43 protein-coding genes are annotated in these 54,867 nt (G+C 72.9%); 26 read left to right on the top strand and 17 right to left on the bottom strand.

The window, feature by feature from the left end:
- The 5 genes from G446_RS0108055 to G446_RS0108035 form a co-directional block, all read right to left on the bottom strand.
- Positions 1-198 (bottom strand): transposase (locus G446_RS0108055; RefSeq protein ID WP_026409773.1); only part of this gene is annotated, 198 nt, incomplete at its 3' end.
- Between the two features lie 876 nt (positions 199-1,074).
- The gene (locus G446_RS0108050) at positions 1,075-2,226 is read right to left on the bottom strand and encodes an App1 family protein phosphatidate phosphatase (RefSeq protein ID WP_026409772.1); all 1,152 of its coding nucleotides are present in this window, start codon (positions 2,224-2,226) and stop codon (positions 1,075-1,077) included.
- Positions 2,227-2,259: 33 nt separating this feature from the next.
- Complete coding sequence (locus G446_RS16755; RefSeq protein ID WP_084779089.1) at positions 2,260-3,540, bottom strand: glycosyltransferase 87 family protein; 1,281 nt, start codon at positions 3,538-3,540, stop codon at positions 2,260-2,262.
- A gap of 64 nt (positions 3,541-3,604) precedes the next feature.
- Complete coding sequence (locus tag G446_RS0108040; RefSeq protein ID WP_026409771.1) at positions 3,605-4,915, bottom strand: MFS transporter; 1,311 nt, start codon at positions 4,913-4,915, stop codon at positions 3,605-3,607.
- A 21-nt stretch (positions 4,916-4,936) separates the two neighbouring features.
- On the bottom strand, positions 4,937-6,142 hold the full coding sequence (locus tag G446_RS0108035; RefSeq protein ID WP_034469729.1) for a variant leucine-rich repeat-containing protein: 1,206 nt from the start codon (positions 6,140-6,142) through the stop codon (positions 4,937-4,939).
- Between the two features lie 440 nt (positions 6,143-6,582).
- Here G446_RS0108035 and G446_RS0108030 point away from each other — a divergent pair, with 440 nt between their 5' ends.
- The 9 genes from G446_RS0108030 (at position 6,583) to G446_RS16740 (ending at position 17,949) form a co-directional block, all read left to right on the top strand.
- Entirely contained in the window at positions 6,583-7,344 is a 762-nt protein-coding gene (locus G446_RS0108030; RefSeq protein WP_026409769.1) for a PP2C family protein-serine/threonine phosphatase, read from the top strand.
- Positions 7,341-8,513, top strand: a complete 1,173-nt coding sequence (locus G446_RS18745; RefSeq protein WP_051285777.1) for an FHA domain-containing protein — start codon at positions 7,341-7,343, stop codon at positions 8,511-8,513. Before G446_RS0108030 ends, G446_RS18745 begins: the two co-directional genes overlap by 4 nt.
- Positions 8,514-8,557: 44 nt before the next feature.
- Complete coding sequence (locus tag G446_RS0108020; protein ID WP_026409768.1) at positions 8,558-9,370, top strand: FHA domain-containing protein; 813 nt, start codon at positions 8,558-8,560, stop codon at positions 9,368-9,370.
- 3 nt (positions 9,371-9,373) lie between these two features.
- Positions 9,374-10,636, top strand: coding sequence for a hypothetical protein (locus G446_RS16745; protein ID WP_156916577.1), 1,263 nt, complete (start codon positions 9,374-9,376; stop codon positions 10,634-10,636).
- Positions 10,637-10,696: 60 nt separating this feature from the next.
- Positions 10,697-12,451: a cation:proton antiporter gene (locus G446_RS0108010; RefSeq protein WP_026409767.1), complete on the top strand. Its 1,755-nt coding sequence runs from the start codon at positions 10,697-10,699 to the stop codon at positions 12,449-12,451.
- Between the two features lie 202 nt (positions 12,452-12,653).
- A complete protein-coding gene (locus G446_RS19925) occupies positions 12,654-16,487 on the top strand; it encodes a DEAD/DEAH box helicase (RefSeq protein WP_026409766.1) in 3,834 nt (1,277 codons plus the stop codon).
- 258 nt (positions 16,488-16,745) lie between these two features.
- Positions 16,746-17,003, top strand: a complete 258-nt coding sequence (locus G446_RS0107995) for a DUF4244 domain-containing protein (protein WP_390884274.1) — start codon at positions 16,746-16,748, stop codon at positions 17,001-17,003.
- 239 nt (positions 17,004-17,242) lie between these two features.
- A complete protein-coding gene (locus tag G446_RS0107990) occupies positions 17,243-17,557 on the top strand; it encodes a TadE family type IV pilus minor pilin (RefSeq protein WP_026409764.1) in 315 nt (104 codons plus the stop codon).
- Positions 17,554-17,949, top strand: a complete 396-nt coding sequence (locus G446_RS16740) for an Rv3654c family TadE-like protein (protein ID WP_034469725.1) — start codon at positions 17,554-17,556, stop codon at positions 17,947-17,949. Before G446_RS0107990 ends, G446_RS16740 begins: the two co-directional genes overlap by 4 nt.
- 56 nt (positions 17,950-18,005) lie before the next feature.
- On the opposite strand, the gene G446_RS16735 is transcribed toward G446_RS16740, so the two are convergent.
- Positions 18,006-18,677, bottom strand: coding sequence for an LppP/LprE family lipoprotein (locus tag G446_RS16735; protein ID WP_034469724.1), 672 nt, complete (start codon positions 18,675-18,677; stop codon positions 18,006-18,008).
- 178 nt (positions 18,678-18,855) lie between these two features.
- On the opposite strand from G446_RS16735, the gene G446_RS18740 reads away from it, so the two are divergent.
- Complete coding sequence (locus G446_RS18740) at positions 18,856-19,479, top strand: 2'-5' RNA ligase family protein (RefSeq protein WP_156916576.1); 624 nt, start codon at positions 18,856-18,858, stop codon at positions 19,477-19,479.
- 55 nt (positions 19,480-19,534) lie between these two features.
- Here the strand turns inward: G446_RS18740 and G446_RS0107970 are convergent, their stop codons facing one another.
- Positions 19,535-20,563, bottom strand: a complete 1,029-nt coding sequence (locus tag G446_RS0107970) for a YdcF family protein (protein WP_026409763.1) — start codon at positions 20,561-20,563, stop codon at positions 19,535-19,537.
- Positions 20,564-20,705: 142 nt separating this feature from the next.
- On the opposite strand from G446_RS0107970, the gene G446_RS0107965 reads away from it, so the two are divergent.
- The 4 genes from G446_RS0107965 (at position 20,706) to G446_RS0107950 (ending at position 23,845) form a co-directional block, all read left to right on the top strand.
- Entirely contained in the window at positions 20,706-21,071 is a 366-nt protein-coding gene (locus G446_RS0107965) for a nuclear transport factor 2 family protein (RefSeq protein WP_034469721.1), read from the top strand.
- A gap of 678 nt (positions 21,072-21,749) precedes the next feature.
- A complete protein-coding gene (locus G446_RS18735) occupies positions 21,750-22,712 on the top strand; it encodes a GNAT family N-acetyltransferase (RefSeq protein ID WP_051285773.1) in 963 nt (320 codons plus the stop codon).
- Between the two features lie 228 nt (positions 22,713-22,940).
- Positions 22,941-23,432, top strand: coding sequence for a helix-turn-helix domain-containing protein (locus G446_RS18730; RefSeq protein WP_051285772.1), 492 nt, complete (start codon positions 22,941-22,943; stop codon positions 23,430-23,432).
- Positions 23,433-23,467: 35 nt separating this feature from the next.
- The gene (locus G446_RS0107950; RefSeq protein WP_026409761.1) at positions 23,468-23,845 is read left to right on the top strand and encodes a hypothetical protein; all 378 of its coding nucleotides are present in this window, start codon (positions 23,468-23,470) and stop codon (positions 23,843-23,845) included.
- A gap of 174 nt (positions 23,846-24,019) precedes the next feature.
- Here the strand turns inward: G446_RS0107950 and G446_RS20610 are convergent, their stop codons facing one another.
- On the bottom strand, positions 24,020-24,574 hold the full coding sequence (locus tag G446_RS20610) for a GNAT family N-acetyltransferase (protein WP_211228269.1): 555 nt from the start codon (positions 24,572-24,574) through the stop codon (positions 24,020-24,022).
- 93 nt (positions 24,575-24,667) lie between these two features.
- On the opposite strand from G446_RS20610, the gene G446_RS20605 reads away from it, so the two are divergent.
- The 6 genes from G446_RS20605 to G446_RS0107915 all read left to right on the top strand — a co-directional run bounded on the left by G446_RS20605 (position 24,668) and on the right by G446_RS0107915 (position 28,821).
- Complete coding sequence (locus tag G446_RS20605) at positions 24,668-25,309, top strand: hypothetical protein (protein ID WP_211228268.1); 642 nt, start codon at positions 24,668-24,670, stop codon at positions 25,307-25,309.
- Positions 25,306-25,554: a hypothetical protein gene (locus tag G446_RS0107935; protein ID WP_156916575.1), complete on the top strand. Its 249-nt coding sequence runs from the start codon at positions 25,306-25,308 to the stop codon at positions 25,552-25,554. The genes G446_RS20605 and G446_RS0107935 overlap by 4 nt, the downstream gene beginning before the upstream one ends.
- Before the next feature lie 227 nt (positions 25,555-25,781).
- Positions 25,782-26,294 carry a YbhB/YbcL family Raf kinase inhibitor-like protein gene (locus G446_RS0107930; protein WP_051285770.1) on the top strand — a complete coding sequence of 171 codons (513 nt, stop codon included), beginning with the start codon at positions 25,782-25,784 and terminating at the stop codon, positions 26,292-26,294.
- A gap of 172 nt (positions 26,295-26,466) precedes the next feature.
- A complete protein-coding gene (locus G446_RS0107925) occupies positions 26,467-28,107 on the top strand; it encodes a WD40 repeat domain-containing protein (RefSeq protein ID WP_026409758.1) in 1,641 nt (546 codons plus the stop codon).
- Positions 28,108-28,270: 163 nt separating this feature from the next.
- Positions 28,271-28,486: a hypothetical protein gene (locus G446_RS0107920; RefSeq protein WP_245574634.1), complete on the top strand. Its 216-nt coding sequence runs from the start codon at positions 28,271-28,273 to the stop codon at positions 28,484-28,486.
- On the top strand, positions 28,477-28,821 hold the full coding sequence (locus G446_RS0107915) for a type II toxin-antitoxin system PemK/MazF family toxin (RefSeq protein ID WP_245574633.1): 345 nt from the start codon (positions 28,477-28,479) through the stop codon (positions 28,819-28,821). The genes G446_RS0107920 and G446_RS0107915 overlap by 10 nt, the downstream gene beginning before the upstream one ends.
- An 88-nt stretch (positions 28,822-28,909) precedes the next feature.
- On the opposite strand, the gene G446_RS0107910 is transcribed toward G446_RS0107915, so the two are convergent.
- Positions 28,910-29,137: a hypothetical protein gene (locus G446_RS0107910; protein ID WP_026409755.1), complete on the bottom strand. Its 228-nt coding sequence runs from the start codon at positions 29,135-29,137 to the stop codon at positions 28,910-28,912.
- A gap of 671 nt (positions 29,138-29,808) precedes the next feature.
- Between G446_RS0107910 and G446_RS0107905 the strand changes: the two genes are divergently transcribed.
- Both G446_RS0107905 and G446_RS0107900 read left to right on the top strand, forming a co-directional pair.
- The gene (locus G446_RS0107905) at positions 29,809-31,236 is read left to right on the top strand and encodes a L,D-transpeptidase family protein (RefSeq protein WP_026409754.1); all 1,428 of its coding nucleotides are present in this window, start codon (positions 29,809-29,811) and stop codon (positions 31,234-31,236) included.
- 64 nt (positions 31,237-31,300) lie between these two features.
- A complete protein-coding gene (locus tag G446_RS0107900; RefSeq protein ID WP_026409753.1) occupies positions 31,301-31,756 on the top strand; it encodes a pyrimidine dimer DNA glycosylase/endonuclease V in 456 nt (151 codons plus the stop codon).
- Between the two features lie 586 nt (positions 31,757-32,342).
- On the opposite strand, the gene G446_RS20970 is transcribed toward G446_RS0107900, so the two are convergent.
- A complete protein-coding gene (locus G446_RS20970) occupies positions 32,343-32,723 on the bottom strand; it encodes a hypothetical protein (protein ID WP_026409752.1) in 381 nt (126 codons plus the stop codon).
- Between the two features lie 696 nt (positions 32,724-33,419).
- Here G446_RS20970 and G446_RS0107885 point away from each other — a divergent pair.
- Positions 33,420-33,701, top strand: coding sequence for a type II toxin-antitoxin system RelE/ParE family toxin (locus tag G446_RS0107885; RefSeq protein WP_026409751.1), 282 nt, complete (start codon positions 33,420-33,422; stop codon positions 33,699-33,701).
- Positions 33,688-33,993: a HigA family addiction module antitoxin gene (locus G446_RS0107880; protein ID WP_026409750.1), complete on the top strand. Its 306-nt coding sequence runs from the start codon at positions 33,688-33,690 to the stop codon at positions 33,991-33,993. The genes G446_RS0107885 and G446_RS0107880 overlap by 14 nt, the downstream gene beginning before the upstream one ends.
- Positions 33,994-34,594: 601 nt before the next feature.
- On the opposite strand, the gene G446_RS0107875 is transcribed toward G446_RS0107880, so the two are convergent.
- Positions 34,595-37,153, bottom strand: a complete 2,559-nt coding sequence (locus G446_RS0107875) for a UvrD-helicase domain-containing protein (RefSeq protein ID WP_026409749.1) — start codon at positions 37,151-37,153, stop codon at positions 34,595-34,597.
- A gap of 1 nt (position 37,154) precedes the next feature.
- A complete protein-coding gene (locus G446_RS0107870; RefSeq protein ID WP_245574632.1) occupies positions 37,155-43,865 on the bottom strand; it encodes a DEAD/DEAH box helicase in 6,711 nt (2,236 codons plus the stop codon).
- A 225-nt stretch (positions 43,866-44,090) separates the two neighbouring features.
- On the opposite strand from G446_RS0107870, the gene G446_RS0107865 reads away from it, so the two are divergent.
- Positions 44,091-44,351: a type II toxin-antitoxin system Phd/YefM family antitoxin gene (locus G446_RS0107865; protein ID WP_026409747.1), complete on the top strand. Its 261-nt coding sequence runs from the start codon at positions 44,091-44,093 to the stop codon at positions 44,349-44,351.
- A 113-nt stretch (positions 44,352-44,464) separates the two neighbouring features.
- Positions 44,465-44,611 (top strand): type II toxin-antitoxin system RelE family toxin, encoded by a 147-nt coding sequence (locus tag G446_RS20965; RefSeq protein ID WP_281170214.1) that lies wholly within the window; start codon positions 44,465-44,467, stop codon positions 44,609-44,611.
- A 191-nt stretch (positions 44,612-44,802) separates the two neighbouring features.
- Here the strand turns inward: G446_RS20965 and G446_RS19260 are convergent, their stop codons facing one another.
- The 5 genes from G446_RS19260 to G446_RS16700 form a co-directional block, all read right to left on the bottom strand.
- Positions 44,803-45,693 carry a DUF4231 domain-containing protein gene (locus G446_RS19260; protein WP_084779087.1) on the bottom strand — a complete coding sequence of 297 codons (891 nt, stop codon included), beginning with the start codon at positions 45,691-45,693 and terminating at the stop codon, positions 44,803-44,805.
- Between the two features lie 13 nt (positions 45,694-45,706).
- Entirely contained in the window at positions 45,707-46,249 is a 543-nt protein-coding gene (locus G446_RS19255; protein ID WP_084779086.1) for a TIR domain-containing protein, read from the bottom strand.
- 58 nt (positions 46,250-46,307) lie between these two features.
- Positions 46,308-51,035, bottom strand: a complete 4,728-nt coding sequence (locus G446_RS0107855; RefSeq protein ID WP_026409746.1) for an Eco57I restriction-modification methylase domain-containing protein — start codon at positions 51,033-51,035, stop codon at positions 46,308-46,310.
- Complete coding sequence (locus G446_RS0107850) at positions 51,035-54,160, bottom strand: helicase-related protein (RefSeq protein ID WP_245574630.1); 3,126 nt, start codon at positions 54,158-54,160, stop codon at positions 51,035-51,037. Before G446_RS0107850 ends, G446_RS0107855 begins: the two co-directional genes overlap by 1 nt.
- 453 nt (positions 54,161-54,613) lie before the next feature.
- A partial coding sequence (locus G446_RS16700) for a transposase (protein ID WP_034469716.1) occupies positions 54,614-54,867 on the bottom strand: 254 nt, incomplete at its 5' end.

Here is a 54,867-nt window from a genome sequence, read left to right as displayed (position 1 = left end):
CGTGCCGTTGCGCCTGTTGGTGCGATGCGGGGTGCGCTCGTAGCGCCCCGCGCCGATCACGGCGGCGGCCTCGGCGTCGACCAGATCCTGCAGCCCGGCCTGGAGCAGGCGGCGGAAGACGTCATCGTGAGCCAGATCCGGGTCGGCAAGGACTTCCCGGATCAGCGTGGACACGGCAGACTGGTTCGTGGCGGGCATCGTGGGTGCACTCCTTGTGAATCTGGCTGAGGAACAGGGCTCCCACGATGCCCGCCGCCCGTGCCGACGACCCCGGGCGGAAGCCCCGCGGGAATTGCCACCACACTAAGAGACGCACCCCGGGGCCGGGCCGATCCCGCCGGGCCGGGCCGATCCCACGGGTCGGCGTCCGGAGGGGCCGGCGGGATGGCGGCGGCGTTCCACGACTCGATGCGTCCCGTGCGCGTCCGGTGTTCGGAGGGGCCGGCGGCGTCCGCTACGCCCCTTTCCCTCTGCTACGCCTCTTGACCCTTCACTGTACGAGAAGAACAGGCGTAGCGAAGGGTGGAGGGGCGTAGCAGAGGGAAAGAGGCGCAGTAGATGAGCGGGTCGGGCGTCGGGAGCGGCCCGGGCGGTGGTGGGAGATGTTCCGGCGCCCCCGCCCCCGCCGGTCGTCTCGCATGGTGGGACGGCGTCTCGCATGCCGTGACGCGCCCCGGTTCGCGAGCACGTCACTTAACCCGCGAGATCGTACCCCGACCCGCGAGATCGTCACTTAACCCGCGAGCACGTACCTCTAGCAGACGTTCTCGCGGGTTAAGTGACGATCTCGGCGGTTACCCGACATTCTCGCGGGTTACCCGACGATCTCGCGGACCCCGGCGCCCGGCGCCGCCGCGCCCCGGACGCCGGGACGCGCACTCCGCCCTCGAGAACGACGGTCGGACCGCCGTGGTCCAGCGGAACGCAAGTGGTCCAAGGAGAACGCCACCATGAGCCCGCTGAATAACCTTCTTGACGGAGGAGCGTCCCGCTCCCCGCCGGGGATGGCGGTGGGTGAGGGGAAGGTTGATTACCGGTGAGCACAGCGTCCCGCCGCCCGCCGGGATGGCGGAGTCAGGACCACCGGGCCGCGCCCGCCGCCCCGGGGGCGTCGCCCCCCATGATCCAGTCGGGCAGCAGCCGGGCCAGCTCGTAGCCGTCGCGGCCGACGACCACCGGCACGTCCGATTCGGCCAGCACGCGCGCCACCGGCCCCAGGCCCATCGGGTGGGCGAACTGCGTGCCGGCGAGCACCTGCTCCTTCTGGCTCAGCCGCCGGATCGCCACCGCCGCCACCCGGTCGGAGTGCTCGCGCACCGCCTCGGAGTAGATGAGCGGGTCGTGCTGGCCGTCGTCGCCGATGAGCAGCCAGCTCACCTCCGGCAGGTCGATCATGAGGCGCCGCAGCTCGGTGCGCTTGTGCTCGATGCCCGAGCGGAACCAGCCCGTGTTCGTCGGGCCCCAGTCGGTCATGAGCTTGGGGGCGGCCGGGAAGCCGTTCTTCTTGAAGAAGGAGCGCAGGGTCGGCACCACGTTCCACGCCCCTGTCGACACGAAGATGAGGGGGGCGTCGGGGTGCGAGTCGCTCACCGTGTTGAGCAGCGTCGCCATCCCGGGCACGGGCTCGCGGTTGGCGGCGTTCTTGACCAGCAGGTTCCAGGCGGCGATGAACATGCGCGGCACGTTCGTGACCATGGCCGTGTCGTCGATGTCGCAGACGATCCCCAGGCGGCTGCCCGGGGCGACGATGTGGACGCGCGTGCTCACCCGTCCGGCCCCGGCGGCGTCGATGACGACGTCGTGCCAGCCGGCGCCCAGCCCGTGGTCGCGCACGACGACGTCGATGTAGCCGGAGCGGTCCGCGCGGGTGCGCACGACGGCGCCGCCCACGCGGATCGTGACCGGCAGGTGGGGCACGGGCACGTCGATGAACTGGCGCCAGCCGCGCTGGGCGTCGATGAGGGTGTCCAGGGCCATCTCCCGCATCGCCGTCGCCGAGGTGGGCAGGCCCTCGGGGACGGAGCGGAACATGGGCCCCTCCGCGGGGGCGTCGGCCGGGCGCATGAGCATGCGCGCCAGGACGCGCGCCATGGAGCCCCGCTCGCCCGCCGAGCCGTAGCCCTCGTAGCCGATGACCCGGGGGCGCCAGCCGCGCGCCTTGAGCACGGGGATGACGTCCCGGTAGATCCGGTTCTCGGCGGCGCGGGCGATGTCGGAGAGGGGCACGAGCCGAATTCTATGGGGCCGGGCCCGCCGTCGTCAGGGCTGCGGCGCCGCCTCGCGGGGGCGCTCGGGCGCGGCGCGGGCGGGCAGGCTCCGGGCCAGGACCGCCCCGGTGGCCAGCGCCCACCACGTGTAGGACGAGCCGACGACGGTGGCCCAGGCGGGCCAGTCCTGCTCGACGTGGTTCTGCTCGGGGAACCACCACTGCATGGCCAGGACGAAGACGGCCGCGCCGGCGCCCGCCGTCGTCAGCAGCCCCGGTGCGCGCCACCGCCGCCCGGCCGCCGCCAGGGCGATAATCGCGGGCGCGCACCACACCCAGTGGTGGGACCAGGAGATCGGCGAGACGAGCAGCCCGGCCACCATGGCGACGCAGACCTGGAGGCACAGGACGAGCCCGTCGTCGGCCCCGGTCCCGTCGGTCCCGCTGGTCGCACTGCCGCCGGTCCGGACCCGGTCCAGGCGGCGCAGCAGCAGCCAGGCCCCGGCGACGGCGCCCAGCACGCACAGCCCCCAGGCGGGCGTCCAGGCCGCTTCGGGCAGCCAGCGGGCGACGGCGCCCTTGAGGTTCTGGTTGCCCGAGTAGTCGGCGAAGCCGGCCCGGCCCGGGTCCCACATGGCCCGGGTGAAGAACTCGGTCGACTCGGCGGGCCACGCCGCCCAGCAGGCGGCCGTGACCGCCGTCGCCGTGCCGACCATGGTGGCCGCCGCCCGCCACTCGCGGCGCGCCAGCAGGACCAGCACGGCGATCGCGGGAGTGAGCTTGAAGGCCGCCGCCAGTCCGCTGAGCGCACCGCGCAGGCGCGAGCGCTCGGGCACGGCCAGCAGATCGAGCGCGACCAGGGCCATGAGCAGGGCGTTGACCTGCCCGTACTCCATGGTCTTGGGCACCGGCTCCAGCGCCGTGACGGCGGCCAGGGCGAGCCAGGGGGCCGCGCCCGCCGCCACGTCCTTCGCGGCGCCGAGGCGGCGCAGCAGCGCCCACAGGGTCGCCGCCACGCACAGGGGCGTGGCCACCACGAGCAGCACCTGGGCGGTGCGGTCCGACCCCCAGGTCAGGGGGGTCAGCGCCAGTGCAGCGAAGGGCGGGTAGGTGAAGGGCCACAGGTGCTGGGCGGGGTTGGCGTACCAGCCGTAGAGGCTGCCGCCCGCGTGCCACTGGGCGACGGCGTGGTAGTAGATCCAGGCGTCGAGCTTGGGCAGGCCGGCGCCGTCCTTGCCCCACAGGGCCGGGTAGCAGGTCGCGGCCAGCCCGGCCCAGGCGATCACCCGGGCCGCGCGTGATCCGAGGGCGAGTCTCAGGGTCTGGGTCACCACGGGCCAGGAGTGTAATGGAGCGTCGCCTCTCAATGCGATGGGTGCGGCCGGCGGGCGGCGCCCGTCACCGCTCGTCGGGGCGGCCCTCGAGCGGGACGCGGGAGTGGGTGCGGGCGCGCCGCAGGATCCGCAGACTGCCCGCCGTCACCGCCGCGCCGACCCAGGCGAAGCCGACCACCAGCAGGTAGCCGCCGCGCGAGCCCGAGGCGTCCAGGACCCGCCCGGCGATCAGGGACCCCAGGGACACGCCGATATTGAGGGCGGTGCTGACCCAGGCCAGCCCCTCCGTCAGCTGGGAGGGCGCCACCGTCACCTGGACGATGTTGTTGCCGCTGGTGATGGTCGGGGCGATGGCCAGGCCGGTGAGCACGTACAGGGCCGACAGCACCGCGAGGTTCGGGGCGACGGTGAAGGTTGAGGCGCCCAGCGCCAGGGCCAGCGCCCCGGCCGCCAGCTGCTTCCACAGCGGCCACCCCCACGAGCGCGACCCGTACGCGAGGGCGGCGAGGAAGGACCCGGCCGCCCAGGCCGCCAGGGCCGCGCCCGCGGCGGGCTTCTGACCGAGCTCGGTGGCGAAGGCGACGACGGTGACGTCGTTGGCCCCGAACATCGCGCCGGAGGTGAGGAATATCACGGCGATGGATACGACCGCGCCGTGGGCCAGCACCGGCCGGTGCGGCGTCGGCTCCGGGGCGGCCGGGCCCCGCGCGCGCTCGGCGGCGCCGCGCTCGCCGTCGCCGCGGCCCGGGTCCGCCGTCCGGCGACGGCGCGGGTGCGGGGCGGGCTCGGTGGCCCGCTGGGACAGGAACCACAGCCCCCCGCCCGTCTGCAGGGCCATGGCGGCGATCCAGCCGCTGGTGACCGGCAGCGCCGGCGTCGTGCACAGGACTGTGGCCAGGACGGGGCCGATCATGAAGGCCGTCTCGTCCAGGGCCGCCTCCAGGGAGAAGGCCGTGTGGATGTCGTCGGGCGATTTCAGCAGCGCCGTCCAGCGCGAGCGCACCAGCGAGCCCATGGACCCCGACAGCGCGCCGGCCAGGGCGGACAGCGCGATGAGTGACCACGGCGCCGCGCGGTGCTGGGCGGCCGCGGCCAGGGCGAGCAGCGAGGCGCTGGAGGCGACCAGGGCCGGCGCCATGACCCGCGCCTGCCCGTGGGCGTCGACCAGGCGGGCCAGGAGGGGCGCGCCGACGGCGGTCGCGACGATATTGGCGGCGCTGACCGCCCCGGCCGCCGAGTAGGAGCCGTACAGGTCCTGGACCGCCAGAATGGTGGAGATGCCCACCATGGACATGGGGAAGCGGGCCAGGAGCCCCGCGGCGGAGAAGCGCAGGGCCCCCGGCCTGCGCAGAATGCGGCCGTAGGCGGTGGGCATGTGGGCTGTCGGGCTCCCCGCTCAGTGGCTCTTGTTGATCTGGCTGTCCCGCGAGAGCTTGAACCCCTGCCCGGTGACCTGGCTCCAGCACTCGACGCCGTCGTCCTTGGAGGTGCAGGCGAAGGCGTCGCTCTTGGCGCTGGCGTCGTAGGACAGGACGGCCCCGGAGGCGGAGAAGCCCGTGTCGCAGCTGATGGAGACCTCCCCGTTCTTGCCCACGGCCATGGTCAGGGGCTTGCCCGTGGCGTCCGGGCAGCTGCCCTGGGGGCCGGTCGTGTTGTGCTGGTTGATCGTGCACGAGACGGAGTTCTTGCTCAGGGTGCAGCTGACATTGCCGCTCGGGGTGGTGAACCCGCTCAGCTCGATGGCGTTGCTGGGGGCGGGGGCCTTGAAGGTGGGTGTCGCCGAGGGCGTGGGGGTGGGCGTGGGAGTGGGTGTGGGTGTGGGGGTCTTGCTGGGCTTGGCGGACGGGGAGGCGCTCGACGTCCCCTCCGGCGTCTGGGGCGCGGTCGAGGTCTTGTCCGAGGTCTTCGACCCGGCGCCGGCCTCGTCGTCGCCGTCTTTGTCGTTCATCACGGCGAACCACCAGACGATGAGGGCGACGACGAGCACGAGGGCGATGGCCGCCAGGATCCACAGCCAGATGCCCGAGCGCGAGGCCTCCTCCGGCTCGTCCTCGCCGACGCCGAACACGCCTTGATCGGCCGGGGCGCTCCAGGCCTGCTGGGCGGGCTGGGCCTGGTAGGCGGGCTGAGCCTGGTACTGGGGCTGGGCGGGCTGGGGCTGGTAGGCGGGCTGGGCCTGGTACTGCGTCTGGTACTGGGGCTCGGCGGACTGGACCTGGAAGGGGGACTGGGTCTGGTACTGCGTCTGGGCCTCCGCCGGCACGCTCTGCAGGGGCGCCGTGTCGCCCTGGGCCGAGGACGCGGAGACGGGGACGGCGAAGGTCTTCATCTCCTCGGTGGCGGGCTGGTCGCCGGGGGGCGCCTGGGTGGCCGCCGCGGTGAGCGTGCCGTTCATCTGCGCCTGGGTGCGGGCCGCGAGCGCGGCGTCGACGGCGGGGTCGCCCAGCGTCCCCAACCAGTTCAGCAGATCCGGGTAGGTGCGGGGGTTGGCGGCGATGTACGGGCGCAGACCGGGGTAGTTCTGGGCGAGCTCGTGCAGGGTGGTGAGCTCGGCATTGGGGTCCGTCGCCCGTGCGACAAGGTCGTCCTGAGCCTGAGACATGCTGAGTCCTCCGGAGAGTGGTACCCGACGCAGGCAAACGGGGCGCCCGGTTTCTCCGGTGCCCTTGACGCGAATGGTCGTGCGCGGGTGTCGGCGGGTACCGACTGCCGAGAGCCTACCCGAGGCCCCGCCCCTTGCGCCTGGGCCGTTGGTGTGGCGGTCGTGGCGCGAGCGTCACCGATCGGCCGATCGACCGACGCCCGGCTCCCCGGCCGTCCGATCGCCCGGCTCCCCGGCTCTCCGGCCGGTCGGCGGGTACTTCTTCCCCTCGTCCGGGCCGGTCGGCGGGGCGGGGCTACACTCCGATGACGCCCCGGGCCGGTATCGTCGGTGGAGCCGGTTCGAGCCCTCCCGCACCGTGCGGCGGGGGCTGGGGCGCCGACCATGGACGCGAGGGAGAATCGATGATCGAGTCGCACGACGCCGTCGGGGCAGCCACCATGAATGCTCCTTCGGCGCCGTGCGTCGTGCCCGTTCCCAGATTCGGGGCGGCGACCGACGTCGGCCGTCTGCGCTCGGTCAACGAGGACGGCTACCTCGCCACCGCCCCCGCCTTCATCGTCGTCGACGGCATGGGCGGGCACGCCGCCGGGCGCTCGGCCACCCGCGCCGCCCTCGGGGCGCTCGGGTCGCTGACCTCCACGCGCGTGACCGACGTCGACACCGTCGTCGACACCGTGCGCGCCGCGGCCGCCGCCGTCACCGCCATCCCCTCCCACGCCCTGTACCGGCCCGGGGCCACGGTCGCCGGGGTGGTCCTGGCCGACCTCGCCGAGGGGCCGACCTGGATCGCCTTCAATATCGGCGACGCCCGCGTCTACCTGCTGCGCGAGGGCCTGCTCGAGCAGGTCACCAAGGACCACTCCCACGTCCAGGCCCTCATCGACGCCCACCGCCTCACCCCGCTGGAGGCCCGCACCGATCCGCGGCGCAATGTCGTCACCCGGGCCCTGGGCGGCGGCATCAACGACGCGGGCGTGCCCGACACCCACCTGCTGCCCGTGCGCGGCGGGGACCGCATCCTCGTGTGCTCCGACGGCCTGAGCGACGAGCTCGACGACGAGGCCCTGGCCACGGTGCTGGGCGCGGGCCTGTCGCCGCAGCGCGCTGCCGAGATGTGCGTCGCCGCGGCCCTGGAGGCCGGCGGGCACGACAATGCGACGGCCCTCGTCGTCGACATGCCCGCCCGGGAGGGCACGTGATCGGGGTGAGCTCCGGGATCATCGAGCTGCGCGGGCGCTACGGCGTCGCGCAGCTGCGGGCCGACGCCCCCGCGGACCTCGTCGCGCGGCTGCGGGAGCTGCTGGAGGGGGCCGACGGCGCCGACGGCGCCCGGGACGGCGTCGTCCGGAACAGCGATCCCGGGCCGACCGCCCCGCTGCGCGCCGACGCCGAGGACGATCCCGGGCCAGCCGGCCCGCTGCGCGCCGACGCCGAGGCGGGCGCCTGGGCCGCCGCCGTCATGTACGCCTCCGCCTCCACCGCCGACGCCCCGCAGGAGGCCCCGAACGCGTCGGACCGGGTCGAGGAGTCGCCCGAGACGATCACCTGGTCCGAGGAGGACGAGGCGCGCGCGAGCGCCGCCACCACCGGCGTGTGGGTCCCCTCCTCGGAACCCGCGACCCCGCCGCCGTCGTCGTCCTCGCCCGCCTACCCCGAGCCCGAGCCCGGCTCCGGGCGGCGGCGCCGGCGCCCGGGCGCCGCGACGCCCGGGGCGGCGTCCCGTCGTCCGTCCTCGCCCGCCGAGTCCGCGCGGCCGCCGCGCCGCCCCCCGTGGGCCGATCAGCACCGGCCGGCCCCCACCGAGGTGATCTCCTCCGGCGCATCGGCCTCCGGCGCGTCGGCGCCCACCGCCGGGTACATGACCTTCGCGCGCTCGCAGGACGCCGGCGCCATGTCCGCCCCGCAGAGCGTGGTGCCCCTCGTGTGGGCCTCCGTCTGCGCGGCCGGCCACGTCAACCCGCCCGACGCCCCCGGATGCCTGAGCTGCAGCGCGCCCCTGACCGGCGAGCGGCGCCAGGTGCCGTTGCCGGTCCTGGCGACCCTGGTCCTGTCCACCGGGTGGTCGGTGCCGGTGCGCGGCGAGATCATCATCGGCCGGGCCCCCAGGGCCCGCCCCGGCTGCGCCCCGGGCACGTCCCTGGTGCAGGTCCCCAGCCCCACCCAGACGGTCTCCCGCTCCCACCTGCAGGTGACGACGGCCGGCTGGAGCGTGCTGGCCCTCGACCTCGGTTCGAATAACGGCACCGTGCTCGCCCGTCCCGGAATGTCCCCGGTCCTGCTGGCGACCTCGCTTCCGACTCCCTTATTCGTGGGAGACTTGCTGGACGTGGGCGACGGCGTCACCCTCCGGATCGACCCACCGCTGTAGGTCCTTCTGCGAAGGCCCCGAACCCACCTGATGAAGGAGTCCCCATGAGCGATATGACCTGGACCATGCTCCCCGAGGTAGACCCGGACAACCCCGACGAGCTCGTACTCGACTTCTCGGGGGAGGTCTACCGCGTCCACGCCGGATCCAGTTTCGTCATCGGCCGCGGCGGCGACCTCGACATCGATGACAATCCCTACCTGCACCGGCGCTTCCTCGTCTTCACGAGGGACAACGACCTGTGGTGGATCTCCAACGAGGGCTCGCGCCTGTCCGCCACCCTGACCGACGGCGACGGGCTGGTCCAGTCCCGTCTGGCCCCCGGCGCCCGCATGCCCCTGGTCTTCCCGCGGGTCATCCTCACCTTCTCAGCCGGCCCCACCACCTATGAGATTGATCTCATCACCGCCGGTGAGGACCACTTCACCGGCATCGAGGGCAACGGCCAGACGACCGGCAAGACCACGATCGGGGTGACCCCCATGACGCGCTCGCAGCTCCTCCTGGTCCTGGCCCTGGCCGAGCCCGTTCTCAAGCGCGCCGGCACCGGCGCCGCGGAGATCCCGTCCTCCTCCTCCGCGGCCGCGCGCCTGGGCTGGCCCCTGACCAAGTTCAATCGCAAGCTCGACAACGTCTGCGAGAAGCTCGACCGCGTCGGCGTGCGCGGGTTGCGCGGCGGACGCGCCGAGGGCGCCGCCTCCAACCGCCGCACCGCCCTGGTGGAGCACGCCGTGTCAACTCTCATGGTGACCGCCGAGGACCTGCCCATGCTCGACGAGGAGCATGCGGCCAATCAGGCCAGTCGCCAGGAGAACACCGCCTCCGTGGCCGACCGGTCCCGCGAGCGCAGGGCCTGAGCAATGAGCGCAGATCGTCAGGACGACGCGTTGAACCAGCCGACGGAGGAGCTGCCCGCTGTGCACGAGGACGGGCCCGGGCCGGGCCCGTCGCCCGCCCCGGCGCTCGAACCCGGGCCCGGGCCGGTCCCGGCGCTCGAACCCGGGCCCGGGCCGGTCCCGGCGCTCGAACCCGGGCCCGGGCCGGTCGCCGCCGAGCCCGCCCCGGCGCCCCAGTCCGGATCCGCCGCCACCCCCGCGATGGCGTCCGAACCCGCCGCCGTGATCGTCGTCGGCCCCGGACCGGCCCCGGCGTCCGAACCCGAACCTGAGCCGGCCCCGGCGTCCGAACCCGAACCTGAGCCGGCCCCGGCGTCCGAACCCGCCCCGGAGTCCGAACCCGCCGCCACCGAGCCCCTGCCGATGCCGGAGGCGTCCAAGATCTCCGTCCTGGACGTCGGCGCCCTGCGCGAGTCCCGTCCGCCGGACGCCCGCGACGGCGCCCGGGCCCGCCGCCCGCGGCGGCGGGGCAGGATCGGGGCGCTCGTGGCGGTCGTCGTCGTCCTCGTCCTGGCCGCCGCGGCCGTGGGCGCGGAGCTCTACGCCCGCTCCCGGATCGAGGCCGTGATCCGCTCGGCCCTGCCGGGCCTGTCGGCGGACGCCACGATCTCCGCCGACGGCCTCGTCCTGCCCCAGGTCATGGGATCCAGGCTCAACGTCCTGACCATCGATGCCGACTCCCTCACCCTGACGCGGGCCGCGTCGACCGGGGACGGCGCCACTTCGACCAGCGTGACCCTCAGCGACCTGAACGCCACCCTCACGGGCGTCTCCCTCACCCGGCCGCACACCATCGACGCCGTCGCCGTGACCGGCACCGTCGCCTGGTCGGAGATATCCGCCATTGTCAGGGCCCGCGTGCCCCGCCTGCCGCCGGACCTGACCGTCCAGCCCCAGACCCGCGGCTCGGCGGACTCCCCCGGCGCCATGGTCGCCACCTCGCCGATCCTGGGCTCCGGCACGAGCCTGGTCCTGGAACCCAGTCTCACGGCCGACGGCGGACTCCTCCTGTCCGCGACCAGGGTGACCATCCGGGGCGTCGAATTCGATCTGGACGACGAGTCCGCCTCCTCCCAGATCCTCAAGGTCCTGGGCATGGAGATACCCGATATCACCATCGGTCCGGAGGTCCTGCCCGCGGGCGCGGCGCTGAACACCGTCGCCGTCGCCGACAAGGGGCTGGCGCTGACGATATCGGGCAAGAACCTGTCCCTGGAGAAATTCTAGCGGGCCGTCGTCGCCCCGGTAGGCTCCCCCGCGAACTTCACCCGTCCGGAAGGAGTCCGCGTGGCCCACGCCTTCGTCTCGCTGCTGTGCATCGTGGCGGTCGCCCTGCTGGCGCCCCTGCTGTCCTGGGGCGTGCCGCGGCGGATGCTGCCCGAGACCGTCCTGCTCATCCTCGGCGGCGTCGTCATCGGCCCGGGCGCCCTCGGCATCGCCCACATCGGCCGGGACATCGGCTTCCTCAGGGAGCTCGGCGTCGCCTTCCTCTTCCTCATGGCCGGCTACGAGATCGACGTCAACGAGCTGCGCGGCACGGGCGGGCGCCACGCCATGATCGCCTGGGGCGGCTCCCTGGTCCTGGCCTTCGCCACGGTCGCGGCGGTGGGCGTGACCGGCGGCCCCCTCTCCGCCAACGGCATCGCCATCGCCATCGCCATGACCTCCACCGCCATCGGCACGATCCTGCCGATCCTGCGCGAGCGCGACCTGCTGCCCACCGCCGTGGGCGCGGCGATCCTCAACCACGGGGCGGTGGGCGAGGTCGGCCCGATCATCCTCATGGCGCTGCTGCTGGGGTCCCGCTCGACCTGGCAGTCCCTCGTCATCCTCCTGGCCTTCCTGACCATCACCCTGCTCATCGTCCGCTTCACCGACCGCGTCCAGCGCGCGGGCCGCCGCCTGGTCGAGGCGATCCACCTGGGCGGCTCGACGACGGCGCAGACCACCATCCGCGTCACCATCCTGCTGCTGGTGGGGCTGTGCACGCTGGCGGAGGTCTTCGAGCTCGACGTCGTCCTGGGCGCCTTCGCGGCCGGATTCATCCTGCGCTACGCGGTCCCCGACGGCGACCGCCAGCTGGAGGAGAAGCTCGACGGGCTGGCCTACGGGTTCTTCGTCCCGCTGTTCTTCGTCACCTCCGGCATGGCGATCGAGCTGGAGCTGACGGCCGCCTCCCTGCTCCACCTGGGGGCCTTCCTCGTGCTGCTGGTGCTCACGCGCGGCCTGCCGGTGTGGGTGGCGGCCCTGCTGGAGCGGCGCCGCGACGGCTCGCGCGCCTACTCCGTGCGCCAGTCCCTGCAGATCGCCGTCTACTCCACCACCGCCCTGCCGATCATCGTGGCCGTCACGCAGGTCGCCGTCGACGCTGGCGCCATGAGCGCCCCCTTCGCCTCGACCCTCGTGCTGGCCGGCGCGCTCAGCGTCCTGGTCATGCCGGCCCTGGGCCTGGCCCTGTCCTCCGACGTCGACCGCGCGCCGGCCGTCGAGGCCCTGGCGGTGGTGCAGGGGCCGGTGGAGGCCTCCGGGCGCCGGGCCGAGAACGCCGCCGAGGCGCCGCAGGGCCCGCTCGTGGCCAGCGAGCCGCGCCGCCCCGCGGGCCTTGCGGAGCCGCCGTCCGGGCCCGGGGCCCCGGGCCCGGACGGCGCCGGGGACGCGGCCGACGGTGCCGGGGCCGCCGGGATCGGGGCGGCCGGGCCGAGCGCGCCCCCGGTCCCGACGGCGGAGGCGCGGGCCGGGGCCCGCCGTCGTCAGCGCCACGACCTGGGGGTGCGCCAGCACGGGCTGACCGCCTCCGAGGCCCGCTACCTGGCCGAGCGCCTGGCGCAGATCGAGGCCGACCGCGCCCATTGGCGCGCCCAGATGCGCAGGCAGAGGCACCTGGACCGGGAGGAGGCCGAGCAGCGCCGAGCGGTCCTGCGCGCTCAGAACCGGGCCCACCTGCGCGAGGAGAGGGCGCAGCTGCGCGAGCTGAGACGGGAGACGGCGCGGGTGCGCGAGGAGTCCAGGCGCCGCCGGGACGCCGGCGGACCCCGCGACTGACGCCGGTCCGCGGGCGCGCCGCCCCCGCGGGCTCCGGGTCCACGCCGGGGTGCGCACCCGGGCGATCGAGGCGTTCACCGCCCCGGCCGGCACCATCATCACCATCAGGAACCTCATCCACCGCGCCTGGATCACCCGCCGCTGAGACCAGCATCCCACCCGCAAGTCCTAACCCGATGACGCGATCTCTTAGACTGCGCCCATGGTTCGCATGATCTCCTCGGAGGGCTGGCCCGCGCGCGTGAGCGATGACCAGATCATCGGGAGCGTCGGCCAGCGGACCTTCCTGCGCGGGCGCAGCTACGTCAGGCAGGGCCGCGTCCGCTCCGTCAACATCTCCGCCGAAGGGGACATCCTCACCGGGCAGGTGCGCGGCTCGGGCGGCCGCGTCTACCAGACGATGGTCTACTGCCACTCCTCCGACGACCCCCGCCCGGTGTGGACCAGCTCCTGCTCCTGCCCGGTCGGCACCGACTGCAAGCACGCCGTCGCCGTGCTCCTGACCGCCCGCCGCCAGGCGGTCCCGGGCCCCGTCAGGGCGGGCTCGGGCTGGGAGGGGGCGCTGGCCGACCTGCTGCGCGTGAACGACTGCAGCACCCGCCCCATGGCCCTGGAGGTCGGCCAGGACGATTCGGCCGGCGACTGGCCGCGCCGCAGGCGGGGGCTGAGCCTCCTGCCCCTCGTCAGGGGCCGCAACGGCTGGAACCGCCAGGGCGCCTCCTGGAGCCAGGTGCTGGGCGGCGGGCTCGACGGGGAGGTGGACGACGACGTCCTCCAGGCCGTCCAGGAGATCGGGCGGATGGTGCCCAGGAGCTTCTACTACTCCGACGACCGCGTGTCCCTCGACGACGTCCCGCGCCGCTTCTGGGGGGCTCTGCGCCGCGGCGTGGCGGCCGGGCTCGCGCTGACCACCGCGCAGCGCGGGGGGCGGCCGGTGCGCGTGTCCGAGGGGCTCAGGGCCGGGGTGAGCCTGCGGATCGCGCAGGACGACTCCCTCGTGGTCGCCCCGGCCCTCAACCTCGAGAACGTGGCGGACCTGGAGGGGCGGGTCGCCGACAACCCCCCGATCGCCGGGATCGGCAGCCCCATCCACGGGTTCGTCGTCGAGTGCCTCGACGGCGGCCTCGTCCTCATGCCGATCGAGCCCGCCCCCGGCGAGGTCCTCGCCCGGCTCCTGGCGGACACGACCCGGCGGATCACCGTCCCGCCGTCGGACGTGCCGCGCTTCAAGAGCGAGTACCTCGAGCCCCTCAGCCGCGCCGTGCCCGTGGTCATCCACGACCCGCGGATCGACCTGCCCGAGCCCGCCGCCCTGCACGCCGTCCTGCGGGTGACGATCGACGGCGCCGCGCACCGCGCCCGCACCGAGTGGCTCATGCGCTACCGCACCTCCGACGGCGAGGTTCGCCGCGAGGAGGTGCTGGGGGACCTGGACGCCGAGGAGGCCGGGGCGGGCGGCCCCCCGGCGCCGCAGGCCTCCCCGCCCCGCCGCGGCAGGGTGTGGGCGCCCGTCGGCCGCCGCGCCGCCGCGCCGTCGGGGGCGGGTCGGACCGTTGCCGCGCCGTCGGGGGCGGATCGGGCCGGCGGCGGATCTGACGGGTCCGGCGGGCCGCGCGCCCCCCGGGACCTGGCCGGGGAGCGGCGCCTGGCGCACGAGATCATCGCGCGCCTCGCGCCCCTGGCCGCCGAGCACGGGGCGCTGTGGAAGCGGCGCAGCCTGTCGGGCATCGACACCGCCCACTTCATGGTCCGCACCCTGCCGGTGCTCGAGGACATGGAGGGCTTCGAGACGGAGGTGGTCGGGGAGGTGCCCGACTACCGGGAGGCCGACGGCGAGGTGCTGGTCACCACCGACGTCGACGAGGACGCGGACCGCCCCGACTGGTTCTCCCTGAAGGTGCACGTGAAGGTCGGCGACGAGCAGGTCCCCATCGCCCGGCTCATGGCCGCGCTCGCCAACGGGGACGAGGCGGTCCTGCTCGACTCGGGGGCGTGGATCGACCTGGACCGCCCCGAGATCCGGCGCCTGGCGGCCCTCATGGCGGAGGGGCGGGCGCTGGCCGAGCCGGACCCCAAGGATCCCGACGCCCTGCGCGTGAGCGCCTTCCAGGCCGGGTACTACGCCGAGCTGGTGGCCCTGGGCGTGGTCGGGCGGACCGCGCAGCGCTGGAGGGAGAACGTGGAGCGGCTGCTGGCCCTGCGGCCGCTCGACGACGGGGGCGACGGCGCCGGCGCCGGGCCGGGCGCGGACCCGCTGGAGATCCCCGCGCCGGCCGGGCTGAACGCGACCCTGCGCCCCTACCAGCTGGAGGGCTACCAGTGGCTGGACCTGCTGCGCTCGACCGGGCTGGGCGGCATCCTGGCCGACGACATGGGGCTGGGCAAGACCGTCCAGATCCTGGCCGCCATCCAGCGCATGCTCGAGGAGCGGCGGGCCGCGGCGGGGCCGGCCGCGGGCGGGGCGGAGCCGGTCGCACTGGTCGGGCCCGCCGCCCCGGCCGGGGCGGACGAGCCCGACGCCGCGGGCGACGCCGGCGACGCGACCGACGTCGTCGCCCCGTCCGGGCCGGACGGGGCGGAACTGGCCGGGCCCGCCGCGGGCGACCCGGCCGCCGTCGTCGGCCCGACCGACGCGGCTCCGGGCGCGGCCGGCCCGGCCGGCGCCCCGCGGCCCGGGCCGGTGCTCGTCATCGCCCCCACGAGCGTCGTCGGCACCTGGGTGGAGCAGGCCGGGCGCTTCTGCCCCGACCTGCGCGTGCGGGCCGTGACCCGCACCTCCGCCAAGCGCGGCACCAGCTTCGCCGAGGAGGCCGCGCAGGCGGACGTGCTGGTGACCAGCTACACCATCGCGCGCCTGGACGAGAACGAGCTGGTCGCCGTCGACCTGTCCTGGCTCGTGCTCGACGAGGCCCAGTTCATCAAGAACCACGCCTCGGCGACCTACAAGGCGGTGCGGCGCCTGCGCGCGCCGTCGGCCGTGGCCATCACCGGCACCCCGCTGGAGAACTCCCTCATGGACCTGTGGAGCCTGCTGAGCGTGTCCGCCCCGGGCCTGCTGCCCGGGCCCGACCGCTTCACCCAGCACTACCGGCGCCCCATCGAGCGGGGCGACACCGACAGGCTGGAGGCGCTCAGAGCGCATATGCGCCCCTTCCTGCTGCGGCGCACCAAGGAGGAGGTCGCCGCCGACCTGCCGGACAAGTCCGAGCAGGTGCTCGCCGTCGAACTGCCCCCGGCGCACCGGCGCGCCTACGACGCCCGCCTCGCCCGCGAGCGCCAGAAGGTCCTGGGCCTGCTGGAGACCGACACCGCCCAGGCGCGCTTCTCCGCCCTGCGCTCGCTGACCATCCTGCGGCAGATGGCCCTGGACCCGGCGCTCGTCGAGACCGGGGGGACTGGAGGATCCGACGCCGGTCCGGGCGGGCGCGGCGCGAAGGGCCCCGGCGGGCGCGGGCGCGGCGCGAAGACGCCGGGCGGGGGCCGGGCGCGGCGGCGCAGGCCCACCGCGAAGATCGAGGTGCTGCTCGACACCCTGCGGCCGGTCGTGGCCGAGGGGCACCGGGCGCTCGTCTTCAGCCAGTTCACCCGCTACCTCACCGGCGTGCGCGAGCACCTGGAGGCGGCGGGCCTGCGCACCGCCTACCTCGACGGGGCCACCGTCGACCGGCAGGGCGCCATCGACTCCTTCCGCTCGGGCGAGGCGGACGTCTTCCTCATCTCCCTCAAGGCCGGCGGCTTCGGCCTGACCCTGACCGAGGCGGACTACGTCTTCCTGCTCGACCCGTGGTGGAACCCGCAGGTGGAGGAGCAGGCCGTCGACCGCGCCCACCGGATCGGCCAGGACAAGCCGGTCATGGTCTACCGGCTCGTGTCCGCCGACACCATCGAGGAGAAGGTGATGGACCTGAAGGAGAAGAAGGCCGAGCTCTTCGACCGCGTCGTCGAGGGCGCCGGGGCGGCCGACGAGGCCGCGGGCGCCGTCATGAGCCGGGCGCGGCTGACCGCCCAGGAGATCCGCGAGCTCGTCGGCGGCTGACCCGCGCGCCCCGCGCTCCTCCTCCGCCCCTCGCCGGAATCGGTCGAAGCGGCCGGTCCGGCGCCGTCGAGGGCCTCGACCGCGGCGCGGCGGGGCGGGCCGGTCACCACAGGGCCGCCGGCTTCAGGGGTCGTCCACAGGGCTCGAACGGGGTGGATGCGCAAGGCGCCCGCCGGCGTCCACCCTGGGACTGCGGGCCGCGCGCCCGCGGACGACGTCGGACACCGAGGTCCGGCGCTCCCGATCCCGGAAAGAGGAATCATGACAACGCTGAGGCACACCGTGCGGACCCTGCGCCGTTCCTGGCGCCTGGCCCACCCGGGCCCGCAGGGGGCCGGACCCGCCCCCGACGGCGCGCCCGACCCGCACGCGGAGGCTGGCATGGCCACCGCCGAGTACGCCATCGGGACCCTCGCCGCGGCGGCCTTCGCCGGGCTCCTGCTGGCGATCATCCGCTCCGGCTCCCTGAGCGGGGTCCTGCAGAGGCTGCTCGAGTCCGCCCTGTCGGCGGGCTGAGGCCGGTGATGTGGACTGGAGGAGGGCCCGGCCCGCGGGGGCGGGCCGGGCGAGGGAACCGCCCGGGGGATCCGGCGCGGGGCCGACGCCGGACCGGGCGCGGGCCCGAGTGCGAGCCGGCCCGTCCGCCCCGGGGCCGGGCGCAGCGGCCCGCCGCCCGCCTGACCCGGGGCCCGACGCGGCCCGCCGCCCATCCGCCCCGGGGCGGGCGCCGTCGTCGGACCGCCGGCGAGGCGGGCATGGCCACGGCGGAGCTGGCCGTGGCCATGCCCGCCCTCGTCCTCGTGCTCCTCATGGTGCTGGCGGGGGTGAGCGCCGGGGTCACCCAACTGCGCGTCACCGACGCCGCGCGCGTGGCGGCCCGCGCCGCCGCCATCGGCCAGACCGACCTCGCCGGGGCGGCGAACCGCGCCGGCGGAGCGGTGGACCTCGCGGTCGAGCAGGGCGAGCTCACCTGCGTCACCGCCAGCCGGCGCGTGCCCGGCCCGCTCGGCGGACTGGGACTGACGGCCCGCAGCCGCGCCTGCGCCTACACCGAGCCGAGCGGGCCATGAGCGCGCCGACCGCGACCCGGCGCCGGGCGGCGGGGGAGAGGGGCTCGGGGACCGTGCTGGTCCTCGGCGTCATCGGGGTGCTGCTCGCGCTCGCGGTCGGCGTCGCCGCCCTCATCCGGGCGCAGGCCGCGGCCGGTCGGGCGCGGCTCGCCGCGGACCTGGCCGCTCTGGGCGGGGCGACGGCGCTCAACTCGATCACGGCGCCCGCCGACCCCTGCGCCGTGGCGGGCGGTGTGGCCCGGGCCAACGGGGCGGCACTCAGCTCGTGCGCCGTGACGGGGGAGGACGTCGTGGTGGAGGCGGCGGTGCGGGTCCAGGTCCTCGGGGTGGGTCGCACCGCCAGGGCCGCCGCCCGGGCGGGGCCCGTCGACGCCCCGGGGCCTGGGCCGTGACGCGCTCGCCGTCCGTGCCGCCCGTCATGGTGCGCGCCCGCGGGCTGCGGCGCGCGCTACTCGGTGAAACCGGGGGGCCATTCCCCGGAGTGCGTGACGCTCCGAGTCCGGTCGTCCCAGGTGAATATCGATATGGACCTTCCGCTGGCCTCGGCGTTCGACTCCCCGTCCCGGGGCCAGGTGTAGGCGACCTGGATCGCGGCGTCGTCGAGGCGCACCACCTTGGGCGGGAAGCCGATCGGTTTCGATGCGGTCGTGCCGATGTACTGACCGTGGTGGAACAACATGATCTGGAAGGGGGAGGAGGCAGTGTTCCCAGGGATCTCCAGGACCACCCAGGACAGCGCGGCGCACGCGTCGTAGGTGGTGGTGTCGGCCCCGTCGAGATCCCACTGCCAGTAACTTTCGCTACGGAATGTCGGCACCTGGGGCCCCCACGTCGAGATGGCCTCGGCGCCGGTCATGGTCGCGCACTTCTCGGTGGTCGGCTCCGCCGAGGCGGTCTCCGGGGATGCGGATGCCGGCGGCCGGGTCCGGGCGCTGGCGTCGTCGGAGGCGTTCTCCTCCTCGGTCTGGGCCGCCGTCGGCTCCTGTGCCGCCGTTGCGGCGGCTTCGGCGGATGTTCCGGCCTCATCGGAGGAGGCCGGGGTCGTGCCGCCCCGGCATCCCGCCAGGGCCAGGGCGACGAGCAGGGCGGCGAGTCTTGTGAGGGCCGGTGAACGCGGCACGACAGCTCCTTCGCTGAACGGTGGCGGGAACGGGGCCTGAGACCCCGATCGCCGCATTATACGTGAGCGTCGGGTTCTCGTTCTCGGGTCTTCGGGTCCTCCGGCTCGATCACGCCGCCAGGGATTCGCGAGCGTCCCGGCGGAGAGGACGGTCGTGGCGCCGTGACATGATCGGCCCGTGCGAATCGATACGGCTCCCGAGCTCGGACGGACCCGCAGCCACTGGTACTGGCGCCCTGGCTGGGCGCCCGGGAGGCGGATGTGCACCTTCCACCTCACCATGGAGCGGGCCGACGCCGTCCGGGGGCTCGCCCGCTCGGTCCGCCCGGTCCTCGAGCGCTTCGAACTCGTTGACTCGGTGCCCGAGCCGTGGCTCCACCTGACCATGAACGGGCTCGGATTCGCCGGCGAGGTCCCCGATGACCGGCTCGAGGCGGTCGCCGACGAGGTCTTCGCCCTCTGGTCGTCGCTGGACGACCCCGTCCTGCGGTTCACGCATCTCTTCGTCGGTCTGGAGGGCGCCATGCTCGTGGCGGAGAGGAGCGACTGGCTGATGGCGCTGGCGCGGGCGCAGCGGGCCGCCATCGACCGTCTGCTCGGCCCGCGCGAGTGGGGCGATTTCTGGCCGCACGCCTCCCTGTGCTACTTCAACGGGCCGATGGATCCGCGCCCGCTGGTCGGGGCGCTCGCGCCGGTGCTCGACGCCGTCCCGGACGGGGTCGACGCCGCCCCCGCGTTGACGCTCATGCGCCTGGGTCGTGACGAGCGCGTTTACACGTGGGAGGCGCTCCGGCGGGCTTGACCCGGCCCGCCGGCGCCGCCGGCCGTCCCGATGCGGCGCCGCCCCCGCCGTCGTCTCAACCGTGCAGCAGGAGCCCCCAGATCATGATCAGCGGCAGCGGCAGGCACACGACGGCCAGCACCACCAGGTTGGCGAGGCGGTGGCGGGCGAGCATGGCGACGAATTCGCGCAGGAAGGCGCTGATGCGGAAGTACAGGGCGGTGTGGGCGGGTGCGACCTGGACGTCCAGGCCCACGTCCCGGGCCAGGGCCGCCGTGCGCAGCACGTGGTAGTCGCTGGTCACGGCGACGCCGCGGGCCGACTCGCCCAGCCGCTCGTGCACGAGCTCGCGGGTGAACTCCAGGTTCTCGCGCGTGGTGCGGGAGCGCTCCTCCAGGAGGATCGCGGAGGCGGGGACGCCGAACCTCATCGCGTACTCCGCCATGGCCGAGGCCTCGGAGCGGGGCTCGTCGGGCCCCTGGCCGCCGGAGAGGACGAGGGGGATGCGCTCGCCGCCGGCCGCCCGCCACCGGGCGATGCCCACCTCGACGCGCGTGCCCAAGAGCCTGGCCACCTTCCCCTGAACCAGGCCGGAGCCGTGAACGACGACGAAGTCCGGCCTCGGCCGCCGCCACAGGCGCGGGTAGACCCAGGCGTAGAGCAGATCGGCCAGCAGGAGGAAGCCGATCCAGGCGCAGGCGAACACGACCGCCAGCGCCAGTGCGACGAGCCACGGCAGCGAGCGCGCCAGGACGACCGAGGCGATGCACAGCGCCACGACCCCCGCCAGGCCCGCGCCCGCCAGCAGGGACAGGAGGTTCGCGAGACTGCGCCCCTCGCGGCGCCACGTGACGACGCCGTTGGCGATGAGCACCACGATGAGGACCAGGACGAGGAACGGGGCCAGGAGCGCGAGGAAGAAGACCAGCCCGGTCAACGGGTCCGACCCCCTCGAGAGGACCGCCACCAGCATCCACGCCGCGATGAGGGCCCCCGTCAGCCACAGGGCGTTGGCGGGCCTGCGCGGATCGCGGCGGATGGAGACGACGGCGCGCGCGATGACGGCCGCGGCGATGAGGATGAACGGAATCACTCCCGGGAACATGCGCCCATTGTCGCAGGGGGTGAGCCGGCGATCCTCAACGACCCCGCCTCCACCGGGCATGCGCTCATTGTCGCAGGGGGTGGGCGTCGGCCGTGGGCCGCGCCGTGCGACACCGCGGGGCCGCCGCCGTAGGGTGGGAACCATGAGAACTTGCGCGTCGGATTCGGGCGATGGGCTCGAACGACTCCTGGAGCGCTTCTTCGCCGCGGAGAACGCCCGGGACTGGGCGGCCTACGCGAGCCTCCTCCACCCCGGGGTGGAGTGGACCCTCGTCGACGACGGCGCGGAGCGCAGGATCGTCGGGCGCGAGGACTACCTGGCCGCCATTGCCGCCGCCTACGACGGCACCGGCACCGCCTTCTCCTGCCTCGACATGACGGTCGACCGCGGGCGCGGCCGGGTCGTGACCCTGCTGGTCAACGACGACGGCGAGCGCTCCCTGGACGTCTTCGACGTCGAGGGCGGCCTCATCCGGCGCGAGTGGGAGTTCCTGCTGGGGCGGGCGTGACTCGGCGGGCCGGTGGGATGCCGGGCCGCGATGCTCCCCGGGCCGGGGGCGGTGACTCGCTCCCGGGGTCCGGCGCGCGCCGGCTGGCCGGGACGGCTCCAGTCACCGGCCGGGACGGCTCCGGTCACCGGCCGGGACGGCTCCGGTCACCGGCCGGGATGGGCGGGCACGGGGTGGTGCGGGTGGGGCTCCTGGGGCGGTCCGGGGCGGGGACGTGTCCGAATCTGTTGCAAAGGCGCTCCGCGACGGGATCAGCGGCGAAGAAAAGCGCGGAATACCAACGATTCTCCTCCGGAGCTCCGGCCCGATCGGGGCCTTTGCAACAGATTTGGACAACCGACCCTCCGGTAGATTGAACGAGCGCCCCGAACTCCGGCCCCGATGGGGCGCATGGGACTCATGGGACACCCGGGGTGCTCCGGCGAGGCGAGGATCCGGGGGCCGCTACCCCCGGCCCCCGACGACCGCACCCGGCCCCCGAGGACGGCTGGGCCGACCGCGCAAGGGCCTGGTCGCACAGGGCCCCGACCGCACGTTGATCGGCGTCACCCCGCCTGGTACCGTGCTCCTGCCCTACTCCGACGACAGAAAAGTGAGGTCCCATGACACCGCCGTCTCCGGCCTCCCGCGGAGGCCGGTTCCCCGACCGCGGCTGAGGCCGCAGGATCAGGAACTCCCATGACCTTCACCATTATCCAGCCGGCCGACGTCGAAGCGGCCATCGACATCCTCCGTCGCGTCCCGCTCCTCGTGGACTCGCCGACCCAACGGCGCCAGCGCGACCCCGACGGCCTCTCCCGGGCCTTCGCCGGAGGTGACTTCCGCCGCCCCGACCTGGTCTGGGCCGCCGTCGGGGACGGGGGTGAGCCCCGGGCCGTCGTCGCCGGTCTCCTCGCGGGCACCCAGACCGTGCTCGACTTCTTCGGCGCCGACGACGAGGCGGCGCTGACCGCCGTCGTCGCCGCGGCCACGGCCGGCGTGAGAGACCAGGAGTGGCCCGAGGCCTGCCTCTACGCCCCGCCGGGCGCGGGAGTCGACTCCCCGCAGCTGCGGCCGTGGGTGCGGGCCCTGCGCGATGCGGGCTGGGACCTGCTCGTGGAGCGCCACCACTACGACCTCGCCCCGCACCCGGGCCTGGCGGCGCCGCCCGCCGACTGCCCGCTGCGCCTGGAGCCCCTCGCCGGACCGGACGATCCGCGCCTCGAGCCCGCGGTGAGGGACGTGCTCGTGGGCAGCCTCGACGTGGCCGACCGGACGCTCACCGCCCGCGTCGGCCTGGAGCGGGCGGCGCGCAAGGCCGTCCGCGACCTGCTCGCCTCCGACCCCTGGCAGTGCCTGCGCCTGGCCTACGACGACGGCCCCGAGCCCGTGGGCCTGGTGTCCTGGATCGGCGGGCCGGGAGGGTCCGGCTACGTCCTCCTGGTGGGGGTGGGCCACGGGCACCGGGGCCGCCGCTACGGCCAGCGGCTGCTCGAGCTCGCCACGCGCTCGCTCGTCGAGGTCGGCTGCCGCAGCCTCGTGGCCGACGCCGACGTCACGAACGCGCCCATGGCGGCCGCCTTCGAGCGGGTCGGCTGGACGGTCGCCGAGCAGCGCATCGACATGCTGCCGCGCGAGCTGCTCCTGACCGCCCGCTCTTGACCGCGGCTCGCTGAGGGGTGCGGTCCGCCGAGGGTGGCTGGCGGCGCCCGTGTTGCCGCGGCCGCCGACGTCCTCGGCGGGCGCCCGGGCGGGCGGGGGCCGTGGACCAGTTCATCCGCCGGCTGCGCACCACTCGGCGGGCGCCCGGGCGGGCGGGGGGCGGGTCTCGGGGACGCACCGGCGAAAAAGTTCTTGACCGATCATTCTGGAACGACTAGTCTAAATCCCATGGGACGCCCCAGAGCCTTCTCCGAGTCCGACGTCGTCGCCTCCGCCTCCGCCGTCTTCGCCCGCCGCGGCTTCGCCGCCACGAGCGTGGACGACCTCGTGCGCGCCACCGGCGTCGGGCGCGCCAGCCTCTACGGGGCCTTCGGCTCCAAGGACGGCCTGTTCCAGCGCTGCCTCAGCGGGGCGCTCGCCGCGCTCGGGCCCGGATCCGCGCCCGGCCCGACCAGTGCGCCCGACGGAGCTGATCCGGCTGGCGGGGCCGGTGCGCCCGAGTCCGGATCCGGCCCGGCCGGCCCAGCCGGCGAACCCGGCCCGACCAGCCCGGCCGGCCCAGCCGGTGCGCCCGGCGCGCTCGACCTGGTCCTCGTCTCCCTCATGGAGCTCGCGCCCGACGACGACGCCCTCGCCGACGAGATCGGCCGGGCGCTGCGCCGCGCGGGAGTGAGCGCCACCGACCTCGGCGAGCGCCTCCTGGCGCGCGCCGACCTCTGACCCCTCATCCGCACCACTCGTCTCAGGAGCGAATCATGTCCGCCAACCGCAACACCGTCACCCTGGAGCCCGCCGGGACCCCCGCCGAGATCATCATCGAGCCCCGGGGCCTGGACAAGATCTTCGGCTTCCGCTCGCGCCTGGCCTACCCGCTCGCCCACGTGCGCGGCGCCACCTTCGACCCCGGCCTCAAGCGCGAGCCCAAGGGCGTGCGCGGCCCCGCCCTCGGGCTGCCCAACAAGCTGGTCGGCACCTTCCACACCGACGGCACCAAGCAGTTCTGGAACGTCTCCGGCTTCGAGTCCGTCCTGGTCATCACCCTCGACGACGAGGAGTACACGGCCCTGTACCTGTCCGTCGAGGACCCCGAGGGGCTGGCCCGCGAGATCAACGCCGCACTGCGGCGCGCCTGAGCCCGGTACGGCGCGCCTGAGCTCCTGAGCGTCCGGGCCGCGGCGGTCCCGTCCGGACGCCGCGCGCTTCGGGTCTTCCACGACTCACCTCACCGCCACGCCCAGGGTCCCGCCCGGGCGCCGCGCGCTTCGGGTCCGACGGCGCAGCGGCGTCGTCCCCCGTCGGCGCGCCGGTCAGGCGCCCGCCGCGCCGCGCCGCATGTAGGCGACGCAGTGACCCTCGCCCACGGGGCCCAGGCCCATCGCCTCGTAGAAGGCGCGCGGGGCGGGGGCGTCGTCGGCGAGCAGGAGGAACTGGCGCACGCGGGCGAAGCGCTCCATGGCGTCGCGCAGCAGGCGGGCGCCGATGCCGCGGCGCTGCCAGTCGGGGTGGACGAGCAGGTCCTGGACGTAGGCGATGGAGGCGCCGTCGCCGACGACCCGCACGAGGCCGACGAGCCGTCGCCCCCCGCCCGACCCTGCGCCCGGTCCTTCCCCCGGGCTCATGCCCGATCTCTCGCCCTGCTCCACGGCCGGGCCCGCGCCCGGCCGCCCGTCCGGCCACTCCGGCGGCTCCTCGCCCGAACTCGACTCCGCGTCCGACGGCGCCCACGCCGTCTCGAACCACAGGGAGCCGTCGAGGCAGGCGTCCAGCAGGCCCGGCGCCAGGTAGAGGCTCCACCCGACGCCGGAGTACAGCGCCTCCAGCTGGGCGGTCGAGGGCCGGGAGGAGCAGTAATTCACACTCATGAGTCGACGCTATCGGTTCGACTCGCAGCGGTGTCCTGTCCCGGGGCGCCGCCCATTAGGCTGGCGGTCATCCGCCTACCGAGGGGGCCCGGAATGACCCAAGACCCGCGACCCGCGCCGGCCGCCGCCGCGCCCACCGGTGCAGCGCCGGCCACCGACGCAGCGCCGGTCGCCGGTGCAGCGCCGGCCGCCGCCGCACCCGTCGACACCGCGCTCACCGCCGCAGCGCCGGCCACCGGTGCGCCGGTCGGCGCGGCGACGACCCGCGCCGCGCCGTTGTCCCACATGAGGAGCGTGCGCCGCCTGCTGCTGGGACTGGCGGTGTTCCAGGGGCTGTCCACGCTCGTCGGCTTCGTCGAGCTGCTCCTGGCCCCCCACTACTTCGCGTTCCTCCTGGACGGCACGGCCTTCGCCGGCCGGTACGCGCTGGCGGCCGTGCTGCTCGGGGTGGTCGTCGGCGGCTTCCAGTGGGCCGCCGCCGTCGTGCACCTGCGCGCGCCCCGGTGGCTGCCCGCGGTCCACGCCCTGGCCGGGCTGGTCATGCTGGGCTGGATCGCCGGGGAGTGCCTCGTGCTCGGGGTGTTCATGTGGCCCCACGCCCTGTGGGGCGGGGTCGGCGCGATCCAGCTGCTGCTGGTGACCGTCCTCATGGGGGCGTTCCGGCCCCAGCCCGGGCTCCGACCCCGGTCCGCGCGGCTCCCCGCGCGGGAACGCGCTGCACCGCCCGATTCGTGACCCGCCCGCCTCCGGTGCGGCGGATCGCGGCGCGCAAACGCAGGACTGCGCTCGTCGTGCTGGTCGGCGGCATCGGCGCATACGTCGCCACGGTGGCGGGATTCCTGCTGTCGGACTCCCTCCTGCGCGCGACCGGGATCATCCTCGGCGTCGTATACGTCAAGAGCGGCCGCAATCTGTACTGCTCGGCCGTCCTGCACATCCTGATCAACCTCGGCTCGCTCCTGCCGAACCTCCCCTTCTGAAGCCCCACGGCGCCATCCGCCGCCGCCCGACCCGCGAAGGCACGAGCGCGTCCTTGAGCGCCCCCGCAGCACCGGCCCCGGTCGTCCGATCCCCGATCGGCCCTGGCCGAGGGCGCCCGCGCCCGATCGGCGCGGGGCGACGGGGCGGCGCGACATCCTTTGCGGCGCGCCGTGCGCGGTCCCTACGATGGGCCGTGCACGCTGGCGGCCACTTGAGGAGGCGGAGGATGCTGAGACGATGGGACCGGAGCAAGCCCTCGTGGGAGGGGCGCGTCAGCGGCTCGCCGGGGCTGGGCGTGTCCTCCCCCGGGATCGACGGGGACGGCCGGTTCCTCCCCGGGCACACCGGCCGCGGCGCCGACGCCTCCCCCGAGCTGCGGCTCGACGGCCTCACGCAGGACGCCGAGCGCCTGGCGGTGGTCCTCACCGACGAGACGCACCCGCTGCTGGGCACCATGACGCACTGGCTCGTGTGGAACCTGCCGGCCGGACCGGTCATCGGGGGCGGGCTGCCGCCGGGGCGCACCACCCGCGACGGGGCCGTCCAGGGCCGGGGCTACGGACTGCACCGCTACCGCGGCCCCAAGCCGCCGCGCGGGACCAGCCACCGCTACTCCCTGCTCGTCCTGGCGCTCGACGCCCCGCTGGAGTGCCCGGCCTCGGCGGGCTCGCGCCGCTTCTGGCGGGCCGCGTCCGGGCACGTGCTCCAGTGGGGAGTCCTGGAGGGCGTCTTCGAGTAGCGGCGGGGGCTCCTTCGAGGGGCTGTCCGCGCGGCCCGGCGCCGCCTCGGCCCGCGCGACGGCGGCCCGCGGGTCCGCGCCGCCCGCCCGGTCCGGCGCCGCCTCGGCCCGCGCGACGGCGGCCCGCGGGTCCGCGCCGCCCGCCCGGTCCGGCGCCGCCTACACTTTCCGCATGAGCGCCCGGGCCCCCGACGACGGCCGGGGCGGCGCGCCCGCCCCCGGGGAATCGCGCGGGGAGCCGTGCGCGCCCCGCTGGGCGCGCGCCCGCGACGCGCTCCTGGCGCGGCTCCCCTCCTGGTGGTGGCCCGTGACCGACCCGCACGTCCGGCTCGCCGCCGGGACCGAGTGCGTGGGGGCGCTCGCCGTCGTCGGGGACCGGCTGGCCGTCCTCGATGTCGAGGGCGCGGTGGGGCTGCGCTCCCTGCTCGACGACGCGCCCGGGATCGCGCTCGACCACCCGCGGGTGACCGCCGTGGCCGGACTGCGCCGTCGGACCGCCGAGCGCCCCGACCGCCTGGCGACGGCGGGGGCCGACGGCGCGGTGCGGATCTGGGACGAGCGGGGCGGGCGTGTCGGGGGCTTCCGGGTCGCGCCCGGCCCCGTCGCCGCCCTCGCCGCCGTCCCCGCTCCGGGCGGCGGGCAGTGGCTGGCCGCCGCCGGCGACGACGGGGCGGTGCGGGTGCACGACCCCGAGGACGGCCGGCGGACGTGCGCCTTCCGCGCCGGGTGCGCCGCCAACGATCTGGTCGGCTACCTCACCCGCTCCGGGCGGCTGCGCATCGCGGTCTCCGGTTCGGTGAGCCCCGGCCCGGAGAGCCCCAACCCGATGGTCTCCGGCCCGGTGAGTCCCGGTTCGGCGAGTCCCGACCCGATCGACCCGCTCCGCGAGGCGGCGGGCGGCGTCCGCGTGTGGGACCCCGTCACCGGGGAGCCGGTCGGGCCGGAGCTGACCGACGCCGTGGACGAGTGCACCGTGCTGGCCGTGTGGGAGGACGCCGATGCGGGGCCGCGCCTGGTCACCGGCGAAGGGTATGCGGGGTTCATCCACTCGATGAGCGACGAGGTGGTGCGGATGTGGGACCCGGTCACCGGGCGGCGGGTCGGGGAGCCGCTCGTGGCCGACGAGGGCCACTCCGGGTACGCCCCGGCCCTGGGGACCTGGAGGGCGCCGGACGGGACGCCCCGCCTGGCCGCCGTCCTCGCGGAGGGCGGACCCCGGAGCCTGGTGGTGTGGGATCCGGCCACCGGGCGGCGACTGCCCCGCCGCTTCCGCGACCCGGACCGCCTGCAGCCGCAGGCGGAGGCGCTGGCCGTGTGGCACCGGAACGACGGCGCCGTCCGCCTGGTGACGGCCGTCGGCGACAGCATCCTCGTGTGGGACCCCGAGCTGCCCGGGCCCTTCCCGCCCGACCCGCCGTCGCCGGCCACCGCCGCGGCCTACACCGCCGCCGACGGCGGACGCGCCCTGGCGGTCACGGACCGCGACGACCGGCTGTGGCTGCTGGACGCCGACGGCGGGGTCCGCGTCCGGGTGGACACCGAGCAGTCCAGCCCGCACACCATCCTCACCTGGACCCGCCGGGACGGGCCCCGGATCGCCACGGTGGCGGGCGACTGCACCGTCCACGTGTGGGACGGCGCCGGCCGGTGGCTGTCCTACGTCGACTTCCGGGGCCCGCGCGCCGGCGTCGAGCTCGTGGGCGCGGGCGAGGGGACCCTCATCGCCACGACGGTCGCGGGCGTGCGCCGCCTGTGGGACCCGGAGACCGGCGAGGCCCTCGGGCGCGGGGCGATCCGTCCGGGCGGGGCATGAAGCCCGCCCACTCGCGGAAGGCCCTCGGTGGCGGAGGCAACCCGTCCGGGCACGTGTCCCAGTGGGGCGCCCCGGAGGGCGCTTTCGAGTGGAGGGGATGGTCTCGGAGCCGCGGCGAATGCGTACGAGTATCCAATGAAGGCATACTCATGTCATGTCCAGGATGACGACCATCAAGGTCAAGACCAGCACCCGTGACGGAGTCCGCGCGCTCGCGGAGCGCCAGGGCGTGACCATTGATGTCGCGATCCGTCGGATGACGGCGCTCGCCGAGCGCGAGTCGCGCTTCACCGCGCTCAAGGCGGCAATGGAGGCCAACCCGCCGGACGAGCTCTACCGCGCCGAGCTCGCGGACTGGGAGTCGGACGCGTGGAACTGACGCCTCAACCGCGAACCGGCGAGTTGTGGTGGGCCGCGCCCGACCCGTCCGTCGGGCGGGAGCAGGCGGGGCGTCGCCCCGTGCTCGTCATCTCCAACGCCCGGTATCACGACGCTGTGACGATGCTCGTCGTGACAGTGCCGGTGACCTCCGTCGACCGGCACTGGCCGAACCACGTGCGAATCCCCGGCGGCGCGGGTCTTCCGCGGGATTCCTTCGCCATGACCGAGCAGGTCCGCACGATCTCCCGGGCTCGACTCGTTGGGCGCATCGGCGCCGTCGAGGCCGATGCCCTCGCCGATGTGCTCCGCTGGGTGCGGGACTGGATCGTCTAGCTCGTCGAGGCGGGGACTCCACGGCGGAAGTCGGCCCGCGAAGACTCCTACTCGCCCGTCTCGCCCGGGCGGTCGAACTCTCGCCAAGTCAGAAAGGGGTGGTGGCGATGACTCGGATATTCACGGTGACGGCCGAACGGGGGCGCGGCGACTGGTGGGTGCTGGAGGCCCCGACGTGGGCGCAGTCTCCCAGGTGCGGCGCCTCGATCAGGTTGAGGACGAGATGCGCGAGGCGATCGCCCACCTGGCCGGTCTGCCCGAGTCCGAGGTCGAGGTGGATGTCCGGGCGACTCTGCCCGAGGACTGTGTCGAGCACGTCGGGCAGGCCCGCCGCGGCGGGTACGTCCGGGCTCGTTGGGGGTCGCGGGCCGCGGGCCGCCGGGCTGTGGATGGTCGAGGGGGGCGGTGGGTTGTCCAAATCTGTTGCAAAGGCCGCTGCGGGGTCCGGGTGGTCGAGGTGAAACCGCATGATTCCGCGGTTCTGTCGGCAGTGCGTGGGGTGCGCGGGCGCCTTTGCAACAGATTTGGACATCGTGCGCGAGCCCGGTGTCCGATTCGGGTCCGGTGTCGGCTCGCGGGGAGGGCCCTGAGCCGGGGGTCTCCGGTCGCCGGGCCGCGTGTGCGCGGCTCGATCCCCGGATTGGTGCGACGAGCCGGGCTCCACAAGCAGGGCTCCGCGCCAGCTGTCCACAGGACTAGGTTGGCGTGCTCGTACTTGACCATGACGGCGTGCCGACTGGTCTGGGCGTAGACGGCGAAGACCAGGGCGCCCGCGAGTTCGGGGTGGGCCGACTCGAGCCCGGGTGGTGATGGCGCGGGCGAAGTGGGGTCCTCGGCGTCGAGGGGTGGTCGCCGCTGTCGGCCTCGCCCCGCCCCACCCGGCCCGCAGAAGCCTTGGACGGGGCATGTCATGACGGGGCGGCGAGTACCCTGGGGAGCGCGCCGATCCTCAGCGTCCTTGTCGCCGCTCCAACGCAGGAGAACGAGATGAGTAGATCTCTTCGTGGCTTAGCGCTTCCAGCTGCAGCACTGCTGGCCCTGGCCCTGGGCGCGGTGTCTCCCGCCGTCGCCGACACGCCCTCCGACGCCTCCTCCCCGGAGCCGTCCACCTATACGACGCCCGCCAAGCCAGGTGTCGACGTCGCCGAGGCGCCCACGCCCGCCGCACCGCAGGCCGACGCGGCTGCCGAGGACCCGGCTGAGCCGACGACCTCACCGGCTGCCGACCCGACCGCCGACCCCGACGCCGAGTCGGCCGCTGACCCGGCCGCCGAGCCTGCGCCGGCAGAAGCGCCTCCCGCCCCGCAGCCCGCCACCGGCACGTGGGTGCGTGACGCGGCGGGGTGGAAGTACGTCGACGTCGACGGCAGTGCCGTGACCAACCAGGTCAAGGAGATCGACGGCACCACCTACGCCTTCGACGCCACCGGTCACGTCGCACGGGGCTGGTGGCGCGACGCCGAGGGCCGCTGGTACCTGTCCTCCGACTACGGCGTGCGCACCGGCTGGCAGCGTGACGGCGCCAACTGGTACTACCTGGACTCCTTCGGAGTCATGCACACCGGTTGGTTGGTTGAGGGCGGCGCCTGGTTCTACTTCCACAGCACCGGTGCCATGGCCACCGGCTGGCAGCGCGTGGACGGCACCTGGTACCGTTTCAGTTCCACCGGCGCCATGATGTCCTCGGTGTGGCTGCGTGAGGGCTCCACCTGGTTCTACCTCGACTCCAGTGGCGCCATGGCGACGGGGTGGCAGAGTGTGGGCGGCGCCTGGTTCTACTTCCACAGCACTGGTGCCATGGCCACCGGATGGTTGCACGACGGCGCCCACTGGTACCACCTGTCCAACACCGGCGCCATGACCCAGGGCTGGCTGCACCTCGGTGACTGGTACTACCTCGACCCCGTGCAGGGCGGCGCCATGGCCACTGGATGGCTGGGCATCGGCGGACACTGGAACTATTTCGACGCCTGGGACGGCTTCTGGGTCAGCGACCGTGATAGCTTCGCCGCCGACTGGGAGTACGCGCGCACCCTGTACAGCCCGACGAACTACCTCCTCGTCGTGGACACCAGTGCCCCGCACTGCATGTCCTTCTACTGGCGCGACGGCGCCTGGCAGCCCCACCACGACTGGCCCTGCTCCGTCGGCGCCCCCGCCACGCCGACCGTGCGCGGCACCTTCGCCATCGGATCTCGCGGACGCTCCTTCGGCTCCGGGTACACGGCCTACTGGTGGACCCAGTTCCACGGCGACTACCTCTTCCACTCCGTCCTCTACTACCAGGGCACCTACACGATCAAGGACGGCACCCTGGGTGGGCACGCCTCCCACGGGTGCGTGCGCATGCGGATCGAGGATGCCAAGTGGATTCACGACAACATCCCCTCGGGGACCTACGTCGTCGTGTACTGATGGTCCCCGGCGGCGGGTCACGGCGACGCCCGCACACACCCTGTGACCCCGCGCAGGAGAACCCATGAGATTGTGGAGCCTGCACCCGAGCCTGCTCGACAGGGCCGCCCTCATCGCCGGGTGGCGTGAGGCCCTGCTCGCCCAGAAGGTCCTGCGGGGCCAGACCACCGGCTACCGCCACCATCCCCAGCTCGTGCGCTTCCGGGACGGCACCAGCACCGCGCCCGGTGCCCCCGCGCCCGCACCCGGTGCGCTGATCTCCGCCTACCTTCACGGCCTGGCCGACGAGGCCGACCGCCGCGGCTACCGCTTCCGCCGTGAGCTCGTCCTCGCCCGGCCCGCACCCGACGGCAGCCTCACGGTCACCACCGGACAGCTCGCCCTCGAGCTCGAGCACCTGCGGCGCAAGGTGAGTGTGCGCGCCCCCGAGTGGCTCGCTCACCTTGACCGGGCGGCGCCCCACCCGCTCTTCGTCGTCGTTGACGGGCCCGTCGAGCCGTGGGAACGGGCCACCGCATGAAGTGAGCCGTCTCGCACAACGAGACTCCGGCATGATTCGTGCGCTAGCGTCAAGGACATCAGAGCCCGGCTCGCCCTGTCCGCCAGGCGGTCGGAGCGCCGGGCCGAGCGGGGCCGGTGGGGTCGGCAGAGTTGTCGGGACCGGCGGGCTTGCCGGCGGCGTCGCCCCTGGCCTCGGCCGTGCCCGTGAGGGTTGCGAACAGGGCGGCCATGGGGTCCAGGGCGAATGCGTCGTCGGCGTCGGGGACGACGTCGTCGATGTCCTGCCCGCCTGCAGCGCCTCGCGGATCGCCGCCTCTTCCTTCTCGCCCGAGTACAGGCCCATGAGGGAGGCGGCGTCCCCCAGGGCCCGGTGCGCCTGGTCCTCCTTCTCCATCAGGCGCGTGAGCACCCGCACGTCGCCGGAGAAGCGCGGGTCCGACGGGTCGAGCAGCAGGGTTGTGATCTGCGGGGAGACGCTCTGGCCGTAGCGGTCGATGCGGCCGTTGCGCTGCTCGATGCGGATCAGCGACCAGGGGATGTCGTAGTGGATGAGCTCGTGACACTGGGCGTGCAGGTTGAGACGCCCTCCGAGGCCACGTCGCCGGTCACCAGGCCAGGGGGTCTGCCAGGACGTCGCCGACGACGGCCAGGTCCGTGGAGCTCGCCGGTAGCGCCGTCTTGCGCAGCGTCGCCTCCAGCCACAGGCGCGAGAGCCGGTGGCGGATGGAGGTGTCGGCGATGACGCGGGTGCGGCGCGGGTCCACCGGGACGATGCGGTCGATGCCGGCGGAGAACTGCGCCGCGGTGTCCCGGACTAGCTCGGACAGGCCCTGCACTGTCACCAGCGTGCCGTCGGAGGTCATGGAGACCTGGGTGACGAGCCAGTCCTCATCGCGCACCCGGACCACGGAGCCCGGTGCGACGTCAAGGGACGGTGCGCCGGTTGCCGGTGCCGCAGGGGCGGCGAGGGGAAGGGACGTGGTCACGGGGACGATCCTAGGGAGAAGACCGGGGATTCCGAAGCGGCCGGAGACATGTTACTCATCTGTGATCTTCGCTCGGGCCGCCGGCGCGCCCCGCGGGTCCGCCGGCGGACCCGCACCGCCCCGTGGTCGGGGCGGTGGCCGGAGCGGGCTTGTTGCGCACTCGCCGCGAGAACCCGGTCCTCGGGATCGGGCGCGTTCGGGCTCGTTGGGGGTCGTGGGTCGGGTGCTGTCGGGTTGTGGATGGTCGAGGGGGGCGGTGGGTTGTCCAAATCTGTTGCAAAGGCCGCTGCGGGGTCCGTGTGGCTGAGATGAAACCGCATGATTCCGCGGTTCTGTCGGCAGTGCGTGGGGTGCGCGGGCGCCTTTGCAACAGATTTGGACATCGTGCGCGAGCCCGGTGTCCGATTCGGGTCCGGTGTCGGCTCGCGGGGAGGGCCCTGAGCCGGGGGTCTCCGGTCGCCGGGCCGCGTGCGCGCGGCTTGATCCCCGGATTGGTGCGACGAGCCGGGCTCCACAAGCAGGGATCCCGTGCTCCCTCGCGGGTGCCCGTCGCGAACCCGAGTGGTGAGAGTGCCGGTGCGCGACGTGGTGCTGCGTGCCGATCGCAGTGGCGGCCCCGGGAGAGCCGCCGGGCAGAAGCTCCGCGGGAATTGCTGCCGCGCTAAGCGACTCGCCCGAACGTTATATGATGCGCCCGTGATCAGGTCCTTCGCCGACAAGGCGACCGAGCGGCTCAGTCGACGCGAGTCCGTGCCCGCAGTCGATCCGCGCATCCGCAGGGCCGCCCTTCGCAAGCTGCGCCTGCTCGACTCGGCATCGAGTCTTGAGGAGTTGCGCGTTCCCCCCGGGAATCGGCTTGAGCGTCTTAAGGGCGATCGATCTGGTCAGTACAGCATCAGGATCAATGACCGGTGGCGGATCTGTTTCAGATGGAGTGACGCCGGGCCGGAGGAGGTTGAGATCGTTGACTACCACTGACAAGATCGCCCCGATCCACCCGGGCGAGATCCTCATGGAGGACTTCATCAAGGGTTTCGGTATCACGCAGAGCAAGGTGGCGGCCGCCATCGGGGTGCCGTCCCGTAGGATCAACGAGATCGTGCACGGCAAGCGCAGGATCACCGCGGACACCGCCGCGCGTCTCGGACGCTACTTCGGAACCTCGGCCCGGTTCTGGCTCAATCTTCAGGACGCATACGACCTCGATGTTCTTGAGGACTCCATCGGGGAGACGCTCGACGCCATCGAACCGCTGAAATCCGTTGTATGAAGGTTATTCAGAGGATGGTGAATAAGCTTCCCGATCCGGGTCCGGTGTCGGCTCGCGGGGAGGGCCCTGAGCCGGGGGTCTCCGGTCGCCGGGCCGCGTGTGCGCGGCTCGTTCCCCGGATTGGCGCGACGAGCCGGGCTCCACAAGCAGGGTTCCGCGCCACCCGTCCACAGGGCTCGGTTGGCGTGCTCGTACTGGGCCATGACGGCGTGCCGACTGGTCTGAGCGTGGACGGTGAGAACCAGGGCGCCCGCGAGTTCGGAGTGGGTCGACCCGAGCTCGGGTGGTGATGACGCGGGCGAATCGGGGTCCAGCAGTGCTGCCGGACCGCCTCGGGAAGGATCCCTGACCGCGGCGCGGACTCGACCGGCGCGGAGCCGGGCCCGGCTTGCGTAATGCGAGCCCAGCGCAACAGAGTCCATCCCGGCTCGCGCCATGCGAGCCCAACCCGACGGAATTCGCCTGCGCTCGATTCTCGCGAACTGGCCTCGCACGATGTGAGCTGAGGTGACATCACCGAATCGACTCCCCGGGGCGATGGGGCTCACCGGGTGGGACGAGACCCCGGGGAGCGGGGCCAGGCGATTCTTGAAGAAGGCCTCTACCGGACCACATCCTCCAGCAGCGGGCTCTTCCGGCCGCTCCAGGAGATGGCGAGCTGATCGCGAGCGCGGGTGGCGGCCACGTACAGCAGGGAGCGCTCCCGCAGGAGCGCATCGGTGCGGTCCGCCTCGGAGTAGCGCTGATCGCGCAGCGAGCGCGGGATCGAGTCCTCGGACACGTCGAAGAGCAGGACCTTGCGGAACTCCAGTCCCTTGGCCCGGTGCATCGTCATGACCACCGGTCGGCCGCGGCCCACGGCCTCGCGGTCGACCGGGCGCACCTCGATGCCCTGCTGCGCCAGCCCGGTGACCACCGCGTCCCGCTGATACCGGTCGCGCACAAGCACGGCGATCGTCTCCGGGGCGCCCTCCTCGCCGGCGTCCCGGTCCTCCTCCAGCCACAGATCGAGGAGCGCGCCCGCCTCCTTGATCTCCTGGTCGCGATCACTCGCGTGAATGAGCAGCGGCTCCGGCCCCGACCTCGGCGAGACGTAGCGGTGCTCCTCGGCCCGCCCCTCCATGTCCTCGTAGGCCCCGGGATCGAGGATCCCGAAGGCGAGGTCGAGGTTCTGGTGCGTGGTCCGGTAGTTGCGGGTCAGGCGCCGCGACCGCCCGCGCACATGGATCCCGTAGTGGCTCAGCGTGATCTTCCTGCCGTAGATGCGCTGGTGGGAGTCCTCGGCCAGGAACAGGTCGTCCGGCCCGCTGTCGACGAGCGCGCGCAGAAGCTGGAGGTGGGCGGGGGTCAGGTCCTGCGCCTCGTCGACGAGCACGTGCCGGAATGGCCGGGGCGCGCCCCGTGCGGCCTCGGCGTCGAGCCAGGCGGCGGCCAGGGCGAGCTGCTCGGAGAAGGAGACGACGTCGAGGGCGGCGCTGCGGTCCCGGTAGCTCTCGATGGCCCTCCACACGGCGGCGCGCTTGTCCCGGGCGAGGGCGACGCCCCGCCCGGGGCGCCGGACCCGCAGGTACTGCCGGAGGGTGGTGATGCGCTGGGGCAGCACGATGAGCTCGTACTCGGACTCCAGGAAGTCGGCGGATCGCAGGCCCTCGGGCAGTTCGTTGCCCATGAGGGCGAGGGCCTCGTACCACGGGTTGCTCTTGGAGTCGGGAAGGGTCAGCACGCGCGTGCGGGGCCGGCCGATGACCCGCTCCGCCGTCTGCGCGATGGAGTCGCCGGCGCGCTGGAGGACGGCGCGGGCGATCCTGTCCAGGCCGCTGACGAGGAGGCCGGGCTCCCCGATCCTCTCGGCGAAGGGGAGCGTCGGGGCGAGCTGGGCCACCTGGCGGCGCAGGTCGTCGGCGAGATTGCGCGTGTACGTCGTCAGCAGGATCCGCACCTCGTCCCCCGCCTCGGCGTCGCGCTTGGCCAGGACGGCGGCGCGGTGCACGGTGACGACGGTCTTGCCGGTCCCGGCGCCGCCGGAGACGCGCATGGGGCCGTTGGTGCGGCGGTCCACGAGGGCGCGCTGCTGGGGGTGGAGGAAGAGCTGCCACTGGGCGAAGGTGAGGCCCTCGATCGCCCGGCGCAGGTCCTCGTCGGTCTCGAGCCAGGCGAACTCGGTTCGGGCGGCGCGCCGGCGCAGGCCCGCGATGATGTCGGCGTCGGTGGGGTCGGGGGCGACGTCCTGCGGGCGCAGGAGCTCGAAGTCCTCGCGCACGTCGTCGATCGTCGACCCCGTCGCCAGGGCGAGGAGGGCCTCCCCCTGCCAGGCGACTCGGGCGGTGATGGCCAGATCCAGGAGCTGGGACTCGCAGGTGGCGGCGAGCGCCGCGGCGCCGAGTCGGACGTCGATGCCGAGTTCGTCGCGCAGAGTCTCGACGCTCAGCCTCTCGGGCCAGGTGAGCGCGTGATCGCGGCCAGGAGCCGCAACGGCGCCGGGCACGGCCCGCGCTGCGCCGGGGGTCTCGGCACCGGGCACGACGGCGCCGGGCACTGCCTGCGCCGCATCGGGCGCGACGGCGCCCCGTTGGTCACCGCTGGCGCCCTGGTGACCGTCGCCGCTGCCCCGCTGGCCGCCGACGGGCGCGCCGGTGGCGCCCGCCTCGCCCGCCCCTCCCGCGGCGGCCCGCGCATTCTGGCGGCGCGCCTCGGCGTTGGCGCTCTGGATGCGGGCGGCCTCGCGGGCGATCTCCTCCGCCTCCCGTCTGGCCGCGTCGAGCTCGGCCCGCGCGGCGCGCCGCGCCTGCTCGACGTCGCCGGCGTCCTGCTGGATGGCGTCCTTAATGCGGGTGACCTCGGTGGCCCCGTTGCAGGGGTTGACGCCCACGGTGACGGACTCGGCGATCCTGTTGGCCTCGTCGTGCGGCCAGATGCCGTGGATGACGTAGACGGGCTCGCCGCCCGCGTCCAGCTCGAACAGGACCGCCCGGTAGAAGTCGGTGACGCGGGCGGTGCGCACGCGCCGGTCGGCGGCACCCCTGATGTGCTCCAGGTGCAGGCCGGTGCTCGCGGTCATGGTGCTGAGCTTGGCGATGAAGGGGCCGATCTTCGCCTTCAGCGACGAGTCCCTGGCGGTGGCGTCCTTGGCCTTGCTGCTGGGCCAGACGATCGCGGGCATGTCAGTGTCCTTCCAGGAGCGCGGCGATCCGGGCAATGGTCTGTTCGGGGTCGTCCCCGGGGACGACGACGCGCCAGCCGGCGGCGGCGAGCGCCTCGACGTCGCCCTCCATCGGGTCGGCGACGACGGCGACGCGTCGATCCTGCCACGACAGGTCGGTCATGACCCCGTCGGCGACCTCGGCGCCGTCGTCCCCGCGGGGGATGCCGGCGGCGGCGAGGCGGGGCAGGAGCGCGAGGACGTCCGGCGGGGTGAGCTCCGCATCGACGTCGTTCCAGCCGAGGTCGCTCATCGCCTCGGGGCTCACCCCGGCGTCGGCGGCGAGGGCCCGGGTCTTGGCGCGCCCGCGCAGCTCGTCGAGGGCCCGGCTCGTCGTCGTGATGGCCACGGGCGCCTGCGCGAGGGCGAGCACGTTGCCGAGCCTGAGCCAGGCCAGCCAGGCCTCGGCGTGGTCGGGGGAGGTCAGCGCCTCGTCGGAGTCGTCGAGCATCAGGGCCATGCCGGTGGTGGAGACGCCGGTGAGTCGGACCGCGAGGGCGAGGTGGGGGCTGGTGAACACCGAGCCGGAGACCCGGGCGCGGGCGCCCACGCCGGCGCCGGTGGGCTCGACGCCAGCGCCGGCGCCGACGAGCTTCGGGAGGTCCTCGTCCGGGCGCAGCGCCCGCAGGGCCTCCCACAGCGGGTCCGCCTGCGCGCGCGCAGCGGGGGAGTAGTGCACGGGGGCGCTGGCGCCCTGGGCGGGGGAGTACGGCGGGGACGCCGCCCCGCTCGGGGGCAGGCGGCGGGCGGCGTCGCAGATGAGCGGGCCCCAGATGGAGTCGGCCAGGGCGCTGAGGGCGGTGGCCTCCGGACTGGCGTCGGGGCCGTCGTCGGCGTCGTCGAGCAGCATGGACTCCAGGAGGGCCATGGGGCCGCCGCGCCAGGCGGCGATGGCCCGGTCGGTGACGGCGCCCGCCCGCGCCGGCCCGAGGGAGCCGTTCTTGAGCCGGGCGACCGCGTCGTCGTCGAGCCAGGTCGGATTCCACGGTCCGCCCAGGTCCTCGGCGCCGACGGCGATGACCCGGTACCCGGCGGCGCGCAGGCGCTCGCGCTTGGCGGCGTCGTCGGCGAGACGGTTGTGCGCCCGAGTGGCGTGATAGCGGCGCCCGTCGATGAAGACGGCGATGGGGGCCCGGCCGGCCGGGCGCAGGCAGGTGAAGTCGGGGCGGGCGCCCAGTGCGTCGAGCTGCGGGCGGATCCTCCAGCGGCCCCCGTCGATCTCGAGGGCGGGCGCCCCGGAGGGGTCCCCGACGGCGCGCACGGCCATCTCCTTGCCCAGGCGGTCGATGAGCTCGGCGCGGAAGCGCACCTCGAGGGGGCTCTCCCCGGTGCCGGCCCGCACGGCCTCATCGGTGACGTGCCACAGGGGCGCCTCCGGGGCCAGGTCGGCGAAGGGGCCCTCGGCGTCCGGTCCCAGGAGTTGGCGGATGGCGTGAAGGGCGGCGGCGCGGGTGACCTCGCCGGAGAGCGCGTGGGGCTGGAGGCAGTCGGGGCACATGCCCCTGTTCTCGGTGCGGCACGGGCAGTCCTCCAGGTGCTGGCCGGTGCGCACGAGGAGGTTCCAGAGCTTGGCGGGGTCGTCGTGATCGGTGAGGTATCCGGTGCCGCCGGGAACGGTGTCGTGCAGGAGGAGGGCGGGGCGGGTCTCACCGGGGGCGCCGCCGGCGACGGGGTGGGGGACGACGGCGATGCCCAGGTGGTCGGGGGACCCGCCGGTGGTGATCTCCAGGCCCAGCCGGATGGCGGCCGTCAGGGAGTCGGCCCCCACCCAGTCGGTGGCGAAGCCGAGGGGGAGAACGAAGGCGATCGCCTCGGTGCGCAGCTCTCGCATGAGATCGACGGCGATGACGTGTTCGGCGGGATCGGTGCGGTGCGCGCACCAGGGCCGGTGCTCGCGGGCGGTGGAGGCCCCGGTGTCCGTGTCGAGCTTGCCGCACGCCTCGCACAGGCGGAAGTCCCGCGAGGAGACGGGCAGGCCCGCGACCCTGTCGACGCTCTGGCCGGCTAGGGCCCGCCCGGTGTTGAGCCAGCGCAGGCTCATGCCGCGGTAGCGGGTCAGCCCGAAGCCGGAGGCCTCCACGCTCCACTGGCGCACCGCGCGCTCGGGGTCGAAGTCGGCCAGGGGGAGGATCTCGAAGCGGGTGCGGATCCGATCATCACTGGAGTCCCCGATCCGGGCGTCGTCCCCGGAGACGTCGGCGAAGACCCGCGTCAGGCGCAGGACCCGGCGCGCGCGCCCGACGTCGGCGATGGCGGTTCCCCGGCACCTCGGGCACTCGGGGGGCGCGGCGGGCCTGCTCCCCTGCGGGCCCCGGACGTCGGCGTAACCGCAGGCCTCGCAGCAGAACCACCACTGGGCCTGGTCGGCGAGGTCGGCGGAGGCGTCGACGCCCTCGATCCTCATCTCCAGGCCGCGGGTGTAGAAGGTGGCGCCGGGGGCGAACTCGTGCAGGGCGCGGACGGAGGCCCGCTCGACGTCGTAGGGCTCGGGATGGAATTCGTCGGTCTCCGGGTCGCGCCAGGACACGCGGGCGGACAGGCGCACCGAGTCGTCGATGAGGGTGTAGTTGGGCAGGATGCCGTGGCGCTCCAGGGCCGAGACCCAGTGCTCCCCCTGCAGGTCGAGGATCCGGGCCTGGGCCGCCTTCCGGGCGCCCTCGGCGGCGCGATGGGCCCGCCGGTCCTCCTCGGTGGCGTTGGGGCGCTCGGCCGCCATCGCGAGTTCGGGCAGGGCCCCGACGATCTGGCGCTCCTGGCGCCGGAGCCGCTCGGCCTCGGCGCGGTGCTCGGCGGTGGCCCGCATGAGCATCTCGCGGGGCCCGGCGCCGCCGTCCCGGGTGACCCAGCTGGTCAGGCGCTCGAGCGCCGGCGTGCGCTGCCCGAAGGCGTCGGTGAAGGCCCGCACCAGCGGGGCGCCGTCGCGCTCGATGCGCTCGCACAGGACGCTCATGAGGGAGCCCTCCCCGGTGGCCCCCAGGGCGGCCCCGGCGGTACCGCGTCCCCCGGAGGGGACGGCCGGGTGGTTCTCGCGGGCCAGGGCGTCGATGACGGAGGCCAGGAACTGGCGGCGCAGGATCTCCTCGGCCCCCAGGTAGGTCGACGGCGGTGCGACGGAGCCGTTGAGGAGCCGGTCGGGGTCGTCGAGGACCGGCAGTTGGTGGCGCCTGCCGGGCACGTAGGCCAGGGCGAGCGCCGACCCGCTGCGGCGGCCCGCCCGGCCGACCCGCTGCACGTAGGAGGCGACCGTGGCCGGCAGGGAGCCGAGCATGACGGTGGACAGGTCCCCGATGTCGATGCCCATCTCCAGGGTGGGGGTGGCCACCAGGACATTGGGATCGCCCGGTGCCTGCTCGGGACGCTTGAACCCGTTCTCGACCCGGGCGCGCTCGTCGGCGGTGAGCAGCGAGGTGTGCTCGTGGGCGTCGACGCGGCGCACATGGGCCCCGGCGTACATGCTGCGGTAGAAGCTCTCCGCCGGGCGCGGCCCGGCCCTGAGGCGGCCCGGGCAGCCGACGGCCGGGCAGGGGGCGTTGTCGAGCTGGTCCACGGTGGCGGCCGCGGCGGGCAGCTGCGTGCGGCAGGTGTCGCACACCAGGAGCAGGTCGTCTCCCGTGGTCTCGCCCAGCGGGGAGACGACGACGCGCCCGGCCGGCAGCCCGTAGACGGTGCCGCCGCTGCTGGTGTCGGTGGCGGTGAGGATCCCGGCCTCGGCCAGGCGGGCCAGGAGCACGCGGGCCAGGCGGGCGGCGTGCGTGGGCGCCGCGCCCAGGCACTTGCGGGTCCAGGTGGCGTACCAGGACCTGGGCGAGCCCACCGGCACGAAGGCCGACTTGCGGGTGTCGAGGCCGCCGCCCGCCCGGGGGAAGGCGGGGGCGGCGCGCCCGGCGGGGAAGGCCGGCTGGCCCTGGCTGCGGTTGCGCTTGTACCAGATCCACAGGCGCTTGCCGTCGTCGCGCTTGTAGCGCGCGAGCCACTCGTGGTCGATGGCCCCGTCGCGGCGCATGCGCTCCAGGGTGCCGCGCACCCAGGCGAGCAGGTCGGCGTCGGCGACGCCCTCGAATCCGTCCAGGACGCCCTGCCGCTCGCCCCCCAGGGCCCGGCGGGCCAGGTCGGTCAGGACCGATGCGCGCCCGGCGGCCACGTGCACGCCCACCGACCCGGTGGCCTCCAGGGTGCGCCCGTAGGCGGACTGGAGGCCCACCTCCAGGGCGATGTCGAACAGGAGCCGACGGCGCACGTGCGGCTCGGCCCGACGCCGCTCGGAGGCCGAGGCCTTCGGGTCCCAATAGGGCTTGAAGCACCGGTGCTCGGTCAGGGCCGCGGGCACGAGCCGGTAGCGGTCGAAGGCGCTGGGCCGGGCGGCGTCGAGGGCGGCCCCGGCCCACGCGTCAAGGGGCATGTCGGCTGTCAGCGCCCCCCGCAGGGCCGAGCGCAGGCTCATGGTGTGGGAGCGCTGGTTGACGAATCCTGCCCGGTGGGCGGCGTCCTGCACGGAGTCGGTGAAGATGAGGGCGCGCTTGTCGGCGTCGTCGAGGGCGTCGTCGCCGAACAGGGTGGTCAGGGACACCGACAGGAGGGTGGCGACGGCCGAGCCGAGGAAGCGGATCGAGTCCCTGTCCCCGCACGAGGGGCACACGTCGCGGGTGGAGTCCTCGGCGATGGCGCGCTCGTCCCCGGTCAGGGTCAGGACCGGCAGCACGAGCCCCTCCTTGGCCTCCGGGTCGTCATCGGCCGGGCGGCGGGCGAGGAGCTCGCGGCCGTTGACGGAGTACCAGCGCAGCCCGGGGTGGCGGGCCTGCGGGTCGGGCTCCCCGGCTTCGAGGCGGCGGCGGTAGTCGGCGTCCTCCCCGGGGGCGTGCAGGAGGGTCCGGAAGCGGGGGTCGCCGGTCTTGCGGTCGCGGCGCACCTGGGACTGGTCGTCCTTCTCCCGCTGCCCCGTGGGGGCCAGCACGACGCCCCAGCCGGAGCGCCCGCACGAGCGGCAGTACAGGGCCGGGCGCGCGGGATCGTCGACCCGCGCCTGCTCGGAGGCGGCGTCGGCCCAGCGGAAGGCCGGCAGGGAGCTCAGGACCCGGTCGACGCGGGTGACCTCGCGGATCCACAGGGTGACCTCCACATTGACCGCGCTGCGGTCGGGGGCGCCGTCCAGCCCGGCGCGCACGACGGACAGGGCCGCCAGGATCGCGCACAGCACCCGGCGGGCCGGGCCCGGCTCGCAGGCGGGGCCCAGCAGATCGCGGGCGAGCCCGGCCAGCGGCGTGGAGATCTCGGCGGCGCGCACGAGGTCCAGGACGTCCGGGTGGGCCTGGAGGGCGCAGGCGAGTCCGGCGGCGTCGAGGGAGTCCTCGAGCCCGTCGGGCAGGTCGTACAGGCGGGCGACGACGCCGCGCAGCAGCTCCTCGGGGTCGGGGGAGCCGGCCTGGGCGAGGTGGGCCAGGGCCCGCAGGTTCTCGCCCGGCAGGGAGCGCAGGCGCAGGGCGCGGCCGATCAGGCCCAGGGACTCGGCGGCGACGCGGTGGGCGGCGGCCCACCGGTCGAGGTCGGCGCGGGTCTCGGTGACGACGGCGTCGGCGGACAGGTCGACCCCGAAGACGTCGCGGGCGAAGGCGAGCATGCGGGAGGGGTCCCCGCCGTCGCCGAGGGTGGCGGACGTGGCCACCGGGCACACGGGCCCGAGCGGTGAGTCGGCGAAGGCCTCCCGGCGGGGGTCGTCGGCGCTCAGGTGGGCGCGCAGGGTCAGGCCCAGGCGCCGCAGCAGCATGGCGACGTCGGTGCCCTGGGCGCCGTCGTAGGTGTGGAACTCATCCAGGACCAGGTAGGTCAGGGAGGCGGCCGAGCCCCGCCACAGCTCGCGGTCCTCGGGGCGCAGGAGCAGCTGGTCGAGCATCTTGTAGTTGGTGAGCAGGATGTCCGGCGGGTCGTTGCGGATGGCGTGGCGGTCGGTGATGAGGGATTCCGCGGTGACGCGCTTGTTCGGCCGGGCGGAGGAGTCGCCGGTGTAGACGGCGGCGCGCACCCCCGCCAGGGCGGGGTCGGAGGCGATGAGGCGGGCCAGGCGGCCGGCCTGGTCCGCGGCCAGGGCGTTCATGGGGTAGAGGATGAGGGCCTTGACGCCGGTGACCCCCCGGGCGCGGGCGCGCAGCACGTGGTCGAGGACGGGGTGGAGGAAGGCCTCGGTCTTGCCCGAGCCGGTGCCGGTGGTGACGATGGTCGGCTCGGGGCGGTGGCCGCCCTTGGTGGTCAGGCGTCGGTAGGCGTCCTCCTGATGCTGGTAGGGGGCCAGGCCCGGGTCCCAGTCGAGGGGGCGGTCGGTGAGGGCGGCGGGGTTGGTGACCGGGGCGGAGCGGCTGGGCCGGGCGTGTTGGGCGGGCTGGACGGGGCCAGCGGCCGGGCCGGGCTGGCCGGGTTGGCCAGCCCGACCGGGGCCGACGGCGTGGGCGCTCGCGGCCAGGTAGGGCAGGCGCAGGCGCACGAAGGGGCCGATGAAGACGCCCTGCTCCTCGTCCTGGAGGAAGTCGGCGAGCACCCGTCGCGGCTCGGCGTCCGTGAGCGCGAAGGTCGTCGACAGGTAGTCGACGATGGATCGCCAGATGCGTTCGGCCTGGAGGCTGGGAAGAAGGAGAGTCATGAGTAAGGCGCGCTGGTTGTGGGTGGTGGGGCTCGGATGCGGCATGGGAGCGGCGTCGGCCGGGGCGGGCACGGGACCTGTGCCCGCCGGGGCCGGCACGGCCTCGTGCGGATCGTCGTCGTTCCGGGAGATTGATCCCGCAACTCAGAGGCTACCGCAGGGGTGAGACGACGAAGCCGAGTGCTGTCGGCGGGCCTCGACTCTGAGCAGCGCGATGCACACCATGTAGCGCGATGTACATCGTCGCGTTCTTCACCGATACTGCGGGCCATGACTGATATGCCCGTCTCCGCCGCGCGCAACAAGCTCGCCGACGTCATCGACGACGCCCACGCGAGCCATGAGCCCGTGTTCCTCACCCGTCGGGACCGCCGCGTGGCCGCGGTGATTGGAGCGGAGGACCTGGAGCGCCTCACCCGGGCTGCGGAGGACCTGACGGACATCGAAGCAGCCGACGCCGCCCGTGCGGAGGTCGCCGAGCACGGCACCATCCCCTGGGACGAGGTCAAGGTTGACCTCGGGCTCGCATGACCCACCGGATCCAGCTCAGCCCGGCTGCCGCCCGTCAGCTACGCAAACTGGACGGTCACGCGCAACGCCGGATTCAGGCTGTCGTTGAGCTGCTTGCCTAAGAGCCTCGCCCGATAGGTGCCAAAAAACTCGTCGGAGGGCACGGGGAGTGGCGCGTGCGCACCGGCAACTACCGCATCATCTACGAGATCGACGACGGAGTGCTGGTGGTCCTCGTTCTCGCTGTTGACCACCGCCGTGAGGTCTATCGCCGAAAGTGACAGCGGGCGCCCGCCCGTTTCGCGAGCGGCGCGGGCAAGGGCAGACGGGCGGAGGGACCGATGAAAACGCCCTGCTCCTCGTCCTGGAGGAAGTCGACCAGTGCCCGCCGCGGCTCGGCGTCCGTGAGCGCGAAGGTCGTCGACAGATAGGCGATGGAGCACCGGATGCGCTCAGCCTGGAGGGATATGATTTAGGGTTCAATCCAATTGGGAAGCCGACCGGTTCGAGAAGCTAGCCACGTCGTGTGCTCACGACTGATGGCCTCTTCTGCGTCAGCGGCAACCAATGCCCAGTCCTTTTCATCCACCATCCTCAGTTTGGACTCTTGTATTCCCAGTTCCTTTGTTGCTACGGCGTATGCGGATGCCAACGGAGAGAACTGCTTCACGGAGACCCACGCGGTGCCAGCTGCGATCAAGGCTCCGAGTAGGCCAGCGAAGTCTATGGTCCATCCTCCGGGAAGGCGACTGCAGGCAAGTCCAAAGACCAAAGCATCAAAAATGATGAGGGTGCTGCGCCAGAATATGGCACATCGTCGGTTCAGGCGAGCCTTCTTCGCATACCAGTTTTTTTGGTCAATGGTTCTTCCGTTGATGTAGGTGTCGCGTCTATCCTCGAAAGGAGCGGCTCTTAGAATGTTCATATTATGTGTCACAACCGAGTTGGCATCAAATACGATCCTCTCTGATACCTCGCTGGTGACCGTTGATATGCGTTCTCGAAGCAGGGTCTTAGCGTCCGAATCCGCCATCGAAACCGGGAACGGATCTGCGCAAACCGCATATCTCCAGGCGAGAGTTTTGACCGACTCCGCCACTGCTCTTCCCTCGTACCATGCTTGCTCCGAGTGTGTTGCCCAAGATACAACCTCGCAGATGAGTGCCGATAAGAATCCAATGAGTATCGTCCAGGCGGCAACATCAACTCGATCGATACGCCAAGAAATCGCTCCTCCTGCTGCTGCAACCAGACCTCCTCCGAGCCTGCCTTTTGTAAGCCAAAGTGTTAGCTGCTGAGCATACTTAGACTCATCATCGGCATTCTTCCATGCTCCCGGCAGATCGGCGTCGGTCAGTATCATAACCGTCCTCCGGTCAAGCGTTCCGTTGGCGCAGTGGGCGGCTGTTTTTGCGGAGATCTGCCTTCTCGGTGCGAGCGGTGTAAGCGATCTCGATGAATTCTGCCAGGAGCTCGACACTGGAAGGATACTTTCGCCACCGAGCGTACCCATCATTGCCGTCCACATTGTCATCAAGGCGGTCAGGCAAACGCTTACCTGAGTAGTTCGCCGCGGATGGGAGTGTGATCGCAAGAAGACCGCTAGCGGAGGACGTTTCAGTATTCCGTAGTGATGCGGCGATTTCCCAATCCACGAATTTGCGTCCCCATGTATCTCTTCCAATCAGTACAATGGTAACAGTGGTGTCGTGCAGGTACCTAGCGCGAATCTGGGACATAATGTAGGCGGAGTTGGTGCTATTGATGATGTCTCCAGGCATGCTCGCACCGATGCCTCGTGCTATAAGTATGTCCTGGTTGTGGTCGAAGGTCCGGATGAACTGCTCGACCTCTTCTTCGTCGGCGTGATGGTAAGAAATAAAGCACTTTCTGCGGGTGCTGTTGGCAAGAGTTGACATGGGTTCCTTCTTGGGTGATGGGTGGAGATGTTGTCGAGTAAGGCAATATGGTGGAAATCTACACCTCGGATACGGTGAGGTAGGTGTGGATGCGGCGGAAGTCGGATTCGCGGTCGCGGATGCGGAAGGGGAGGTCGTAGATGTAGGAGACGCCAGAGCCAGGGTGGGTGTGAGTGCGCTCTGATGGTGGCATATCCTCATTGGAGGTGGGACGCTGGCGCTGCTCCCAGGCCTGACGGACTGGGGTCGGGACTTGGCGGCCGTTCGCATCGTAGACATAGGCGCCCTGGCCGCGGCCATGGTCATAGTCGTAGAGGACCGCGAACTGGGTGCGGTAAATCGTGCACAGATCCTCGATCGGCACACCCAGCATCATCGCCACCATGACATCGATCTCCGCCTGCGCGTTACGACGATCCTCGGCCCGACGCAGCGGCGTATCCGTCGTCCACTCCGGGCCAATCGGGCGCTCGTCATAACGCTCCAGGATGGGAGCATCAGTCACAAACGACTCGTCCCAGCACTCGGCCCACAGGCCGGCATAGGCATCCGTGAGGCAGTTTAGGCGTAGCACTCTCAGAACTGCTCTTAGAATAAGGGGATGGTCTCTTGGGAGGGCTGGTATGAGAACCAGGTCTTTGAAGTCTATGTGACTCCTTCCGGATGTCCGTGTCCGAAAATCTGAGATGAGGCTCGAGGCTGTCGCCAAAATTTCACAGAGTCTGTTTGCTATTACTCCGCCTGCTGCCGACACCGTCATAACGTGCGCCGTTCCGGGCGGTATGATGGTAGGCATAAGGGTGCGCTCCCCAGTTGGAGCTGCCATGTTGCGCCATGCGAGACGATAAAAGTCTCGAGCGGAACGGTCGCCCCAATGTGTGTATTGCAAGTCGTAAGCGACCTGATCTTTAGGCGGCTTGTATAGAGTGATGGGCTGCGTGGCGGAATTTATTGCCTCGATGTCTCCGATTGTCCAGTCGTCCTTATTTTTCATTGTGACGTTGGGTTGTTTGAATAGCGGAGTGTTGATCGAGATGTGGGATCCTTGGAGGATTGCCTGCCCCCACGAAGAAGGTCCCCAATCTTTACTGAATAAACCCGCCTCAAAGTCGGTATTTTCATACCATCCACGCGAGAATTGCATTTCGAAGTTTAATATGCGATTTTGTGACGTGAGTGATGCGAGAGTTCGTGCAGCGGCAGAGTTCGTCGTGTAGACCATTTGTGTGTTTTGCCAGGTGTCGGAGTTTGTGACTTGTTGCCAGGTTTTCAAGGTCGATGTATCGATAATCTGAATCCTGCTGGCGTGGGGGCGTAGGTCCCAGGTGCCAGTGCGGGGGTCTTTGAAGCCGGGCTCTTCGCCACTGCCGTCGTGCACGAGGGAGCGTTGCACAGTCTCGGGGTGGTAGAGCGATACAGCGTGAAGGAAGGAGGGGTGTTGTTCTGCGCCATAAATGTTTATGCCGTACCGCTTGCTATCTTTGATTTCAAATAGTCTAAGTTCGTTTATGAACTGCCAGTGTCGTCGAAGGCGTCGATAGGCTGATCCGCGCAGTTCTGGCGTCTTCAGGTCGGTGAAGTGGGTGTCGAGATGGATGAGCGCGGAGATTCCTCGACTGTTTTGGTGGCTCCAAACGGTGCACATGAAGGGGCGATATAGATCTGGTTTTCCTCCAAGGAGAGGGAAATTTGTGATATCGTTTAGAAATGCATTGAGGGTGTCCGTTTCTGTTGCGGCGGCAAGAACGCCTTCGAGTGCCCTGGGGCGATTAAGAGTCAGCGGCTGTCGTCTGGTGGTTTCGCTGTTCGATGGCTTGCCGGTGAGCCCCCACCAAGCGTCGTACTCAGCAAGCGCTTCTGGCAGTACAAAAGCTGGCCGCACCCACGGCGGGTTCCCCACCTGGAGGTCGAAGCCGCCGCGGGCGAAGACGGTGGCGAAGTCCAGCTCCCAGTGGAAGAAGCCTTGCGTCTCCGCCACATCCCGGACGACGGTGAGCCACTCGTGCTCCTCGATGACGGAGTCGATCGCGCGGGCGCCGGCGAAGCCGAGGTCCATCTCCTCCGCCTGCTCGAGTTCGTCCCAGGCCGTGGCGTCGGCGAAGGTCGCGGCGTCGGTCGGACCCGCCTTGCCCGCAATGCCCAGGAGTCCCTCCAGGGCGCCCAGCCACTCATCCAGGCTCGGCGGCTTCACCTTCGTGGTCAGCGGCCAGTACCACAGCGCGCACCACGCATCCATGACGAGTCGCAGCCGCCGGTACGCCGAGCCCGGCTCCGCCAGGTAGGCCTCAATGTCTTCACGTGAAACCGTCGAGCCGATATCGGCCTGCTCCTCGCGTTCCCACAGGTCGATGCGCCGCGAGACCTCGGCCTCCGCCACCCGCAGGCGCCGCAGGGTCAGCTCCCACAGCACCTCCGCGCGCCGCGCCAGGGCGATCATCCGCTTGGCCTGGGCGGTGGTCAGCGTCTTCGTGATATTCCTGCGCCAGGTCTTGAGAGCCTTGAGCCTGCCGGCATCGACCAGGTCTCGCACCTGCTTGGGGACCTCCACCGCGCTGCCCCAGCCCTTGGCCGGCAGCAGGAAGTGGTGGATCCTGTTGGAGACGTCGAGCGCCCCGCCCATGCGGTGCGGGGAGGCCGCATCGGCGTCGTCGATCGCGGCCGCCACCTGGCTCAGCGGCTCGGCCGTCGGGGCGGCCGTCAGCCAGGCCCGCTTCTTCAGCTGCGACGTCGAGTACAGGGCCCGGCGCGCCCCCACCAGCGAATTGCCGCGCCGCAGCCGCAGCCCGAACCACGGGGCCGCCAGCCCCTCCACCATGGTGTCCAGCCACAGGGACACCTCCGCCAGTTCCACCGCCGTCGCATTGAGGTCCACCCCGTACACCTGGTGCAGGGCGAGATACGCCTTCACCTTCGCCAGCTCGCGGGGCCGCTCCTCCGGATCCACCCGCCGGCCCAGCTCGCGCTCGCGCCGCGAGAGGTACTGCTCCGCCAGCTGGCGCACCGCCTCAATGGCGAAGGCCCCCGACCCCAGCGCCGGCTCGCACACCGTCAGGTGCAGGATCTCTTCCGCGCTCGTCGTGTGTCCATCCTGGTCCAGCAGCTCGGCCAGGGCCTGCTGGACTGTGAAGCGGGTGAGCACCTCCGGGGTGTAGAAGGAGGCCGACCGCTGGCGGTCCCGGCCCGACAGCCGGTAGACGAACTGGCCCTTCTCATAGGTGACGTTGCGGCGCTCACCCGTCACCTCGTCCTCCACCGTCACGAAGTCCTTCTCCTCCAGACCCTTCATGACGTCCTCGGGCACCACCCACGAGCCCTTCGAAGCGTCCCCGCCCGGCGCCACCTCCCACAGGCGCTCGGCGGCGAAGGAGCCCGAGTAGCTCATGAGCCCCTCGTAGACGGCGCCCAGCTGGTTGATGCCCAGCTCCACATACGAGATGAAGCCGCGCCCGCTCTTGGTGTTCTCCTTGGTCAGCAGCAGGTGGCGCAGCACCCGCAGCAGGGCCCCGTTGCCCAGGCCCACCTCGTCGATGAGGGCGGTCGCCTCGGGGCGGAAGAGGTCGGCGCGCATCGGCCGGAAGACCAGGCCGTCGAAACCGCCCTCGTCCTGGGCGGACACCTCCGCGTTGTGGCCGCCGTCGACCAGGCGGAACAGCCGGTCCAGGGACTCATAGATGTGCGTACCCGCCTGGGAGGACTCCTCGTGCAGCTCGACCAGCGCCAGTTCGCGCAGCCGGTCCAGGCCGTAACCGGCGTCGTACTCGGCGGCGCCCACTGGCAGGACCCCCAGTTCGGGGCTCGCCTCCGCGTACAGCAGGAAGATGACCCGGTAGATGTAGCGCAGAGACTGGAGAGCCAAGGGCTGCGCCTGCTCCTGGGGCAGCGGCTCCAGCCCCCGGGCGGCACGACGGCGCACCACCTCGTTGGCAATGATCTCGATCGAGGCACGCACGCCCTCGCGCAGGTCCTTGGACACCCCCACCGTGTGGGCGGCCGAGTCCTCCAAGGTGGCCGTCCACCACGTCTCGCCCTCCGCCGTCGGCACCAGGGAGCGGGCGTCCAGGCAGGTCAGGGCCCGCTCCACCTCGCCGCCGCGCGTCATCTCATGGCGTTCGACGACGAGCTGCACGTTGACCGCCAGCCAGCGGCCCTCCGGCCAGCGCTCCCGCTCGGCGATGAGCGCCCACTGGCCCGCCAGGACCAGGGCGAAGGTCGGGCCGTGCTCATCGGTCATGAGCGTGGACAGGGCCCGGGACACCGACTCCACCGGTTCGGCCCCCTCCAGCACTGGGGCGCCGGAGTCGGCCAGATCCACCGGCTCCCAGGTCTCGGCGAGCGTCAGGGCGTCCTTGACCAGCAGGTCCTCCACCGTGGTCACCGGGCGGGCGCGCAGCAGTGCCAACGGCGCCGGGCCCTCGTCGCCGACCGGCCGCACCAGGGTCACCGGACCGCGCTCGGTCAGGCGGTACTCCGCCGAGGCGAAGCCCAGGATGTCGCGCATGAGCGCATCGAGCTGCTCGGCCGCCTCCAAGGCGGCGCCGGTGAGGGACTCGGCGCCGTCGGCGGGCAGGGCCGCCAGCAGCTCCTCCAGGCGGGAGCGCTCGGCGCGGAACCGGGAGCGGGGCGTCGGCGTCGGCTCGGTGCCGGGGTCGGCCGGCTTCTCCAGGGCCTCCCACTCCTTGCGGCGCTCCAGCACCCGCGCCAGGAAGGACTCCTTGGCGGTGTCCGTGGTGAAGTAGTGCTCGCTGATCCAGTCCTCGCCCACGACCAGCGCGTCCGACACCGCCATCAGCGGTCTCCTTCCATCCCGAAGTCCTGCGGCACCACGACCAGCAGCGGCCGCACCAGTGTGTGCGCGGGCAGGTGCTGGTCCATGAGCTCGCGCTCCTGGGCCACCGTGGACCGCTGGGCGCGCAGGTGGCGATTCTGGACGAGGCGGCCCGCGTCGTCGTCCCAGGCGTTGGCGCGCTCGGCCCACGCGTCCACCCGCGTCCGCGCCTGCCGGCTCGCCGCCGCCACCGTCAGCTTCATCTGGCTCTCGGCGGCGTCCACGGCCGGGGAGATGAGCGCCTCCAGCAGCGCGGTGTCCGTCACCGGCCCGGAGTTCCTCAACTCATGGGAGATGCCCGCCGAGGTGAACATGGCGGCGGGGGAGTCGTGCACCTGCCCGATCGCCACCGCGTGAAGCGGTCGACCCGCGGCCAGGTCCGCCCGCGCGCCCAGCAGGTCCAGGAAGGGGAAGGCGGCGCTGACGCACACCATTGACACCGTCCGGCCCGCCCGGTTCGTCAGCGTCCCCAGCAGCAGGACGGTCGGCGAGTCCACGTCGCCGCGCACTGCGAACACCGAGGAGCGGCCGAGCTTGGCCAGCACCCGGTCGCCCGCCCAGTCCAGCACCGGGTGCAGCGGCCCCAGGTAGTGAGCCTCCGGCCACGAGGAGCCCGAGGAGTCGCCCAGGGCCTCGGCCAGGAGGCGCGCGCCCTTGGCCTGCGTCGTCGCCAGCCGCAGATACTTCTGGACGCGCTCGCGCAGGTAGGACTGCGGCAGCACCGCCAGCCGATGGCGCAGCCCCGCCGGGGGCACCATCTCCACCACGTGCTGCGTACCGTGCTCGCGCCACGAGACGCCGCCGCCACCGGTCTGGCGATGCTCGGGCTCCTCGGGGCGCTCATAGAGCTCGTTCAGGGCCTGGCGCAGGTAGTCCAGCTGAGTCTCGTACAGCGTCGAGGTCGGCAGCGGACTCGTGGGCCGGGCGGGACCGGCCGGGTCTATGGCGCCGACGGCGTCGGCAGTATCGACCGGGGCGGGGAAGCCGCCGGGATCGGCGGGGGCGGGACCGGCCGGACCGGAGGATTCGGGGCTGGCCGGACCGGCAGGGGCGAACCCGGCGGGCTCTCCGGCGTCGCCCCTCGCCTCGGCCGTGCCCGTGAGGGTTGCGAACAGGGCGGCCATGGGGTCCAGGGCGAATGCGTCGTCGGCGTCGGGGACGACGTCGTCTATATCCTTGCCCGCCTGCAGCGCCTCGCGGATCGCCGCCTCCTCCTTCTCGCCCGAGTACAGGCCCATGAGGGAGGCGGCGTCCCCCAGGGCCCGATGCGCCTGATCCTCCTTCTCCATCAGGCGCGTGAGCACCCGCACGTCGCCGGAGAAGTGCGGGTCCGATGGGTCGAGCAGCAGGGTCGTGATCTGCGGGGAGACGCTCTGGCCGTAGCGGTCGATGCGGCCGTTGCGCTGCTCGATGCGGATGAGCGACCAGGGGATGTCGTAGTGGATGAGCTCATGGCACTGGGCGTGCAGGTTGACGCCCTCCGAGGCCACGTCGCCGGTCACCAGGACGCGCACCGGCGTGTGGGCCTGGCGGAACTGCTCCACGATCTCCTGCTGCTCCACGTCCGACAGGCTCCCGTGCATGACCCGCACCGCCTCCGCCGGCAGGCGCAGGTCCTCGCGCAGGTGCTCGGCCAGCCAGGTGAGCGTCGCGATGCGCTCGGCGAAGACGACGACGCGCTCGGACGAGGAGCGGGAGATGCCGATGCGGCGCAGTTCGGCCAGCAGCGCCTGGTACTTGCCCGAGGCCGTCGTGTTGGCCTCCACGGCCAGTTCGCGCAGATGGGTCAGGGCCCGGTGCTCCGTCGAGGTCGCCTCCGAGCCCGCTGCGCGGGAGCCGCGGCGCCGGAGCCGTTCGTCAATGGTCTGGATGAGGGCCGACGGTGAGGACAGGAAGGACTTGGCCAGGGTCCAGGCGAACAGGGCGTCACCGCGCGAACCCGCCTTCCGGCCGCCGGGCGGGGCGGCGCTGTCGGCGCGGTGCAGCCAGGTGCGCGAGAGCTCGCCGGCCACCGCGTCCTCAGCGGGCGAGGGCGCCACCAGGCGGTTGACCGGGGTCAGGCGCTCCTTCCATCGGCCGCCCACGACGTCGCGCACCTCATCGGAGTGACGGTGGCGGCGGATGACGAGGCGGCGCACCGCCTCCTCATCGAGACTGCCGTCGGCGCGCACCGCCGTCGGCTCCAGCAGACGGATGAGCTCGGCGAAGGACTTCGGGTCGCCGTTGTGGGGCGTGGCCGAGGCCAGGATGAGAGCGTCGGTCTGGCGGGCCAGGATGTCCGCGAGCCGATTGTTGAGCGTGCCCTTGTTGGTGACGTTGTGCGACTCGTCGATGACGACCGCGTCCCAGCGCTGCTTGCGCAGGTGGTTGAGGTAGCGGTCCGACTTCAGGGTGTCGATGGAGATGATCGCGCGGTGGAACACCGAGAACGGGTTGCGCGAGGCCGGCACCGAGCGGCGCACCCGCTGGATCCCCACCGAATCCAGGCGCACGAAGGGCAGGGCGAAGCGCGACCACATCTCGTGCTGCATCTGCTCGAGCACGTGACGGGGCGTGACGATGAGGATCCTCTCGCCCCGGCCGCGGCGCACGAGCTCGGCCAGGATCATGCCGATCTCCAGGGTCTTGCCCAGACCGACGGTGTCCGCCAGCAGGATGCGCGGACGCAGGTTCGCCGGGTCCAGCGCCTGGCGCACCGCGGTGAGCTGGTAGGCCAGGGGGTCCGCCAGGACGTCGCCGACGACGGCCAGGTCCGTGGAGCTCGCCGGCAGCGCCGTCTTGCGCAGCGTCGCCTCCAGCCACAGGCGCGAGAGCCGGTGACGGATGGAGGTGTCCGCGATGACCCGGGTGCGGCGCGGGTCCACCGGGACGATGCGGTCGATGCCGGCGGAGAACTGCGCCGTGGCGTCGCGGACCAGCTCGGACAGGCCCTGCACCGTCACCAGCGTGCCGTCCGACGTCATGGAGACCTGGGTGACGAGCCAGTCCTCATCGCGCACCCGGACCACGGAGCCCGGTGCGACGTCAAGGGACGGTGCACCGGTTGCCGGCGCCGCAGGGGCGGCGAGGGGAAGGGACGTGGTCACGGGGACGATCCTAGGGAGAAGAGCGAGGATTCCGAAGCGGCCGGAGACATGTTACTCATCTGTGATCTTCGCTCGGGCCGCCGGCGCGCCCCGCGGGTCCGCCGGCGGACCCGCCCCGCCCCGTGGTCGGGGCGGTGGCCGCGTCGGGCGCGTCCGGGGTCGCGCCGTTGGGGGTCAGCCACTCGCCGGCGGGCACGGGTTGCGTCGGGCGCGTCCGGGGTCGTGTCCCGAAGCGGCCGGGGCGGGCACGGGGGAGTCGCGAGCGGGTGCGTCCGGGCTGTGGATGGCCGAGGTGGGGGCGGTGGTTGTCCAAATCTGCCACAAAGGCCGCTGCGCGGTCCGGGTGGCTGAGATGAAACCGCGTGATTCCGCGGTTCTGTCAGCGGCGCATAGGGGCCGCAGCGGCCTTTGTGGCAGATTTGGGTCAAGTCCCTTGGTGTGGTGTTCTTCCGGTCAGGTGGTGATGGCGGGCAGGGCGGCGCGGTCGCTGGCGCTGTTGTCGGCCTGGAGCATGTCGGTCAGGTGTCGCAGTGAGGTCTGGGACAGGTAGCGGCGTTCGCCGTACTGCCACTCCTCGTGCTGCTCCAACAGGACGGATCCGATCAGGCGGGTGACGGACTCGCTGTCGGGGAACACCTGGACGACGTCTGCTCGGCGCTTGATCTCGCGGTTGAGGCGCTCGATGGGGTTGTTGGACCAGATCTTGG

This window comes from Actinomyces dentalis DSM 19115 (genome assembly GCF_000429225.1).
Lineage (GTDB): Bacteria > Actinomycetota > Actinomycetes > Actinomycetales > Actinomycetaceae > Actinomyces > Actinomyces dentalis.
Note: the sequence above shows the minus strand (reverse complement) of the source record. Positions and strands in the feature narration are given on the sequence as shown.

What these genes read in the sequence shown, in the direction of transcription:
- G446_RS0107930 (WP_051285770.1), top strand. Translation starts at nt 25,782, where the DNA reads ATGCTGAGACGATGGGACCGGAGCAAGCCCTCGTGGGAGGGGCGCGTC.
- G446_RS0107925 (WP_026409758.1), top strand. Translation starts at nt 26,467, where the DNA reads ATGAGCGCCCGGGCCCCCGACGACGGCCGGGGCGGCGCGCCCGCCCCC.
- G446_RS20605 (WP_211228268.1), top strand. Translation starts at nt 24,668, where the DNA reads ATGACCCAAGACCCGCGACCCGCGCCGGCCGCCGCCGCGCCCACCGGT.
- G446_RS0107865 (WP_026409747.1), top strand. Translation starts at nt 44,091, where the DNA reads ATGACTGATATGCCCGTCTCCGCCGCGCGCAACAAGCTCGCCGACGTC.
- G446_RS16740 (WP_034469725.1), top strand. Translation starts at nt 17,554, where the DNA reads ATGAGCGCGCCGACCGCGACCCGGCGCCGGGCGGCGGGGGAGAGGGGC.
- G446_RS0107875 (WP_026409749.1), bottom strand. Translation starts at nt 37,153, where the DNA reads ATGCCCGCGATCGTCTGGCCCAGCAGCAAGGCCAAGGACGCCACCGCC.
- G446_RS0107920 (WP_245574634.1), top strand. Translation starts at nt 28,271, where the DNA reads ATGACGACCATCAAGGTCAAGACCAGCACCCGTGACGGAGTCCGCGCG.
- G446_RS19925 (WP_026409766.1), top strand. Translation starts at nt 12,654, where the DNA reads ATGGTTCGCATGATCTCCTCGGAGGGCTGGCCCGCGCGCGTGAGCGAT.
- G446_RS0107965 (WP_034469721.1), top strand. Translation starts at nt 20,706, where the DNA reads ATGAGAACTTGCGCGTCGGATTCGGGCGATGGGCTCGAACGACTCCTG.
- G446_RS0108020 (WP_026409768.1), top strand. Translation starts at nt 8,558, where the DNA reads ATGAGCGATATGACCTGGACCATGCTCCCCGAGGTAGACCCGGACAAC.
- G446_RS0107990 (WP_026409764.1), top strand. Translation starts at nt 17,243, where the DNA reads ATGGCCACGGCGGAGCTGGCCGTGGCCATGCCCGCCCTCGTCCTCGTG.
- G446_RS18730 (WP_051285772.1), top strand. Translation starts at nt 22,941, where the DNA reads ATGGGACGCCCCAGAGCCTTCTCCGAGTCCGACGTCGTCGCCTCCGCC.
- G446_RS0108035 (WP_034469729.1), bottom strand. Translation starts at nt 6,142, where the DNA reads ATGTCTCAGGCTCAGGACGACCTTGTCGCACGGGCGACGGACCCCAAT.
- G446_RS0107855 (WP_026409746.1), bottom strand. Translation starts at nt 51,035, where the DNA reads ATGGCGGTGTCGGACGCGCTGGTCGTGGGCGAGGACTGGATCAGCGAG.
- G446_RS18735 (WP_051285773.1), top strand. Translation starts at nt 21,750, where the DNA reads ATGACCTTCACCATTATCCAGCCGGCCGACGTCGAAGCGGCCATCGAC.
- G446_RS0107970 (WP_026409763.1), bottom strand. Translation starts at nt 20,563, where the DNA reads ATGTTCCCGGGAGTGATTCCGTTCATCCTCATCGCCGCGGCCGTCATC.
- G446_RS0107870 (WP_245574632.1), bottom strand. Translation starts at nt 43,865, where the DNA reads ATGCCGCATCCGAGCCCCACCACCCACAACCAGCGCGCCTTACTCATG.
- G446_RS0107900 (WP_026409753.1), top strand. Translation starts at nt 31,301, where the DNA reads ATGAGATTGTGGAGCCTGCACCCGAGCCTGCTCGACAGGGCCGCCCTC.
- G446_RS19260 (WP_084779087.1), bottom strand. Translation starts at nt 45,693, where the DNA reads ATGATACTGACCGACGCCGATCTGCCGGGAGCATGGAAGAATGCCGAT.
- G446_RS19255 (WP_084779086.1), bottom strand. Translation starts at nt 46,249, where the DNA reads ATGTCAACTCTTGCCAACAGCACCCGCAGAAAGTGCTTTATTTCTTAC.
- G446_RS0107905 (WP_026409754.1), top strand. Translation starts at nt 29,809, where the DNA reads ATGAGTAGATCTCTTCGTGGCTTAGCGCTTCCAGCTGCAGCACTGCTG.
- G446_RS0108030 (WP_026409769.1), top strand. Translation starts at nt 6,583, where the DNA reads ATGAATGCTCCTTCGGCGCCGTGCGTCGTGCCCGTTCCCAGATTCGGG.
- G446_RS20610 (WP_211228269.1), bottom strand. Translation starts at nt 24,574, where the DNA reads ATGAGTGTGAATTACTGCTCCTCCCGGCCCTCGACCGCCCAGCTGGAG.
- G446_RS0108040 (WP_026409771.1), bottom strand. Translation starts at nt 4,915, where the DNA reads ATGCCCACCGCCTACGGCCGCATTCTGCGCAGGCCGGGGGCCCTGCGC.
- G446_RS0107950 (WP_026409761.1), top strand. Translation starts at nt 23,468, where the DNA reads ATGTCCGCCAACCGCAACACCGTCACCCTGGAGCCCGCCGGGACCCCC.
- G446_RS16745 (WP_156916577.1), top strand. Translation starts at nt 9,374, where the DNA reads ATGAGCGCAGATCGTCAGGACGACGCGTTGAACCAGCCGACGGAGGAG.